This window comes from Janthinobacterium sp. HH106 (assembly GCF_001758725.1).
In the GTDB taxonomy this organism is placed as follows: domain Bacteria; phylum Pseudomonadota; class Gammaproteobacteria; order Burkholderiales; family Burkholderiaceae_D; genus Janthinobacterium.
Genome location: NZ_LRIC01000040.1, coordinates 114,949 through 157,300 on the forward strand (window position 1 = coordinate 114,949; position 42,352 = coordinate 157,300).

General features: G+C 62.3%; 39 protein-coding genes (1 of these 39 cut by a window edge). 30 read left to right on the forward strand and 9 right to left on the reverse strand.

Going from position 1 to position 42,352, the window contains the following annotated elements; all coding sequences use genetic code 11:
- Positions 1–49 carry the end of an L-fucose:H+ symporter permease gene (gene fucP, locus JAB8_RS16090; RefSeq protein WP_070290605.1) on the forward strand. 1,253 nt of this gene lie to the left of the window's left edge, so the window shows 49 of its 1,302 coding nt (coding positions 1,254–1,302); its start codon lies beyond the left edge, outside the window; it ends in the stop codon at positions 47–49.
- A gap of 51 nt (positions 50–100) precedes the next feature.
- On the opposite strand, the gene JAB8_RS16095 is transcribed toward fucP, so the two are convergent.
- Positions 101–994 carry a LysR substrate-binding domain-containing protein gene (locus tag JAB8_RS16095; protein ID WP_070290582.1) on the reverse strand — a complete coding sequence of 298 codons (894 nt, stop codon included), beginning with the start codon at positions 992–994 and terminating at the stop codon, positions 101–103.
- A gap of 160 nt (positions 995–1,154) precedes the next feature.
- On the opposite strand from JAB8_RS16095, the gene JAB8_RS16100 reads away from it, so the two are divergent.
- The gene (locus tag JAB8_RS16100) at positions 1,155–2,651 is read left to right on the forward strand and encodes a succinate CoA transferase (protein ID WP_070290606.1); all 1,497 of its coding nucleotides are present in this window, start codon (positions 1,155–1,157) and stop codon (positions 2,649–2,651) included.
- A gap of 60 nt (positions 2,652–2,711) precedes the next feature.
- Here the strand turns inward: JAB8_RS16100 and JAB8_RS16105 are convergent, their stop codons facing one another.
- Complete coding sequence (locus JAB8_RS16105) at positions 2,712–3,083, reverse strand: hypothetical protein (RefSeq protein ID WP_070290583.1); 372 nt, start codon at positions 3,081–3,083, stop codon at positions 2,712–2,714.
- Positions 3,084–3,179: 96 nt separating this feature from the next.
- A complete protein-coding gene (locus JAB8_RS16110; RefSeq protein WP_070290584.1) occupies positions 3,180–3,842 on the reverse strand; it encodes a TetR/AcrR family transcriptional regulator in 663 nt (220 codons plus the stop codon).
- A 299-nt stretch (positions 3,843–4,141) separates the two neighbouring features.
- Here JAB8_RS16110 and JAB8_RS16115 point away from each other — a divergent pair, with 299 nt between their 5' ends.
- Together JAB8_RS16115 and JAB8_RS16120 are read left to right on the forward strand one after the other, a co-directional pair.
- A complete protein-coding gene (locus tag JAB8_RS16115; RefSeq protein WP_070290585.1) occupies positions 4,142–5,263 on the forward strand; it encodes a M14-type cytosolic carboxypeptidase in 1,122 nt (373 codons plus the stop codon).
- Between the two features lie 12 nt (positions 5,264–5,275).
- A complete protein-coding gene (locus JAB8_RS16120) occupies positions 5,276–5,740 on the forward strand; it encodes a CYTH domain-containing protein (protein WP_070290607.1) in 465 nt (154 codons plus the stop codon).
- Positions 5,741–5,997: 257 nt separating this feature from the next.
- Here the strand turns inward: JAB8_RS16120 and JAB8_RS16125 are convergent, their stop codons facing one another.
- The 5 genes from JAB8_RS16125 to JAB8_RS16145 all read right to left on the reverse strand — a co-directional run bounded on the left by JAB8_RS16125 (position 5,998) and on the right by JAB8_RS16145 (position 12,933).
- Entirely contained in the window at positions 5,998–7,251 is a 1,254-nt protein-coding gene (locus JAB8_RS16125; RefSeq protein WP_070219186.1) for a DUF2863 family protein, read from the reverse strand.
- 213 nt (positions 7,252–7,464) lie between these two features.
- The gene (acnA, locus tag JAB8_RS16130; RefSeq protein ID WP_070219187.1) at positions 7,465–10,185 is read right to left on the reverse strand and encodes an aconitate hydratase AcnA; all 2,721 of its coding nucleotides are present in this window, start codon (positions 10,183–10,185) and stop codon (positions 7,465–7,467) included.
- An 87-nt stretch (positions 10,186–10,272) separates the two neighbouring features.
- Positions 10,273–10,818, reverse strand: a complete 546-nt coding sequence (locus tag JAB8_RS16135) for a hypothetical protein (protein WP_070219188.1) — start codon at positions 10,816–10,818, stop codon at positions 10,273–10,275.
- A 13-nt stretch (positions 10,819–10,831) separates the two neighbouring features.
- On the reverse strand, positions 10,832–11,830 hold the full coding sequence (locus JAB8_RS16140; RefSeq protein ID WP_070290586.1) for an aldolase/citrate lyase family protein: 999 nt from the start codon (positions 11,828–11,830) through the stop codon (positions 10,832–10,834).
- A gap of 113 nt (positions 11,831–11,943) precedes the next feature.
- Positions 11,944–12,933 carry a malate dehydrogenase gene (locus JAB8_RS16145; RefSeq protein WP_070219190.1) on the reverse strand — a complete coding sequence of 330 codons (990 nt, stop codon included), beginning with the start codon at positions 12,931–12,933 and terminating at the stop codon, positions 11,944–11,946.
- A gap of 305 nt (positions 12,934–13,238) precedes the next feature.
- Between JAB8_RS16145 and JAB8_RS16150 the strand changes: the two genes are divergently transcribed.
- The 9 genes from JAB8_RS16150 to JAB8_RS16190 all read left to right on the forward strand — a co-directional run bounded on the left by JAB8_RS16150 (position 13,239) and on the right by JAB8_RS16190 (position 20,779).
- Positions 13,239–14,123, forward strand: coding sequence for a GntR family transcriptional regulator (locus tag JAB8_RS16150; protein ID WP_071654420.1), 885 nt, complete (start codon positions 13,239–13,241; stop codon positions 14,121–14,123).
- Positions 14,124–14,430: 307 nt separating this feature from the next.
- Positions 14,431–14,853, forward strand: coding sequence for a succinate dehydrogenase, cytochrome b556 subunit (gene sdhC / locus JAB8_RS16155; protein WP_034752080.1), 423 nt, complete (start codon positions 14,431–14,433; stop codon positions 14,851–14,853).
- Between the two features lie 2 nt (positions 14,854–14,855).
- Entirely contained in the window at positions 14,856–15,221 is a 366-nt protein-coding gene (gene sdhD / locus JAB8_RS16160; RefSeq protein WP_034752078.1) for a succinate dehydrogenase, hydrophobic membrane anchor protein, read from the forward strand.
- A gap of 2 nt (positions 15,222–15,223) precedes the next feature.
- Positions 15,224–17,005 (forward strand): succinate dehydrogenase flavoprotein subunit, encoded by a 1,782-nt coding sequence (gene sdhA / locus JAB8_RS16165; protein WP_070219191.1) that lies wholly within the window; start codon positions 15,224–15,226, stop codon positions 17,003–17,005.
- Positions 17,006–17,014: 9 nt separating this feature from the next.
- Entirely contained in the window at positions 17,015–17,725 is a 711-nt protein-coding gene (locus JAB8_RS16170; protein WP_034752075.1) for a succinate dehydrogenase iron-sulfur subunit, read from the forward strand.
- Positions 17,726–17,842: 117 nt separating this feature from the next.
- Positions 17,843–18,124, forward strand: coding sequence for a succinate dehydrogenase assembly factor 2 (locus JAB8_RS16175; RefSeq protein WP_034752073.1), 282 nt, complete (start codon positions 17,843–17,845; stop codon positions 18,122–18,124).
- A 121-nt stretch (positions 18,125–18,245) separates the two neighbouring features.
- Positions 18,246–19,547: a citrate synthase gene (gene gltA / locus JAB8_RS16180; protein WP_034752071.1), complete on the forward strand. Its 1,302-nt coding sequence runs from the start codon at positions 18,246–18,248 to the stop codon at positions 19,545–19,547.
- Positions 19,548–19,670: 123 nt separating this feature from the next.
- The gene (locus JAB8_RS16185) at positions 19,671–20,012 is read left to right on the forward strand and encodes a helix-turn-helix domain-containing protein (protein ID WP_070290587.1); all 342 of its coding nucleotides are present in this window, start codon (positions 19,671–19,673) and stop codon (positions 20,010–20,012) included.
- Between the two features lie 224 nt (positions 20,013–20,236).
- Positions 20,237–20,779 carry an NAD(P)H-dependent oxidoreductase gene (locus tag JAB8_RS16190; RefSeq protein WP_070290588.1) on the forward strand — a complete coding sequence of 181 codons (543 nt, stop codon included), beginning with the start codon at positions 20,237–20,239 and terminating at the stop codon, positions 20,777–20,779.
- 16 nt (positions 20,780–20,795) lie between these two features.
- Here JAB8_RS16190 and JAB8_RS16195 read toward each other — a convergent pair whose 3' ends face one another.
- Positions 20,796–21,251: a hypothetical protein gene (locus tag JAB8_RS16195; protein ID WP_139143069.1), complete on the reverse strand. Its 456-nt coding sequence runs from the start codon at positions 21,249–21,251 to the stop codon at positions 20,796–20,798.
- A 115-nt stretch (positions 21,252–21,366) separates the two neighbouring features.
- Here JAB8_RS16195 and JAB8_RS16200 point away from each other — a divergent pair, with 115 nt between their 5' ends.
- The 17 genes from JAB8_RS16200 to JAB8_RS16280 all read left to right on the forward strand — a co-directional run.
- Entirely contained in the window at positions 21,367–22,341 is a 975-nt protein-coding gene (locus JAB8_RS16200) for a LysR family transcriptional regulator (RefSeq protein ID WP_070290590.1), read from the forward strand.
- Positions 22,342–22,598: 257 nt separating this feature from the next.
- A complete protein-coding gene (locus JAB8_RS16205) occupies positions 22,599–25,451 on the forward strand; it encodes a 2-oxoglutarate dehydrogenase E1 component (protein ID WP_046685725.1) in 2,853 nt (950 codons plus the stop codon).
- A gap of 117 nt (positions 25,452–25,568) precedes the next feature.
- Complete coding sequence (gene odhB / locus JAB8_RS16210; RefSeq protein ID WP_070219196.1) at positions 25,569–26,825, forward strand: 2-oxoglutarate dehydrogenase complex dihydrolipoyllysine-residue succinyltransferase; 1,257 nt, start codon at positions 25,569–25,571, stop codon at positions 26,823–26,825.
- Positions 26,826–26,919: 94 nt separating this feature from the next.
- Entirely contained in the window at positions 26,920–27,303 is a 384-nt protein-coding gene (locus tag JAB8_RS16215; RefSeq protein ID WP_070290591.1) for a PspC domain-containing protein, read from the forward strand.
- The gene (gene lpdA, locus JAB8_RS16220) at positions 27,293–28,723 is read left to right on the forward strand and encodes a dihydrolipoyl dehydrogenase (RefSeq protein ID WP_035820749.1); all 1,431 of its coding nucleotides are present in this window, start codon (positions 27,293–27,295) and stop codon (positions 28,721–28,723) included. Before JAB8_RS16215 ends, lpdA begins: the two co-directional genes overlap by 11 nt.
- A gap of 70 nt (positions 28,724–28,793) precedes the next feature.
- Complete coding sequence (gene zapE, locus JAB8_RS16225; RefSeq protein WP_070290592.1) at positions 28,794–29,891, forward strand: cell division protein ZapE; 1,098 nt, start codon at positions 28,794–28,796, stop codon at positions 29,889–29,891.
- A gap of 16 nt (positions 29,892–29,907) precedes the next feature.
- Positions 29,908–30,627, forward strand: coding sequence for a hypothetical protein (locus JAB8_RS16230; RefSeq protein WP_071654421.1), 720 nt, complete (start codon positions 29,908–29,910; stop codon positions 30,625–30,627).
- Positions 30,628–30,760: 133 nt separating this feature from the next.
- A complete protein-coding gene (locus JAB8_RS16235) occupies positions 30,761–30,961 on the forward strand; it encodes a DUF465 domain-containing protein (RefSeq protein ID WP_034752051.1) in 201 nt (66 codons plus the stop codon).
- A gap of 94 nt (positions 30,962–31,055) precedes the next feature.
- On the forward strand, positions 31,056–33,059 hold the full coding sequence (locus JAB8_RS16240) for an ATP-dependent DNA helicase (RefSeq protein WP_070290609.1): 2,004 nt from the start codon (positions 31,056–31,058) through the stop codon (positions 33,057–33,059).
- Positions 33,060–33,328: 269 nt separating this feature from the next.
- A complete protein-coding gene (locus tag JAB8_RS16245) occupies positions 33,329–33,934 on the forward strand; it encodes a toll/interleukin-1 receptor domain-containing protein (RefSeq protein ID WP_070290594.1) in 606 nt (201 codons plus the stop codon).
- A gap of 356 nt (positions 33,935–34,290) precedes the next feature.
- The gene (locus JAB8_RS28625) at positions 34,291–36,417 is read left to right on the forward strand and encodes a tetratricopeptide repeat protein (RefSeq protein ID WP_070290595.1); all 2,127 of its coding nucleotides are present in this window, start codon (positions 34,291–34,293) and stop codon (positions 36,415–36,417) included.
- A 94-nt stretch (positions 36,418–36,511) separates the two neighbouring features.
- Entirely contained in the window at positions 36,512–37,249 is a 738-nt protein-coding gene (gene surE / locus JAB8_RS16255) for a 5'/3'-nucleotidase SurE (RefSeq protein WP_070290596.1), read from the forward strand.
- Positions 37,250–37,258: 9 nt separating this feature from the next.
- Positions 37,259–38,149 carry a protein-L-isoaspartate(D-aspartate) O-methyltransferase gene (locus tag JAB8_RS16260; RefSeq protein ID WP_070290597.1) on the forward strand — a complete coding sequence of 297 codons (891 nt, stop codon included), beginning with the start codon at positions 37,259–37,261 and terminating at the stop codon, positions 38,147–38,149.
- 42 nt (positions 38,150–38,191) lie between these two features.
- Positions 38,192–39,109: a peptidoglycan DD-metalloendopeptidase family protein gene (locus JAB8_RS16265; protein ID WP_083286948.1), complete on the forward strand. Its 918-nt coding sequence runs from the start codon at positions 38,192–38,194 to the stop codon at positions 39,107–39,109.
- An 8-nt stretch (positions 39,110–39,117) separates the two neighbouring features.
- Positions 39,118–40,149 carry an RNA polymerase sigma factor RpoS gene (rpoS, locus tag JAB8_RS16270; RefSeq protein WP_070290598.1) on the forward strand — a complete coding sequence of 344 codons (1,032 nt, stop codon included), beginning with the start codon at positions 39,118–39,120 and terminating at the stop codon, positions 40,147–40,149.
- Positions 40,150–40,282: 133 nt separating this feature from the next.
- A complete protein-coding gene (gene rlmD, locus JAB8_RS16275) occupies positions 40,283–41,626 on the forward strand; it encodes a 23S rRNA (uracil(1939)-C(5))-methyltransferase RlmD (RefSeq protein WP_070290599.1) in 1,344 nt (447 codons plus the stop codon).
- Between the two features lie 398 nt (positions 41,627–42,024).
- Positions 42,025–42,352, forward strand: a 328-nt coding sequence (locus JAB8_RS16280) for a carbohydrate-binding protein (RefSeq protein ID WP_343216104.1), incomplete at its 3' end; no start/stop codon positions are given.

The window sequence follows — 42,352 nt, forward strand, 5'->3', positions numbered from 1 at the left end:
GTACTTCGGCTGGAAGTACGCCAGCATGTACAGCGACGACGCCAAGTAAACAAGGTAGCGTTATCAACATAAAGGGTGGCCTCGGCCACCCTTTTTTACGTCAGTGCGCGAACTGCGTGCCCAGCACGTCCTGGCACACCTCGAGCCAGGCGCGCGCCGCGTGCGACAGATAGCGCCCGCTCCAGACGTGCGCCACCTGCCACGCCACCTCCGGCTCGACGAGGCGCACCGTCTCCAACGGTTCGCCGGCCAGGCGGTGGATGAACGGCTCGGGCAGCAGGGCCACGCCCAGTCCCGCCGAGGCCATCGCCACCAGCCAGTCCCACTGGCCGCTCTGCGCGGCGATGGTTGGCGCGAAGCCCGCCTGCGCGAAATGCTGGCGCAGGCTGCGCGTGAGCGCGAAATCATCCTTGAGTAAGACCAGCGGCAGCTCGGCCAGCGCCTTGAAGGGCAGCGTCGTGCGGTTTTTCTGGAACGTGCCCGGCTCGGCCAGGGCCCAGATCGGGTAGCTGGCCACTTCCACGGCCACGAGGTCGAGTTCCGGGTCTGCCGGCAGCACCGTCATGCCGATTTCCAGTTCGCCGGCCGCCACCTTGCGTTCGATCTGCTGGCCCGTGTCTTCCTGCAGGGTCAGGCTGATGTGCGGATGGCGCGCGCGGAAGGCTTTTAATACAGGGGTAAACAGCACATTGATCATGGGCGGGATGCCCACCGTCAGGCTGCCGCGCTGCAAGGCCTGCGTGTCGCGCACTTCCAGGGTCAGCTGGCGCATGTTTGCCAGCATTTCCTGGCCGTGCTGGTAGACGATGCGGCCCGTGTCCGTCAGGGTCAGCTTGCGCCCGTCGCGCACCAGCAGCTGCGCGCCCACTTCATCTTCCAGCTGGCGCACCATCTTGCTGATGGTCGACTGGGTCAGGTGCAGCGATTCGGCCGCCTGCGTAAAGCTCGACAGGCGCACGGTTTCGACGAAATAGCGCAGGGAACGGATATCCAAGAGGGTGCTCGGCAGTGGCGCGACATGAAAATATCGACTGGATGTGGCGAAATTAATTCATGCCATGCATGTAAGCGGGATTTTATACTGAAACCACTTATGGGGTTGGTGTATGACAGCCATCCAGTTTGAGAATATTAAGAATATCAGGAGCATCACGATGTACGAGGACCGTATCCGCCACCCAGGCTTGCTCAGCAAAATCATGAGCGCCGACGAGGCAGCCAAATTGTTCCACAGCGGCATGCGTGTCGGCATGAGCGGCTTTACCCGTGCCGGCGACGCCAAGGCCTTGCCGCGCGCCCTGGCCGAGCGTGCCCTGCAAGGCCCCTTGAGCCTGACCCTGATCACGGGCGCTTCGCTGGGCAATGGCAGCGACGGCCTGATGGCCGAAGCGGGCGTGCTGGCGCGCCGCATGCCGTTCCAGGTCGACCCGGTCTTGCGCGGCAAGATCAACAAGGGCGAAGTCATGTTCATCGACCAGCATCTGTCGGAAACGGCTGAGCAGCTGCGCTCGGGCAACCTGGCTGCCGTCGACATCGCCGTCATCGAAGCGACGGCCATCACGGCGGCCGGCGCCATCATCCCGACCATGTCGGTGGGCAACTCCGCCGCCTTCGCCCAGCAGGCGAAGCAAGTCATCATCGAAATCAACCTGTCCACGCCGCTGGCGCTGGAAGGCTTGCACGACATCTATATTCCGCATACCTTGCCGGGCCGGGAACCGATACCCCTCACGCGTGTCGACCAGCGCCTGGGCAGCACAGCCATCGCCATCGACCCGGCCCGCATCGCCGCCATCGTCATCACGGACAGCCCCGACAGCCCGTCGAACGCCTTGCCGCCCGACGCGGAAACGCAGGCGATCGCCGGCCATGTAATTGCCTTCCTCGAAGGCGAAGTGGCGGCCGGGCGCATGGGGCCGGAATTGCTGCCGCTGCAGGCGGGTATCGGCACCATCGCCAATGCCGTGCTGCATGGCCTGATCGGTTCGCCCTTCCAGAACATGACGATGTATTCGGAAGTGCTGCAGGACAGCGCCATCGAACTGCTCGATTCGGGCCAGCTGGCGTTCGCCTCGGCTTCGTCGATCACCCTGTCGGCCGCCGTGCACCAGAAGTTGATGGACAATATCGACCATTACCGCTCGAAAATCGTGCTGCGCCCGCAAGAGATCAGCAACCATCCGGAAATCGTGCGCCGCCTGGGCATCATCGCCCTGAATACGGCGCTGGAGTTCGATATCTATGGCAACGTCAATTCCACGCACGTGTGCGGCACGCACATGATGAACGGCATCGGCGGCTCGGGCGACTTCGCGCGCAACGGGCAAGTGTCGATGTTTGTGTCGAAATCGGCGGCCAAGGGCGGGCGCATTTCCAGCGTCGTGCCGATGGTCTCGCATGTCGACCATACGGAGCATGACGTCGACGTGCTGGTGACGGAGTGGGGCTATGCGGATTTGCGTGGCCTGGCGCCGCGCGAACGGGCGCCGCTGATCATCGAGCGCTGCACGCATCCCGCTTACCGCGATCAATTGCGCGCGTATTACGACGCGGCATGCCAGCGCGGTGGCCATACGCCGCACATCCTGGAACAGGCGCTGTCGTGGCATACGCGCTATCAGGAAACGCAGAGCATGCTGGCAGCGCAGTAGTTTGCGTCAGCGTAAACACAGGGCAGGGCGGTGCGGCACCGCGCCTGCCTTTTTCACAATTCAATACATATGCAGCGCCTTGGCGCCCAGGCCCAGCAGGGCAAACGTGGTGGTGGCCTGGATGCCCATGAACCACAGGAAGTGAGTGTGCATGTGTTTGCGGATGTCGCCCAGTTCCGTGCGCAAGGCGTGGCAGTCGCCGCGCAGGTCGCCGCGAAATTGCGTCAGGTCGGCCCGCAGCAGCTGCGACTCGTCGCGCAATTCCACACGCACGTTGTCCAGGCCTTCGCCAAGACGCTGTTCCAGGGTCTTGAACCATAGCCGGTCATGTTCCCGGTCCGTTTCCAGTTTTGTCAGGCGCGCTTCCATGCGTACAGCATTGTTCGCGCTTTGCTGTTTGTCAAGCCGGTCCGTGGCATAGGCTTCGTTCATCTCGCACTCCTTCGCGCGAGCCGCGCTGCACCAGCGCAGGCGGCGTCACCCCACTGTCCGCCTTTTCCGTCCGGGCGGTTTGCGCTGGGTCAAACGTCACGAGGACGGTGCAAAGCGCAGGCGGATGCCTGCCGTGACGACAGCGAGCAGGTCGTCGATATGTGCGTTCATTTCCAGGTGCGGCGTCCATGGGTCGCCCGCATCCATGACGATGCGCAGGGAAACGAGGCCGTGCAGAGACTGCCAAAAGATTTGCGTCATCGTGTGCAGCGCCGGCTCGTCCTGGCGTACCTGACCCGCCTGCGCCAGTTCGCCGAACAGGTGCAGCGCGTAGGCATATGGGTCTTGCTCGATATTGCCGTGTTCCACTTCGACGGCGTCGACCTCCGCGTGCGGACGCAGCTCCATGAAGATCAGCGAATACTCGTCCGGATGCTGGAAGCCGTACTCGATGTAGGCGCGGCCGACCAGGCTGATGCGTTCCCATGGGTCCATGCTGTTGGCGCAGGCGGTGCGAATGGCGCGTACCAGTTCCAGCAAATCCTTGTCCATGGCCTGGGCGATCAGGGTGGCCTTGTCGCGGAACAGGGCGTACACGACGGTGGTGGAAAATCCTGCCGCCTCGGCCACCTTGCGGATGGAGACGGCGCGCGCGCCACCCTTTTTGATGAGGTCTTTGACGACGTCGATGATGTGTTCGCGCCGCGCCTGCGCCTCGCGCAACTTTCTTTCCTGAATATTGGTCAACTTCTTGTCCACGACTCTTTCCTGGCGACTCTATGAAAGCAGGAATTATAGGGGCGCGATGGCCCGCTAATGTGTCTGGCATTGTTACAATTCAGTTTTTTGTCCGGTGGATGCGACAGTAGACCGATTTTTCGCGCTTTTGACCCCCGCTTTTCCATCGATGCCCCGGAATGGTGCACGAATCGGCTGGCCAGGCTTTGCGAACGGGGACAAAGGGCGGAAAATAGAGGGATAGCTTACACTGCGTTTAGCGCAACGGCGGCCGCCCGCGAGGCGACGCCGGCACACTTACATTCGGACGGGATCATTACATGACCATTAAAATCAGCCAGAACTTCGACTCGGGCGCCATCGACGTGGTGAGCGCCACCAGCGCCGGCGCCATCGACCTGAACTTGCGCAAGGATAGCCACGCCGACATCCACCAGTGGTTCCACTTCCGCCTGCAGGGCGCGCGCGGCCAGGCATGCACGATGCGCTTCCTGAACGCGGGCCAGGCCACCTATCCGGCCGGCTATGAAGACTACCAGGCCGTGGCCAGCTACGACAGCGAAAACTGGTTCCGCGTGCCGACGACGTTCGACGGCCAGGTCATGACGATCTCGCACACGCCGGAACTTGACAGCGTGTACTACGCCTACTTCGAACCGTACTCGTGGGAACGCCATTTGCGCCTGCTGGGCGAAGTGGCCGAGCATCCGCTGGCGCGCGTATCGGACCTGGGCAGCACGGTCGATGGCCGCGACATGAACATGGTTACCATCGGCAATCCGCAGGCGGAAAAGAAAATCTGGGTCATCGCGCGCCAGCATCCGGGCGAATCGATGGCCGAATGGTTCGTCGAAGGCTTGATCGACTCGCTGCTCGACGACGCCAACCCGATCGCACGCAAACTCTTGCAGCGCGCCGTGTTCCACATCGTGCCGAACATGAACCCGGACGGCTCGATTCGCGGCAACCTGCGCACGAATGCGGCTGGCGCCAACCTGAACCGCGAATGGATGACGCCATCGCTGGAATCGAGCCCGGAAGTGCTGTGCGTGAAAAACAAGATCCACGAAACGGGCGTCGACATGTTCTTCGACATCCACGGCGATGAAGCGCTGCCGTACAACTTTGTGGCCGGCAACGAAATGCTGGAAAACTTCACGTCGGCGCAAGCGGCGCACCAGAAAGCCTTTATCGAGCGCTACAAGCAGGCCAGCCCCGATTTCCAGGACAAGTTCGGCTATGCGGCCAGCAAGTACAAGTCGGACATGCTGACCCTTGCGTCGAAATACATCGGCCACCACTTCGGCTGCCTGGCGCTGACGCTGGAAATGCCGTTCAAGGAAAATGCCGACTTGCCGGACCCAAGCGTGGGCTGGAACGGCGCGCGCAGCGCGGCCCTGGGTGCGGCCATGCTGCAGCCTATCCTGCTGTCGCTGGATTGAGCGGCGTTGATCATGGGCGTCGAGATCGAGCGTAAATTCCTGCTGGCCGGCGACGCCTGGCGCGGCCTGGGGCAGACAGTACTGCTGCGCCAGGGCTACCTGTCGTCCGCGCGCGAGCGCGTGGTGCGGGTGCGCATCGAGGGCGAACAGGCGATGCTGACCATCAAGGGCGCCAATGTGGGGGCGACGCGCGGCGAGTGGGAGTATCCGATCCCGCTGGCCGACGCCGTCGAACTGCTCGACGGCCTGTGCGAACAGCCGCTGATCGAAAAGTACCGCCACCGCATCGAACACGCGGGCATGGTGTGGGAAGTCGACGAGTTCCTGGGCGTCAATGCGGGCTTGCTCGTGGCCGAGATCGAACTGGCCTCGGAAGACCAGCCCTTCGAGAAGCCGGAATGGATAGGCGCGGAAGTGTCGGGCGATGCGCGCTACTACAATGCCAACCTGATCCGCCACCCGTTCTCGCAGTGGTGATAGTGTTTTAAATGACGTTGAAATGAAAAAGGCGGAACCGGGGTTCCGCCTTTTTTATGCGCCAACGCTGTTGTCGGATTACGCCGTTCCGGCTAATCCGACCTACGGCCTGCCTTTCAACCATTGTATCGACACCTATTGCATCGACACCTCTTCAAACCGTAGTCGGATTACGCCGTTCCGGCTAATCTGACCTACGGCCTATGCCGGCATCGTAGGTCGGATTAGCGCTGCGCGCGTAATCCGACAAGCCCGCATCAATGGAAATGCTCGGTGCCCTGCGGCGTATCTTCCGGCATTTCCGCATGCGCCAGCTCGCCGACCGGGTCGGCAAACAGGGGGGCGCCGCAGTCGTCGCAATACTCTCCGACAAAACGTTCCGCGTGGCGCTTGATCTGCGTCACGCCGGCGGCGTTCAGGTGTTCGATGATTTCATCGACGGGCGTCTTTTGCTTGTCCAGCGCGGCGATGCCGACCTGGATCAGGCCTTCGATCGGCGTGCCATCCTCGTCTTCCTGGCCGTACAGGGGCCAGACGATGCCGTAGATGACGTCCGGCGCCTGGCGCAGGGTGAAGGCGATGCGGTACTCGTCGACCTGACCGTCGGCCGCCTCTTCGCCGAAGCCGGCGATCACGGCGCGCAGTTCCGACGGCTCGATGGCCAGTGTGTGCGTCAGGTAGTGCACGGCGGCGCGCACGGAGACGGGGCGTATCAGCTTGTCCGCTTCGCGGCAAGCCACGTAGTACGCTTCCGGCAGCAGCAATTCCAGGCCGCAGCCGGGCAGCAGGCGGGCGATGGTCGGCGTCGCCTGCGTGCGCCATTGTTCCAGGGCGGCGCTGCGCTCGGCGATGAAGTCGAGCTGGCTCGAAGGCGTCTGCCAGCGGAACAGCGGTGCGCCGGCAGGGGCCACCACGGCCACCAGCAGGTAGCGCGTATCGGCCAGGAAGGGCGCCGTTTCCGCTTCTTTGCTGGAGGGCTTGACGGCCGTGCCCTTCAGGGCGGCCAGGGCCAGCTTTTGCGTCTTGGCATAGGTCTCGACGTGGCTGCGCGGCAACTGGTCGATCGAATACAGGGTGGGCGCCATGGCCATCTTCGTGCCGTCGGCCAGCAGGTGGGCGGCGAAATGCGCGGACAGCACGCCGTGCGCGTCGCCGGCCATGGGGCCGGAAGCGATGGAAAAGCGCGTCCACGCGAGGATGGGCACGGCGACGAGCAGGGCGTCGTAGCGCACGTCTTCATGCGTGACGACGGTCGATTCGCTGATGGCTTCAACGCAGTCCATCAGCACGTCGTAGGCGTTCAAGTCTTCCTTGAACAGGCTGCCCAGGGTGTTGTCGATGGTGTCCTGGTGGCCGGTTTTGAGTAATTTCTGGAGCTGCGTATCCAGGCTGTGTTCCCAGGACCGCTCTTCGAGACGGCTGGCTGCCTGTACGATCGCCTGGGCAAAGGTGACCAGGCGCTGGCTGTCGGCAGTCAGTTTATGGGATGAATCTTTGGAAGGACGACGCATAGCGGGATAAGAGTCTCGGAAAGTGAAAAAAATGGATCAGTCAAACAATGATAAACCCTTATAACCGTATTGTAGAGGATTCAGCCGCACGCAATACGTAAGCTGTCCTTAGATCATGCCAATAGTCGAAATTTCAAGTCGGAACGGGGCGCAGGGACGAAAAAAAGCGCCGGTCGGAACCGGCGCTTTGATCTTGCATCACAGCTGGGCTGATTACTCGGCCAGTAGTTGACGCAACACGAATGGCAGGATACCGCCATGCTTGTAGTAATCGACTTCGATCGGCGTATCGATGCGCAGCAGGACTTTGACTTCCTGGCTGCTGCCGTCGGCGCGGTGGATCACCAAGGTGGCCAGTTGCTGTGGCTTGATTTCGCCTTCGAGGCCTTTCAGGTCGAAGGTTTCATTGCCGGTGATGCCCAGCGTCTGCACGCTGTCGTCGCCGATGAATTGCAGCGGCAGCACGCCCATGCCCACCAGGTTCGAGCGGTGGATGCGCTCGAACGAACGGGTGATCACGGCTTTCACGCCCAGCAGCTGGGTGCCCTTGGCTGCCCAGTCGCGCGACGAGCCCGTACCGTACTCTTCGCCGCCGAAGACCATGGTTGGCGTACCTTCAGCAACATATTTCATCGCTGCGTCGTAGATCGACATCTGTTCGCCGGAAGGCTGGTGGATCGTGATGCCGCCTTCGACCGCCGAACCGTCCGCCTTGGCAGGGATCATGCGGTTTTTGATACGCACGTTGGCAAACGTGCCGCGCATCATGATTTCATGGTTGCCGCGACGCGAGCCGTAGGAGTTGAAGTCCGCTTTCAGGACGCCGTTTTCCTTCAGCCATTTGCCTGCAGGACCGTTTTCCTGGATCGAGCCGGCTGGCGAGATGTGGTCGGTGGTGATGGAATCGCCGAACACGCCCAGTGCGCGCGCGCCTTCGATGCCGGTGGCCACAGCCGCTGGTGTCATCGAGAAGTTGTCGAAGAACGGCGGTTCCGCGATGTAGGTCGATTTCGGCCAGTTGTAGACTTGGCCGGAGACGGTGGTGACTTTCTCCCACAGCTTGCCTGGCGCGCCCTTGACGTCGGCGTAGTTGTCCTTGAATACCTTGGCGTTCATGGCGAACTTCATCATGGCCGACACTTCAGCCGAGGTCGGCCAGATGTCGCCCAGGTAGACGTCCTTGCCGCCCTTGCCCTTGCCGACAGGTTCCGTCATCAGGTCGCGCGTCATGTTGCCGGCGATGGCGTAAGCGACGACCAGCGGAGGCGAAGCGAGGAAGTTCGAGCGGATGTTCGGGTGGATACGCGCTTCGAAGTTGCGGTTGCCCGACAGCACGGCCGAGGCGACGATGTCATGCGTGGCAATCGCTGCGTTCAGCTCGGGCGTCAGGTCGCCCGCATTGCCGATACAGGTGGTGCAGCCGTAGGCGGTCACGCCGAAGCCCAGTTTTTCCAGGTAGGGCAGCAGGCCGGCGGCCGTCAGGTATTCGGTCACGACGCGCGAGCCAGGAGCCAGCGAGGTCTTGATGTGCGGAGCGACCTTCAGGCCGGCTTCCACGGCTTTCTTGGCCAGCAGGCCGGCAGCCAGCATCACGCTCGGGTTCGAGGTGTTGGTGCACGAGGTGATCGCGGCGATCAGCACGTCGCCGTTCGACACTTTCACGCCGTTTGTCGTTTCGTACACGGCAGCCAGGTCGGCCGGGTTCTTGTTGAAGCCGTTTTCGGTCGTCGGCTTGGCGAACAGCTCGGCGAAGTTGGCCTTGACGTTGCCGATTTCGATACGGTCTTGCGGGCGTTTCGGGCCGGCCAGCGACGGAGCGACCGACGCCAGGTTCAGTTCCACCACGCGGGTGTAGTCGATGTCGCCGGCTTTTGGCACGCCGAACAGGTTCTGCGCCTTGAAGTAGCCTTCGAACGCGGCGATTTCAGCCTTGCTGCGGCCGGTGCCCTTGAAGTAGTCGATGGTCGCTTCGTCGACGGGGAAGAAGCCCATGGTCGCGCCGTATTCCGGTGCCATGTTGGCGATCGTCGCGCGGTCCGTCAGGGTCAAGGACTCAGTGCCTTCGCCGAAGAATTCGACGAACTTGCCGACGACTTTCTCTTTGCGCAGCAGTTCGGTAATCGTCAGTACCAGGTCGGTGGCGGTGCAGCCTTCGCGCAATGCGCCCGACAGGTTGACGCCGATGACGTCCGGCGTCAGGAAGTAGACCGGCTGGCCCAGCATGCCGGCTTCCGCCTCGATGCCGCCCACGCCCCAGCCGACTACGCCGATGCCGTTGATCATGGTGGTGTGCGAGTCGGTGCCGACCAGGGTGTCGGGGTAGTACACGTCGCCGGCTTTCTTGCCTGCGTGGTGCACGCCGCGCGCCAGGTATTCCAGGTTGACCTGGTGGACGATGCCGAAGCCCGGCGGCACGACGCCGAAGGTGTCGAATGCCTGCATGCCCCATTTCATGAACTGGTAACGCTCGTTGTTACGCGAGAATTCCAGTTTCATGTTCAGGTCCAGCGCTTTCTTTTCGCGGTAGTGATCGATGGTCACCGAGTGGTCGACCACCAGATCGACCGGCACCAAAGGTTCGATCTTCTTGGCGTTGATGCCCATCTTGGCGGCCACGTTGCGCATCGCTGCCAGGTCGGCCAGCAGCGGTACGCCGGTGAAGTCTTGCAGCACGACGCGCGCCACTACGAACGGGATCTCGTCGGTGCGCTCGGCGGTCGGGCCCCAGCTCGCCAATTGCTTGACGTGTTCTTCGGTGACTTTTTTGCCGTCGCAGTTGCGCAATACCGATTCGAGCACGATGCGAATCGACACTGGCAGGCGGGAGACATTGATGCCCAGGCTTTTTTCCAGCGCAGGCAGGGAATACAGCTTGCCCTTCTTGCTGTCCGAAATATTAAAGTCCTTGAGCGTGTTCAGAGTGTTGCGGGACATGACCTCTCCTTGTTGGGTATCGTCTATTATTGATTATTCAAATTACAAAACATGACTGAGCCCCCGAAGAGGCCCTTGCTACGCACATCAGCCGCCGGTCGCCGGCAGCACGCCCAGCGATGGCGCGGCTTCCACCACTGCCGCTGGTTTGGCTTGCTCCGCATCCTTGCATTCATTGGCCAGCTGGCGGCCCTGCTTGGAGTCGAGCAGCATGCCTTTGGCCGGGATGCCGATCCACACGAGACCATACAGACGGTTCTCGAAGCGGTTGGCGCCGGTGGTGGTGCCAACGCGGCTCAGGCGGTGCAGGCGCTTCTTCCAGCGCAGGGCGATGTGTTTGTCGTCAGTAGCATTGGTGTAGATGGTAATTTTATTACCAAGTTCACAATTGAAATCGGTGGAGGCCGAGCCTGCCGTGTTCGGTTCATCGGCTTCTTCCTTGTCGGCGACCGACATGGCCAGCGGATGGGCTTCCTTGGCGGCAGCTTTTGCCTTGGCAGCCTTGGCCTTTGGCTTGGCCTTGACGGCCTTGGGATTTGCCTCTGCCGTGGCGGCGAAGCTGGCTGGCGCCAGCGTGAGGGTCATGGCGCCCAGCGCGACGCTGCAGGCAATTGCTAATTTGGAGAGGGACATCGTGTAATTCCTGTCAGTTTTCAGTGGTGCTGGAAGAGGGGGTGTTGAGTAATGCAGCAGCCGCCTCGGGCAGGCCGAGGCCCGCCAGTTTGGCGCGTTGCAAAACGGTCCAATAATATCGGTAGCTGGCGCGGTCGTGCAAGCGGCCATTTTGCGCAATCGGCCCCCAGTTGGCGCGCAGCGCTTCGTTGAGGATGTTGCTGGCCTCGTTGACTTCGGACAGGCGCGGCGTAAAGGCCTTGATGATGGGCTTGATCTGGTCCGGGTGGATGCTCCACATGCGCGTGTAGCCGAACTCGGCTGTCGCGCGCTGGGCGTCGTTGGCCACCACGGCCGAATCGCGCACGTCCGTCGTCACGTTATGCGACGCCACCTTGCCGTGCGCGTGGCAGGCGGCCGCCACTTCGAGCTTGGCGCGCACCACCAGCGGGTGCGTGAACTGGCCCGGCGTGCGCATGGCGGCGGCGGGAATGGCGCCGTAATGGGCCGAGACGAAATCCATGATGCCGAAGGACAGGCATTCGACCTGGGGCAGGGCGGCGATCGCATAGGCGTCGCGCAGCGCGCCGTGCGTCTCGATCAGGATGTGCACGGGCAGGTTGTCGCGGCCGGCGCGGCGCGCGTGCAGGTTGATCAGGTCGATGGCCAGCATGGCGTCCTGCACGCCGGCCACCTTGGGCACGGCGATGTAGGCCAGGCGGGATGCGGCCGAGCAGATGATTTCCACGTCGCGCGCGAAAAACGGGCTGTCGACGTCGTGCACGCGCACGCCGATGCGGTTGAACTGGTTGTCGTCGCTGGCCAGCAGGCCGGCGATCATCAGGGCGTGGGATTCTTCATTGCCGGCGCTGGCGCCGTCTTCGCAGTCGAACGTGATGTCGAACAGGGGACCAAGCTCTTGTTGCAAAGCAATCGATTTACGCATCAGCTTTTCAGAGCCGGCGTAGTGGTCGCAAGCGGCGAGCAACAGCGGCTGGCGTTTGCCTTGGAATAAAACCTCGGAAGGGTGCATGCTTAAGGCATTTCTGCAGGTAAAGACTACTTGATAAAACAGCCGCGCCGCGAATCTCGCGGGGCGGCCTTCGTGGCGGGCGGCACGTTTGCGCCGCGCCGCCAGAACTGGACTTAGGCCAGCAGGTGTTTCACGCCTTCGCGCTCTTCGGTCAGTTCCTTCAGGGTCAGGTTGATGCGCTCTTGCGAGAATGCATCGATTTCCAGACCTTGAACGATCGTGTACTCGCCGTTGTCGGTGGTGACCGGGAAGCCGAACACGGTGCCTTCCGGGATGCCATACGAGCCATCCGAAGGTACGCCCATGGTGGTCCACTTGCCGTTCGTGCCCAGCATCCAGTCATGGATGTGGTCGATGGCGGCGTTCGCTGCCGACGCTGCCGACGACAGGCCGCGCGCTTCGATGATGGCAGCGCCGCGCTTGCCGACGGTTGGCAGGAACACGTTGGCGTTCCATTCCTGGTCGTTGATCAGGTCTTTCACAGCCTTGCCGTTGACGGTGGCGAAGCGGTAGTCGGCGTACATCGTTGGCGAGTGGTTGCCCCACACGGTCAGCTTTTCGATGTCTTTCACGGCGGTGCCGGTCTTGGCAGCGACTTGCGACAGCGCGCGGTTGTGGTCCAGGCGCAGCATGGCGGTGAAGTTTTTCGCCGGCAGCGATGGCGCCGATTTCATGGCGATGTAGGCGTTGGTGTTGGCAGGGTTGCCGACCACCAGCACTTTGACATTGCGCGAAGCGACGGCGTCGAGCGCCTTGCCTTGCACCGTGAAGATCTGCGCGTTCGCTTCCAGCAGGTCCTTGCGTTCCATGCCTGGGCCGCGCGGACGCGCGCCAACCAGTACGGCCACGTCGACATCCTTGAAGGCGGTCAGCGGATCGGAGTGGGCGGTCATTTCCGTCAGCAGCGGGAAGGCGCAGTCGTCGATTTCCATCATCACGCCCTTGAGCGCCTTCTGGGCTTTTTCGTCCGGGATTTCAAGCAGTTGCAAGATGACAGGCTGGTCTTTGCCGAGCATGTCGCCATTGGCGATGCGGAACAACAGGGCGTAGCCGATCTGGCCGGCGGCGCCGGTCACTGCAACACGCATTGGGGTTTTAGCCATGATGAATCTCCAAAAATGGGAAAGAAAACGGGCTTGAAGCTGGGCTTACGCTTATCCGGAAAAACTATAATGATACCAAAACCGGCCCGCGCCACCGAATTGCTGGTGTACGCTGCCGTCACGCTCGTGCTGCACGAAGCCAGAGTGGCTGGCCGACAACATAAAACGCGGGCTCACATGTTTTATCGAGGGCAGTTTAGGCCTCCGATCCCTATCTGTCAATCATATCTTATGTCTTATATAAGACAGATAACCGCGTCTGTTTTACTGGACGCGGGCAGTGATTTGTGTTGAAATGTCGGACTATGAATTCCGCCTCGTCCAATCTGACCAACAATGCCACTGCTGCAAGCGGGGCGGTCAGTCCGACCGCGGGCACCCCGGCCACGCCCGTCCCCGCGGCGGCCAGTACCCCAGTCACCGTGACGGCTGCCAGCAATGCCACTGCGTCCGCCGTGCCTGCAGTCACTGCTTCGCCCACCTTCAGTCCCCTGTACCAGCAGATCAAGGCGCTCATCACGCAAAGCCTGCAATCGGGCGAATGGAAACCGGGCGAGCTCATTCCCAGCGAGGTCGAGCTGGCCGGCCGCTTCAAGGTCAGCCAGGGCACGGTGCGCAAGGCCATCGATGAACTGGCCGCCGAGAATCTCGTCATGCGCCGCCAGGGCAAGGGCACTTTCGTGTCCACCCACCATGAGGCGCGCGCGCATTTCCGCTTCCTGCGCCTGGTGCCGGACGAAGGCGTGCCGCATTATCCCGAAAGCAAATTTATCGAAGTCAAGCGCGTGCGCGCGCCGGCCGACGTGGCGCGCCTGATGGACCTGAAGTCCGGCGACGCCGTCATCTTCATCAAGCGCGTCCAGTATTTCGACGGCGTGCCGACCATCGTCGAAGAGCTGTGGCTGCCCGGCCTGATCTTCAAGGGCCTGACGGCCGAGCGCCTGGTGGAATACAAGGGGCCCATGTACGGCCTGTTCGAAACGGAATTCGGCACGCGCATGATACGCGCGTCCGAGCAGATCCGCGCCGTGTGCGCCGACGCGGGCGCCGCGCAACTGTTGAATATCGACCTCGGCACGCCCTTGCTCAGTTCCGAGCGCGTGTCGTTTACCTACGGCGACAAGCCGGTCGAACTGCGCCGGGGCTTGTACCTGACCAGTCGCCACCATTATCAGAATGAACTCAGCTGAAGCTGCGGGGCGCCTGCGGGTGTCCGCACAAGCGGCAAGGCTGAAGTGCATCGCTTGCAAGATGCCTGCCGCAAGGCGGGCAACGGAGACAACGGAAAGCGCAGCGACAACATGGCCCGCCCCCGGCGGGCCGTGTTTTGCCAGCGATTCTGTAATTAAATTACGTGAACTACGGAAAGTAGCGCGGTATTTTGTAGTAAAAAACCATTTTGGTTATATGTAACAATAGATATTGGTATGGGTTGCGAAAATCGGCGAAAATCGCGGCTTCAATATTTAGTTGAAATTCAAAGGGGAGGTTTTTGTTATGTCTGAAGCCGTAAGAGAAGTACCAAAAAAAGAACGGCCGCAATTCCGTAACATTCATGTTACCGAATTGTCGAACTACCGCATGGCTGTCGGCGCCATCGTCTCGATCCTGCATCGCATCAGCGGTTTCATCATTTTCGCCTTGCTGCCATGCATACTGTACATGCTGGAACTGAGCCTGCGTTCCGAAATGTCCTATGCCTACTTCCAGGGCATCGCCTCGCACTGGTTCGTCAAGCTGATCACCCTGGGTCTGGTCTGGGCCTTCCTGCACCACTTCTGCGCCGGTATCCGTCACCTGTTCATGGATGTGCACGTCGCCATCGAAAAAGATTCGGCCCGCAAGACCGCGTCGTCCGTGCTGGTCGTGAGCCTGGTGTTGACGGCTTTGGTCGCTTTGAAACTGTTTGGAGTATTTTAAACATGGCAGACAATAATATCGGACCGAAACGCCTCGTCGTCGGTGCCCATTACGGCTTGCGCGACTGGCTGGCGCAGCGCGTCACCGCCATCGTCATGGTGGCGTATGTTGCCATCCTGCTTATTTCTTTCTTGACTGGCAGCAACTTCAGCTATGAAGGCTGGGCTGGTCTGTTCGCACAGCAGTGGTTTAAATTGTTCAGCCTGGTGACCTTCGTCGCCCTGTTCTACCACGCATGGGTCGGCGTACGCGACATCTGGATGGACTACGTGAAAAGCGCTGGCCTCCGTCTGACCCTGCAAATTGCCACCATGCTGTGGTTGATCGCTTGTGCCGGCTGGACGGTACAGATACTCTGGAGTGTGTAATCGTGGCAGCATATAAATCTGCAATCCCTACCCGCCGCTTTGATGCGGTTATCGTTGGCGCCGGCGGTTCCGGCATGCGCGCGTCGTTGCAGCTGGCTGAAGCCGGTCTGAACGTCGCAGTTCTGTCGAAAGTCTTCCCGACCCGCTCGCACACCGTGGCAGCGCAGGGCGGTATCGGCGCGTCGCTCGGCAACATGGCCGAAGACAACTGGTTCTGGCACATGTTCGACACCGTCAAGGGCGGCGACTATCTGGGCGACCAGGATGCCATCGAATTCATGTGCCGCGAAGCACCGAAGGTCGTGTACGAACTGGAACACTTCGGCATGCCATTCGACCGCAACCCTGACGGCACCATCTATCAGCGTCCGTTCGGCGGCCACACGGCCCACTTCGGCGAAAAGCCGGTGCAGCGCGCCTGCGCGGCAGCCGACCGTACCGGTCACGCCCTGTTGCACACGCTGTACCAGCGCAACGTGCGCGCCCGTACGCACTTCTTCGTCGAATGGATGGCGCTCGACCTGATCCGTGACGCCGAAGGCGACGTGATCGGTGTTGTCGCTCTGGAAATGGAAACCGGCGAATGCATGATCCTGGAAGCAAAGACGACGGTCATGGCAACGGGCGGCGCAGGCCGCATCTTCGCCGCGTCGACGAATGCGTTCATTAATACCGGCGACGGCATGGGCATGGCGGCACGCGCCGGCCTGCCGCTGCAGGACATGGAATTCTGGCAGTTCCACCCGACCGGCGTCGCCGGCGCGGGCGTATTGATCACCGAAGGCGTGCGCGGCGAAGGCGGCATCCTGATCAATAGCGAAGGCGAACGCTTCATGGAGCGCTATGCGCCTACCCTGAAGGATCTGGCGCCGCGCGACTTCGTCTCGCGTTCGATGGACCAGGAAATCAAGGAAGGCCGCGGCTGCGGTCCGAACAAGGACCACGTGATGCTGGACCTGCGTCATATCGGCGCCGACACCATCGCCAAGCGCCTGCCGTCGATCCTGGAAATCGGCCACAAGTTCGCCAACGTCGACGCCACCAAGGAACCGATTCCTGTCGTGCCGACGATTCACTACCAGATGGGCGGCATCCCGACGAACATCCACGGCCAGGTCGTCACCCCGACCGGCCCGGACAATTCGGCCAAGGTCGTCAACGGCCTGTACGCGATCGGCGAATGCGCCTGCGTCTCCGTGCACGGCGCCAACCGCCTGGGCACGAACTCGCTGCTCGACCTGGTGGTCTTCGGCCGCGCGGCCGGCAACCACATCGTCAACAGCGGCCTGAAAGCCAAGGAAAACAAGCCTTTGCCAGCCGATGCTGCCGACTTTGCCATGGGCCGCCTGGCGCGCCTGGAAAACTCGACCGGCACGGAAACCGTGCAGGGCGTGGCCAACGACATCCGCGCAACGATGCAGAAGTACTGCGGCGTGTTCCGTACCGACGAGATGCTGAACAAGGGCGTCGAAGAAATCATGAAGCTCGACGAGCGCCGCAAGCACGTCTCCTTCAAGGATAAATCGATGGTCTTCAACACGGCCCGCGTGGAAGCGCTGGAGCTGGACAACCTGATCGAAACGGCGAAAGCGACCATCGTTTCGGCAGCGGCCCGCAAGGAATCGCGCGGCGCGCACGCCCAGGACGACCATCCGCAACGCGACGACGAGAACTGGATGAAGCACACTCTGTGGTATTCGGAAGGCAACCGACTGGAATACAAGCCGGTCGTGACCAAGCCGCTGACGGTTGATACCTTCAAACCGAAACCACGTACTTTCTAAGGCTATACCATGGCACGCACTCTTAAATTCAAAATCTACCGCTACGATCCTGACCAGGATGCCAAGCCGTACATGCAAGACCTGACGGTCGAACTGAAAGACACCGACAAGATGCTGCTCGACGCACTGCAGCGCATCAAGGCGGACGTCGATGACTCGCTGGCCCTGCGTCGCTCGTGCCGCGAAGGCGTGTGCGGTTCGGACGCGATGAACATCAACGGCAAGAACGGCCTGGCATGCACCACCAACCTGAACGAACTGTCGGAGCCTATCGTGCTGCGTCCGTTGCCAGGCTTGCCGGTCATCCGCGACCTGATCGTCGACATGACGCAATTTTTCAAGCAGTACGATTCGATCAAGCCTTTCCTGATCAACGATTCGATCCCGCCTGAAAAAGAGCGCCTGCAATCGCCGGAACAGCGCGAAGAACTCGATGGCCTGTACGAGTGCATCCTGTGCGCATGCTGCTCCACGTCGTGCCCGTCGTTCTGGTGGAATCCGGACAAGTTCGTCGGTCCTGCCGGCCTGCTGCAAGCCTACCGCTTCATCGCCGATTCGCGCGACGAAGCCACCGGTGCGCGTCTGGACAACCTGGAAGACCCGTACCGCCTGTTCCGCTGCCATTCGATCATGAACTGCGTCGACGTCTGCCCGAAAGGGTTGAACCCGAACAAGGCGATCGGCAAGATCAAGGAATTGATGGTCCGCCGCGCGATCTGATCCTCCTGATCGCGTCCGCCGGGCGCCGTTTGCCGGAAGAGGGTATCCTCTCTTGCCTGCAGGCGGCGCCTGCAAAGCAGCACCGTGCCGCAAGGCACACGTAAAGTGGTAAACCAAATGACAGAATCAATTTTGTCCTCGCATCAGGCCGACCCGGCCAACCGCGCCCGCCTGCGCTGGCGTTCACGCCGTGGCCTGCTGGAAAACGACATTATCCTGACCCGTTTTCTCGATGCGTATGAAACCGAATTGACCGATGAAGAAGTTGACGCGCTGACGCGTTTGCTGGATTTATCGGACAATGCGTTAATGGATCTGGTACTGGCCCGTAAAGAGCCGGAAGGCGAAGTCGATCTGCCGCATGTGCGCGCACTGCTGCAACGACTGCGCATTGCCTAGACGCCTGGGCGATATATTGCAAACGGTGCGAGTGGCGCGCTGTAGCACTGCCGAATGCGGTGCGAATTGCAGCCAGAATTTTTGATTTTAATTTCGACTCACTCCCGAGAAGGAAGAGCCCATGAATATCTCTGACACAAAAGCTACCCTGTCGTTCTCCGATGGCAGCCCATCGCTTGAATTTCCAATCTACAAAGGCACGGTTGGCCCGGACGTCATCGACATCCGCAAACTGTACGCCGGTAGCGGCAAGTTCACCTACGACCCAGGCTTTATGTCGACGGCCGCCTGTAACTCGTCGATCACCTACATCGACGGCGACAAGGGCGAGCTGCTGTACCGTGGTTACCCGATCGAGCAGTTGGCCGTCAACGCCGACTTCATGGAATCGTGCTACCTGCTGCTGAACGGCGAACTGCCGAACGCGGCGCAGAAAGCCAAGTTCGTCGACACCGTCACCAAGCACACGATGGTGCACGAACAGATGCAATTCTTCTTCCGTGGCTTCCGCCGCGACGCGCATCCGATGTCGGTCCTGGTGGGCACCGTCGGCGCGCTGGCATCGTTCTACCATGACTCGCTGGACATCAACGACCCGCGTCACCGCGAAGTGTCGGCCATCCGCCTGATCGCCAAGATGCCAACCCTGGTCGCCATGACCTACAAGTACTCGGTCGGCCAGCCGTTCGTGTACCCACGCAACGACCTGTCGTACAGCGCCAACTTCATGCACATGATGTTCGCCAACCCGTGCGAAGAGTACAAGGTCAACGACGTGCTGGTGCGCGCCCTGGACCGCATCCTGATCCTGCATGCGGACCACGAGCAAAACGCATCGACTTCGACCGTCCGTCTGGCCGGTTCGTCGGGCGCCAACCCGTTCGCCTGTATCGCTGCCGGTATCGCCTGCCTGTGGGGCCCTGCCCACGGCGGCGCCAACGAAGCGGCACTGAACATGCTGAAAGAAATCGGCACCGTCGAGAACATCCCTGCCTTCATCGCGCAAGTCAAGGACAAGAACTCGGGCGTCAAGCTGATGGGCTTTGGCCACCGCGTGTACAAGAACTTCGATCCACGCGCCAAGCTGATGCGTGAAACCTGCTACGAAGTGCTGCAAGAACTGGGTCTGCAAGACGATCCGCTGTTCAAGCTGGCGATGGAACTGGAAAAGATTGCGCTGAACGACGAATACTTCGTGTCGCGCAAACTGTACCCGAACGTCGACTTCTACTCGGGCATCGTGCAATCGGCGCTGGGCATCCCTGTGTCGCTGTTCACCGGTATCTTCGCTATGGCCCGTACGATCGGCTGGATCGCCCAGTGGAACGAAATGATCGCCGACCCAGAGCAAAAGATCGGCCGTCCGCGCCAGCTGTTCGTCGGTTCGACCACGCGTGAAGTGCTGCCACTGGACAAGCGTTAATCCAGAGCGGTATCGCGCAAACAAAAAACGGGCTTCGGCCCGTTTTTTTATGCGCGTGCTCGACGCAAGCCGGGGCCGCCGGGCTGTTATGCTCGTACTCTGATCAACAGGAAGCACAACGCGATGAATGAAGAAACCTGCGCCCCCGGCGGCGTGGCCCTCGGCGATACTGCATTTGGCTATACCTTGTCGCTGATCGGCGGGAAATACAAGATGCTGATCCTGTACGCGCTGGCGGAAAACAAGGTGCTGCGGCATAACGAACTCAAGCGCCATCTGGGCGGCATCGCCTTCAAGACCCTCAGCGTCGTGCTCAAGGAGCTGGAAACGGACGCGCTGATCGTCCGCAAGGAGTATCCGCAAGTGCCGCCCAAGGTGGAATACTCGCTCTCCAGCAAGGGGGACTCGCTGATCCCTGTGCTGCATACCCTCTGCGAGTGGGGCGAGCGGCACCAGCCAGTCTGATATGGATGCGCATGGCAAGGCGCTTTTTCACAGCCAGGTAACTTACTTTTTGTATGGTATGAGCAGTTAATGTGCGTACTTGTGAAAAGTACCCAGCATGGCTATGCTGTTTCTGCCCTTGGAAGCGCGCGGCACGTGCGGTGCGCCATGGGGCAGGGCATCGGCTTGCCTGCTTTCCTGAGAAGGCGGGGCCGGTGCGTCCCTCTCATTTTCAGGAAAGCAGCATGATGAAAACCCTTGTGATCGTCTTCCATCCCTCCCTCGCCACGTCGGTGGCCAACAAGCGCTGGCTGCAGGAGCTGGCGCGGTATCCGGACCGCTATACCATCCACGACGTGCACCAGGCTTATCCGGATGGAAAGATCGATGTGGCGCGCGAGCAGGCGCTGGTGGAGTCGCACGCCCACGTGGTCTTGCAGTTCCCCGTGTACTGGTTCAACTGCCCGCCCCTGCTCAAGCAGTGGCTCGACGAGGTGCTGGCGTATGGCTGGGCCTACGGCTCGGGCGGCGACGCCTTCAGGGGCCGCAAGGTGGCGCTGGCCGTCACGGCAGGCATCCGCGAGGAAGACTTCACGCCGCAAGGTAAGTGGCACGTCACCCTGGCGCAGCTGCTGGCGCCGTTCGATGTCACCCTGGCGTATATCGGCGCCGACAATGGCCGCTTCTTTGCCTTCTATGGCGCGGAAGACGGGCCGAAGGAAACGGGCTATGCCGAGCGGCTGGCGCGCAGCGCGCAAGAGTATGAACGCTTCCTGGCCGCCTTGTAAGGCTGCTGGTGCGGCCTCAGTTCAAGGCCGCTTCCAGCTGGCGCAGCGCGACCTGTCTTCCTTCCAGCTGCAGGCTGGTGCCCTCATAGGGCTGGGGCATGACGATGCAGCGCGGCGCGTTGTGCTTGAGGATGCCGCCCCAGTGGGCGACCCTGGCGCCGGCCTGGCGGCGGATCGCCTCGACCGTGGCGCCGCTGGCGAGGATGCGGGCTTGCGGAAAGGCTAGCCGCAGCACGCCCAGACCGAAATACGCTTGCGGTTCGGCCGCGCTGATATAGATGGTGATCAGGTGCTTGCCGCTGGCGGCGATGGTGTGCGCTAACTGCGCCGCATCGTCGCGCAGGAACTGGGCATTGACGAGGATGGCGTCGGCCACGCCGCTCAGCAGCAGCGAAGTGGACGGTGCGCGGCCCAGCACATCGAGCTGGAAGGTTTCCAAGGTACGGGAGGGAAGGGCGGCGCGTGCAAACATATTATTCTTTCTGCATTAGGTGCTCATGTCGCATATTATCCTTTCGACCAGGCGCGACAAATAGGGTAGATTGCAATACTTAGTTGCATGGATCGGATGAATCAAGGAGTAGCGCATGGACCGTATCACCGCCGCACAAGTATTCGTCGCCATCGCCGAGCGGGGCAGCATGGTGGCCGCCAGCGAGGCGCTCGACATGTCGCGCGCCATGGTGACGCGCTACCTGGCCGAGATGGAAGAGTGGGCGGGGGCGCGCCTGTTGCATCGCACCACGCGCCGCCTGAGCCTGACGGATGCGGGCGACGCCACCCTGGCGCGCTGCCGGCAGATGCTGGACGTGGCCGGCGCCATGGCCGTCACCTCGCCCGAGGGCATCGACACGCCGCACGGCTTGTTGCGCATCACCTGCTCGCAATCCTTGGCGCAGACGGCGCTCGCTGGCGCAGTGACCGCTTACCTGCGGCGCTACCCGCGCGCCGCCGTCGACCTGCAGATGGAGAACCGCGCCGTCAACCTGGTGGAACAGCGCATCGACCTGGCGATCCGCATCACGAACGCGCTTGAACCGAACCTGATCGCGCGCCAGCTGGCCAGCTGCGCGTCGGTGGTGTGCGCCGCACCATCGTATCTGGCGGCGCACGGCACGCCGCGCCGGGCGCAAGACCTGGCCTTGCACAACTGTCTGACGTACACGTATTTCGGCAAGAGCCTGTGGCAATTTACGCATGACGGGGAAGCGCTCACTGTCCCCGTCAGCGGCCGTTTGTCGGCGAATGAGTCGCTGGTCCTGCTGGTGGCCACGGTGGCGGGGGCGGGCATCGCCATGCAGCCGCGCTATTCGGCCGCGCCGCTGATCGCCAGCGGGCAGCTGGTGGAACTGCTGCCCGCTTACGTGCCGCAGGACATGGGCATCTACGGTGTCTACACTTCGCGCCAGCACATGTCGCCGCTGCTGCGCACCATGCTCGACTTCCTGGTCGAGTGGTTTGCCGGCGATGCCGATTGGCTGGCGGCCATCGCGGCGGGGCCATTGCCGGGCAGACCAGTCGGGCGCAAGCGGCACGCCGGCAGGTCCGCCGATGTGCCGTAAGCACAACAGTGACAGGCTTGCAAGCCCGGGAAAATCAACAACACAGCTTACATTTGCTTGCCAAATAAAATTCAACTTGCAGTTGTTGCGTTACAATACCGCGTGCTATTCTAAATGACGGTATGCAGAATGCTGGTGCAATAAAAAAGCCCTTCCCCACAACTTGATGTGCAATCCGCTAACCGGTCAGGCCGTGTCGCGGAAGGTTAGATTAACCCGCTAATTCCTCGCGAAGCGCGAAGAAAGGTGAGCAATATATGCAGCAATTAACGACCAACTCCTACCTGTTCGGTGGGAATGCTCCGTACGTGGAAGACCTGTACGAGGCGTATCTGAACAATCCAGGCTCGGTACCCGATAACTGGCGTTCCTACTTCGACGCAATGCAGCACGTGCCTGCCGTCGATGGCACCAACAAGCCTGACGTGGCACATGCCTCCGTCGTCGCCTCGTTCGCCGAGCGCGCAAAAGCAGGTCCGATCCGCACAGTGACCGCTTCCTTCGATGCTGAAATGGGCCGCAAGCGCGTCGCCGCCACGCAGTTGATCGCCGCTTACCGCTACCTCGGTTCGCACTGGGCCAATCTGGATCCGCTGCAACGCCAGGAACGTCCGATGATCCCTGAGCTCGAGCCGAGCTTCTACGGTTTCACCGACGCGGACATGGACACCGTGTTCAACATCAGCAATACCTATTTTGGCCCCGAGACCGCCACCCTGCGCGATCTGCTCAACTATCTGCGCGATACCTATACGCGTTCGATCGGCGCCGAATTCATGTACATCTCCGATCCGGCCGAAAAGCGCTGGCTGCAAGAGAAACTGGAATCGATCCGCTCTACCCCGAATTTCACCCCAGAGAAGAAAATCCACATCCTCGACCGCCTCACCGCGGCTGAAGGCCTGGAACGCTATCTGCACACCCGCTACGTGGGCCAGAAGCGCTTCTCCCTGGAAGGCGGCGAAACCTTCATCGCCTCGATGGATGAAACCATCCAGCGCGCCGGCGAAAAAGGCGTGCAGGAAATCGTGATCGGCATGGCCCACCGCGGCCGCCTGAACGTGCTGGTGAACACCCTGGGCAAGGCGCCGCAGGAACTGTTCGAAGAATTCGAAGGCAAGCATGGCGACGACCTGCCAGCCGGCGACGTGAAATACCATCAAGGCTTCTCGTCGGACATCTCCACCGCAGGCGGCCCGGTCCACCTGTCGCTGGCGTTCAATCCGTCGCACCTGGAAATCGTCAACCCTGTGGTCGAAGGTTCCGTCAAGGCCCGCATGGACCGCCGCGGCGACGCGCAGGGCGCGCAAGTGCTGCCTATCCTGGTGCACGGCGATGCCGCTTTCGCCGGCCAGGGCGTGGTCATGGAAACGCTGAATCTGGCGCAAACCCGCGGCTACCATACCGGCGGCACGGTGCATATCGTGATCAACAACCAGATCGGTTTCACCACGTCGGACCCGCGCGATGCACGCTCGACCCTGTACTGCTCGGACGTCGTCAAGATGATCGAAGCACCGGTCCTGCACATCAATGCCGATGATCCGGAAGCCGTGGTACTGGCGACGCAGATCGCGCTCGACTACCGCATGGAATTCAAGAAGGACATCGTCCTCGACATCATCTGCTACCGCAAGCTTGGCCACAACGAGCAAGATACGCCGGCACTGACGCAGCCGCTGATGTACAAGAAGATCGGCCAGCATCCAGGCACCCGCAAGCTGTACGCGGACAAGCTGGTAGCGCAAGGCGTGATCCCTGCCGATGGCGGCGACAAGATGGTGGCCGCGTTCCGCGACGCCATGGACGCCGGCAAGCACACCGTCGATCCCGTCATCTCGAACTTCAAGAACAAGTACGCCGTCGACTGGCTGCCGTTCCTGAACAAGAAATGGACCGATTCGGCCGACACCGCCGTGCCGATGACGGAACTGAAACGCCTGGCCACCCGCATCACCACCGTGCCGGAAGACTTCAAGGTCCACTCGCTGGTGGAAAAAGTGCTGGGCGACCGTGCCACCATGGGCCGCGGCGAAATGAACCTGGACTGGGGCATGGGCGAACACCTGGCCTACGCATCGCTGGTATCGTCCGGCTACGCCATCCGCCTGACGGGCCAGGATGCCGGCCGCGGCACCTTCGTGCACCGCCACGCCGTGCTGCATGACCAGAACCGCGAGCGTTGGGATGCAGGTACCTACATTCCGCTGCAAAACGTGTCGGACAACCAGGCGCCGTTCACCGTCATCGACTCGGTGCTGTCCGAAGAAGCCGTACTGGCCTTCGAATACGGCTACTCGACCGCTGAACCGAACACCCTGACGATCTGGGAAGCCCAGTTCGGCGACTTCGCCAACGGCGCGCAAGTGGTGATCGACCAATTCATCAGCTCCGGCGAAGTGAAGTGGGGCCGCGCTTCGGGCCTGGTCATGATGCTGCCGCACGGTTACGAAGGCCAGGGTCCTGAGCACTCGTCCGCGCGTCCCGAGCGTTTCCTGCAGCTGTGCGCAGACAACAACATGCAAGTGGTGCAGCCGACGACGGCTTCGCAGATCTTCCATTTGCTGCGCCGCCAGATGGTGCGCCAGTTCCGCAAGCCGCTGGTCATCCTGACGCCGAAGTCGCTGCTGCGCAACAAGGATGCCGGTTCGCCGCTGACCGACCTGGCCAAGGGCGGTTTCCAGACCGTCATCGGCGAAGTCGACGACAAAATCGACGCCAAGAAAGTCAAGCGCGTGGTCGCCTGCTCGGGCAAGGTCTACTACGACCTGGTCAACGCACGCAAGACCCGCGGCCAGACCGACACGGCCATCGTGCGCCTGGAACAGCTGTATCCGTTCCCGCACAAGTCGTTCGCTGCTGAACTGAAGAAGTTCCCGAACCTGGTCGAAGTCGTCTGGGCACAGGACGAGCCGCAAAACCAGGGTGCCTGGTTCCAGATCCAGCACAACATCTTCGAAGGCCTGGAATCGGGTCAGCGTCTGGCCTACGCCGGCCGTCCTGCTTCGGCGTCGCCTGCTGTCGGTTACTATGACAAGCACTACGCCCAGCAAAAAGACCTGCTGGAAACGGCATTCTCGAAGCTGAAGGGTTTTATCCTGACCAAGTAAGTGGCTCGATAAGGGGCGCCATGCGAGTGCATGGCGCCTGCTCGCATACATCATGACGGAGCGCCGCCCTTGCTACGCAGGGGCGGCGCCGCAATAACAAAATAAACGGAGTTTTACATGGCACAAATCGAAGTCAAAGTTCCCCAGTTGTCGGAATCGGTTGCGGAAGCGACCCTGCTGGCATGGCACAAGAAAGTCGGCGAAGCAGTCGCGCGCGACGAAAACATGATCGACATCGAAACCGATAAAGTAGTGCTGGAACTGCCGGCGCCGGCCGCTGGCGTGATCGTGCAAATCATCAAGGATAACGGCGCCACCGTCGTTGCCGGCGAAGTCATCGCCATCATCGATACCGACGGCTCGGCCAAGGTCAGCCCGATGGAAGTCTCCGCCGTGCCTGCGCCAGCCCTGGCTGCCGCTGCCCAAGATACCGCCAGCGCTTCGGCGCCAGCTGCTGCGACCAAAGGCGATGTCGCCATGCCTGCCGCCGCCAAGATCCTGTCCGAAAAAGGCCTGTCCGCCGGCGACGTCGCCGGTTCGGGCAAAGACGGCCGCGTGACCAAGGGCGACGCCCTGGCCGCTTCCGCCAAGCCAGCCGTTGCGCCGCTGGCGCCAGCCGCTGCCAAGCCGGCGCTGCAACAAGTTGCCACGCCGTCGGCCGCCAACCTGGGCGACCGCCCTGAAGAGCGCGTGCCGATGAGCCGCCTGCGCGCACGTATCGCCGAGCGCCTGCTGCAATCGCAATCGACGAACGCCATCCTGACCACGTTCAACGAAGTGAACATGCAGCCGGTCATCGACCTGCGCAACAAGTACAAGGACAAGTTCGAGAAAGAGCACGGCGTCAAGCTGGGCTTCATGTCCTTCTTCGTCAAGGCCGCCGTCGCCGCCCTGAAAAAGTACCCGATCATCAATGCCTCCGTTGACGGCAACGATATCGTCTACCACGGCTACTTCGACATCGGTATCGCCGTCGGTTCGCCGCGCGGCCTGGTCGTGCCTATCATCCGCAACGCGGACCAGCTGTCGATCGCCGACATCGAGAAAAAAATCGGTGAATTCGGCGCGAAAGCCAAGGAAGGCAAGCTGACCCTGGACGACCTGACGGGCGGTACGTTCTCGATCTCGAACGGCGGCACCTTCGGCTCCATGCTGTCGACCCCGATCATCAACCCGCCGCAATCGGCCATCCTGGGCGTGCATGCGACCAAGGACCGCGCCGTCGTCGAAAACGGCCAGATCGTGGTGCGTCCGATGAACTACCTGGCCATGTCCTACGACCACCGCATCATCGACGGCCGCGAAGCCGTCCTGGGCCTGGTGGCGATGAAAGAAGCGCTGGAAGATCCTGCACGCCTGCTGCTGGACCTGTAAGCACTGTAGTCCCCCGGCGTAGCCGCCGGGGCAATGTAGCTGATACCCCTTGCCAGAAGACGCAGCTGGCTGATCTCAATGAAAGAGGATTCCTATGAACATCTCTGAAGAAATCAAGCGTCTGCACGAGTTGCACCTGGCGGGCGCCCTGAGCGACGCGGAATTCGCGCAAGCGAAAGCCAAGCTCCTGAGCAATATCAACCTGGACAAGCCGGACAGCACGTCCGGCGCCGGTGCCGCTGCCGGCCCGGCGAACGACCTGGTGCAGGAATTCAACCGCCTGCGCCGTTCGCGCGACGACCGCTGGCTTGGCGGCGTCTGCGGCGGCCTGGGCCGCGCTTCCGGCATGGAAGCGTGGATCTGGCGCCTCGTCTTCGTCCTGTTTACATTGAACTTCGGCTTCGGCGTGGTGATTTACCTTCTATTGTGGATTTTCGTACCAGACGAAGAGATTGGAATAACAAAACATGAGTACTAAACAATTTGACGTAGTTGTCATCGGTGCGGGCCCTGGCGGCTACATCGCCGCCATCCGCGCAGCGCAGCTGGGCTTTTCCGTCGCTTGCGTCGACGAGTGGTCGAACGCCAAGGGCGGCGCCGCGCCTGGCGGTACCTGCACCAACGTCGGCTGCATCCCGTCGAAAGCGCTGCTGCAATCGTCCGAGCATTTCGAACACGCGGGCCACAGCTTCGCCGAGCACGGCATCGACGTCGCCGGCCTGAAGCTGAACCTGGGCCAGATGCTCAAGCGCAAGGACACCGTCGTCAAGCAGAACAACGACGGCATCCTGTACCTGTTCAAGAAGAACAAGATCGCCTTCTTCCACGGCCGCGCCGCTTTCGCTGCCGCCGCCGCTGGCGCGTATGAAATCAGCGTGACGGGCGAAGCCAACGAAACCTTGTCGGCCAAGCACGTGGTCATCGCCACGGGCTCGAACGCGCGCGAACTGCCGGGCGCACCATTCGACGAGAAACTGATCCTGTCGAACACGGGCGCACTGGCCATCGACGCCGTACCCGCCAAACTGGGCGTCATCGGCGCCGGCGTGATCGGCCTGGAAATGGGCAGCGTCTGGCGCCGCCTGGGTTCCGACGTCACCGTGCTCGAAGGCCTGCCGGTCTTCCTGGGCGCCGTGGACGAGCAGATCGCCAAGGAAGCGTCGAAGCTGTTCACCAAGCAAGGCTTGAAGATCAACCTCGGTTGCAAGATCGGTGCGATCACGCCGGGCAAGAAAGACGTCACCGTGGAATTCGTGGACGCCAAGGGCGAAGCGCAAAAAGCCGTGTTCGACAAGCTGATCATCTCGATCGGCCGCACGCCGAACACGAACGGCCTGGGCGCCGACAAGGTCGGCCTGCAGCTGGACGAGCGCGGCTTCATCGCCGTCGACGGCGACTGCAAGACCAACCTGCCGAACGTATGGGCAGTGGGCGACGTCGTGCGCGGCCCGATGCTGGCGCACAAGGCCGAAGAAGAAGGCGTTGCCGTGGCCGAACGTATCGCCGGCCAGCATGGCCACACCAACTTCAACACGATTCCTTGGGTGATCTACACCTCGCCGGAAATCGCGTGGGTCGGCAAGACCGAGCAAACCCTGAAGGCGGAAGGCATCGCCTACAAGGCCGGCACCTTCCCGTTCATGGCCAACGGCCGTGCGCGCGCGCTGGGCGACACCTCGGGCATGGTGAAATTCCTGGCCGATGCGACCACCGATGAAATTCTCGGCGTGCACATCGTCGGTCCGATGGCGTCCGAACTGATTTCCGAAGCCGTCGTGGCGATGGAATTCAAGGCCTCGGCCGAAGACATCGCGCGCATCTGCCACGCGCACCCATCGCTGTCCGAAGCGACCAAGGAAGCAGCACTGGCTGTTGACAAGCGTACCTTGAACTTCTAATTGTAGTTAGTCCAGCAGGGGCGCTCGCGGATTTTTTCCGCCGGCGCCCTTGTGCGTTAAAGCGAATCCCATGAACGTAGAAGAGTTTTACCAGCACGCGTTGCAGAAGCGTGATTTCAAGGCCGACGCCGCCCAGCGGCGCGCGGTCGACCGCCTGCAGCTGTGCTATGACGAGTGGGTGGCCTACAAGGGCCAGCGCTCGAGCACCTTCAAGCGCCTGCTGAATCGTCCCGCCGTGCCGAAAGGCGTGTACATGTGGGGCGGGGTGGGGCGCGGCAAATCGTTCCTGATGGACAGTTTTTACTCGGTCGTGCCCCTGGTGCGCAAGACGCGCCTGCACTTTCACGAATTCATGCGCGGCGTGCACCAGCAGCTCGATGAATTGAAAGGCGTGGCCGACCCGCTCGACGAGGTGGCCAAGCGCATCGCCAAGAAATACCGCCTTATCTGTTTCGATGAATTCCACGTCTCGGACATCGCCGACGCGATGATCCTGTACAACCTGCTGTCGGCCCTGTTCGCCAATGGCGTGTCCTTCATCATGACCTCGAATTACGACCCGGACCTGCTGTATCCGGACGGCCTGCACCGCGACCGCATGCTGCCGACCATCGCGCTGCTCAAGGACAAGCTCGACGTGATCAACGTCGACGCGGGCGTCGATTACCGCGGCCGCGCGCTGGAACAGGTGGAGAGTTACTACACGCCGCTGGGCGCGGACACGGACCGGGCCCTGCGCGACGCCTACACGCGCATCGCCGAGACGGCCGACGAAGATGCGCGCATCCGCATCGAAAGCCGCGAAATCCACTGCCTGCGCCGCGCCGGCGGCATCATCTGGTTCGATTTCGCCACCTTGTGCGGCGGGCCCCGCTCGCAAAATGACTACCTGGAAATCGCCAGCCGCTTCCATACGGTGATATTGTCCGGCATACCGGCCATGTCGGCGGCGCAGTCGTCCGAGGCGCGCCGCTTCACCTGGCTGATCGACGTGTTTTATGACCAGAAGGTCAAGCTGATCATGTCGGCCGAAGTGCCGCCTGATGAGCTGTACACGAACGGCATGCTGGCCAACGAGTTTCACCGCACCGTTTCGCGTATCATCGAGATGCAATCGCGCGAATACATGGAAAAAGAACAGCGCGGCGCGGCCGACGCGATCGTTTGAGGCAGGGATAAGGAACATGATGGCAAATACACTATACAAGCTGGGTGCGGCGCTGGGCCTGGTCCTGGCGTTGTCCGCCTGCGCGCACAAGGGTGCCGCGGCATTGGATGAGGTCGGCGCACCGCAGGTGCCCGCCACCTTGTCCGTGGAAGAGGCGGACGCCAAGCTGAAGCAGTCGGCCAGCGAGCGCGAAGCGGCGGAAAACGAGTTTGCCGCGCGCGAAGTCGAGTGCTACAACAAGTTTTTCGTGAATAATTGCCTCGACAAGGCCAAGGAAAAGCGCCGTCTGATCCTCGTGCGCCTGCGCGCCATCGACGCGGAAGCGAATTATTTCAAGCGCGCCGAGTCCGTGCGCCTGCGCGATATCGACCTGGCCAGGACGCAGGAAAGCGCGCGCCTCGACGCCGAGCAGCGGGCCGCGGCCGTGCCCAAGCCCGTGAAAGTGGTCACGCCCGATCCGGCGCCGCCCAAGCCGCAAGGCAAGAGCGTTGCCGAGCGCGAGGCTGAGCAAGCGGCGAAGGTGGCGAAACAAGCCGCCGACGATGCGGCCGAGGCGCCGCGCCGCGCCGCCCGCGAAGCAGCCTATGCGAAGAAACAGGCTGACGCCGTGGCGCGCCAGAAACGCGTGGCGCAACGCCTGGCCGAGCGCCAGGCCGAAGCCGATGCCAAGGCTGCCAAGGCGGCCGCCGCTGCCAGCACGCCGGCGGCTGCCGTGCCTGTGCCGCCGGTCAAATAACACCGCCGCGTTAGGGGACGCCGGAAATGGCGTGCCCTAACGCGCGCGGCAGGTTAAACTATGCACCATGGCTGCCTGCGCGCGCCGCGCCGGTTTCCCAACACTGTTACCAACACTGCCTGGAACGCAACACATGAGCGATGCACAGCAAATAGAGCGGCGCCTGATTGAACTCAACGTGGAGCACCGCGACCTCGATGCCGTCATCGAGTTGCTGATACTCGATGGTCACCATGATGAGCTGCAGCTGCGCCGCCTGAAAAAGCGCAAATTGCAATTGAAGGATCACATCACCTTGCTGAAAATGCAGTTGGTGCCCGACGTTCCCGCCTGAGGGGCGCCAGTAGCGTCCAGTCCAGCCTTCACCTAAGTATATTTTGACCGATCACAATTTATTGCCAGTAAACCCGGATGGCCAGCCGACCGATCTGCAAGCCAGTCCGCCGGCTGAACCACAGGCGGCGCCTGGCAAGCACGATGCCGACATCGAGCGCCTGTTTGGCGCCGGCGGCCCGCTCGGTCCGGCCGTGGGCAGCTACAAGCCACGCCGTTCGCAAACGGACATGGCCAAGGCCATCGCCAGCGCCATCGACAGCCAGACGACCCTGATCGCCGAGGCGGGCACGGGCACCGGCAAGACCTTCGCCTACCTGGTACCGGCCCTGATGTGGGGCGGCAAGACTATTGTTTCCACCGGCACCAAGAACTTGCAGGATCAATTGTTCCTGCGCGATATCCCCACCGTGCGCGCCGCGCTGCAGGCGCCCGTCTCCGTCGCCCTGCTGAAGGGCCGCTCGAACTACGTCTGCCACTATCACCTGGAACGCACGCTGCAGAACGGGCGCATGACCTCGCGCGACGACGTGGGCCATCTGCGCGAAATTTCGCGTTTCATCAAGATGACCAGCTCCGGCGACAAGGCCGAACTGACCAAGGTGCCGGAAAACGCCATGATCTGGAACCTGGTGACGTCCACGCGCGACACCTGCATGGGCGCCGAGTGCCAGTATTACCAGGATTGCTTCGTCATGAAGGCCCGCAAGGAAGCGCAGCAGGCCGACGTGGTGGTGGTCAACCACCATTTGTTCTTTGCCGACGTGGCCCTGAAAGACACGGGCGTGGCGGAATTGTTGCCATCGGCCAATACCATCATCTTCGATGAGGCGCACCAGCTGCCCGATACGGCAACCTTGTTCTTCGGTAACACGGTATCGACCTCGCAAATCCTGGAACTGTGCCGCGACGTGCTGGCCGAGGGGCTCGCGCACGCGCGCGGCATCGACTGGGCCAAGACCGTCACCGTGGTGGAAAAGGCGGCGCGCGACCTGCGTTTGACGTTCCCGCAGGATATCGTGCGCCTGTCCCTGCCGCAGATCGCCCCGTCGAGCGACTTTTTCCCCGCGCTCGACACCCTCAAAGATGAGCTTGACGGCATGGTGGCCGTGCTGGAAACGCAGGCGGAACGGGCGGAGACGCTGGAGCAGTGCCGTGTGCGCGGCGTCGAACTGGCGCAGCAGCTGAGCGGCTGGAAGTTCGATCCGAAGGCGAAAGTGGCGGCCGGCGAAGAAGCCGTGTTCTGGGTGGAAGCGTTTTCCAGCTCTTTGCAGTTGCACAAAACGCCATTGTCGATCGCGCCGATCTTCAACAACCAGCGTGAAGGCACGCCGCGCAGCTGGATTTTCACGTCGGCCACCCTGGCCGTGAAGAACGATTTCAAGCATTTTTCCGAACAGATGGGCTTGACAGGCGAACCGTCGCATACGTGGCCGAGTCCGTTCGACTATGGCCAGCAAGGCTTGCTGTTCGTGCCGCAAAACCTGCCGCAACCGAACTCGCTGGGCTACACGGACGCCGTCATCGACTGCGCCCTGCCCATCATCGAGGCGGCGGGCGGGCGCACCTTCTTCCTGTGCACTACCTTGCGCGCCGTCAAGCGTGCCGCCGAGCGCCTGGCCGACGAATTCAAGCAGCGCGGCCTGAACTTCCCCCTGTTCGTGCAGGGAGAAAAGGGCCGCACGGAATTGCTCGATCAGTTCCGCGCGGCCGGCAATGGCGTGCTGATCGGCAGCCAGAGCTTCTGGGAAGGCGTCGACGTGCGCGGCGATGCCTTGTCCCTGGTGATCATCGACAAGCTGCCGTTCGCGCCGCCGGACGACCCGGTGCTGGCCGCCCGCATCGAAGTGATGGAAAAGCAGGGCAAGAATGGCTTCATGCACCACTCGCTGCCGGAAGCCATCATCAACCTGAAGCAGGGCGCGGGCCGGCTGATCCGCGACGAGGGCGACCGGGGCGTGCTGATGATCTGCGATCCGCGCCTCATCTCCAAGCCATACGGCAAGCGCATCTGGCAAAGCCTGCCGCCGTTCAAGCGCACGCGTGACACGGCTGAAGTGGTGGAGTTCTTCCGCAACCTGCCCGCCAAGGACGCCTAGCCTTGCTTGCCGGCGCCATCCGCGCGCCGGCTTATTTCCCTTTGTTATCAAGCGAGTAGCGTTTTTCGCGCGCTGCGTGCCTGCGCGCCCGGCATGCCAGAAAGCGGCGCGATCACGCCATTTTCTGGCTTTGTGACGCGTGTCCAGGACGCCAGACACATCTTTGTGCCAGCGCAAACAGTCTTGTTGCCGGGCAGTCTACAGTGAGCTCATGCCTTGCAGGATGAGGCGCGGCGATGGCAGGGCCGCACGGGGAACAGGGGGATGCCATGGAGATCCGCTACGGCTGTTTCTTGAGTTATGCACACGGCCAATATGCGTTCATGAACAAGTTCAAGAATGACCTCATCGAGGCGCTGGCGTGCTATCTGGAGCCGCACCTCGACCGCGAGGAAGTCCTGTTCATCGACAGCGAGCAACTGGGCGGCGGCGACGATATCGACCAGCGCGTGGCGCGCGCCATGTGCCAGAGCGTCTGCATGATCGTGCTGTACACGCCGAAATATGAAGCGCATGGCTATACGCGGCGCGAATTTGCCGCCATGCAGCTGATCGAGCAGGAGCGGCGCGCCTGGTATGAACTGCCCAGCCACCTGATCATCCCCATCATCATGACGCGCCATCCGGACGGCTTGCCGCCGCAAATCACGGAGTCGGGGCTGTACGTCGATTTTTCCGGCTACACGCTGGCCAGCGGCGACCTGAAGTCGAATCCGCAATACCTGCCCGACATCGAACGCATCGTGCAGCGCATCGCCACGCATTACCACTTGCTCAAGCGGTCAACACCGGCCGGTCACGATTGCAGCCGTTTCGTGTTGCCCGATATTCCACCGGAATGGCGCGCCATTCCTCCTCCCCACTTTCCACGTTAATCACGTAAAAGGTCCCGTCATGGAATGCCAACGCCTCTCCCTGCCACCTTTGAGCGCCCCTGGCGAAGTCGTCACCTTCTATTCCTACAAGGGCGGTACCGGCCGCACCATGGCCTTGTCGAACATCGCCGTACTGCTGGCGCGCCGTGAAAACGCCAGCGTGCCCGTGCTGATGCTGGACTGGGACATGGAAGCGCCGGGCCTGCACCATTATTTCGAACAGCACGAGGAGCGGCCCGGCGTGCTCGAATTCTTCGAGGCCTGCCGCCAGCAGATCGAGCGCATCAGCCTGGAAACGGCGGGCGCGCGCCAGCGGGCAGGGCGCCGGCCGCGAGGATGCGGCGCTGGCCCAGCGCGTGCTCGACGCCATCGACTGGCAGCAGTACGTGGTGCGCGTCGATCAGGGCAGTCCCCTGTACCTGATGCGCGCGGGGCGCTTCGACGCCAGCTACAGCGAACGTCTGGCGCAGATGCGCTGGGATCAGCTGTTCGACAGCTGCCCGGCCCTGTTCCGCTGCTTTGCCGATACCCTGGCCCAGCATTTCCGCTACGTGCTCGTCGATTCGCGCACGGGGCGCACGGACAGCGCCGGCATCTGCACCACCTTGCTGCCGAAAAAGCTGGTGGTGGTCTTCACGCCGAACCGGCAAAGCCTGGAAGGCGTCGACGCGCTCGTCACGCGGGCCATCGAGTACCGGCGCAGCCATGAAGATGAACAGCGCCCGCTGCTCGTGTACCCCTTGCCGTCGCGCATAGAAATGGGCGACGGGGCGCAGCGTGCCGAGTGGCGCCGCGGCGACGCGCACAAGGGCATCGCCGGCTTCCAGCCCATGTTCGAGCGCCTGCTGCGCACGTCCTACGGCTTGCCGCAGATCGCCCTCGACAGCTATTTCGACGAAGTCCAGCTGCAGCAGACGAAAACCTTTGCCTATGGCGAGCAGCTGGCCGTGCGCATCGACCAGGGCGGCGACCGCTTTTCCCTCACGCGCACCTTCGAAGCCTTTTTGCACTGGCTGACGGGCGGCTACTTTCCCTGGCAATCGAGCCGCGAAATCGCCTTGCTGGGCGCCATCAGCGAAGCGCGCCAGGCCTTGCAGCTGGAACCGGGCCGCGCCGTGGCCCTGCCGCTGGCGCGCGACCTGGCCCGCCTGGGCGAGCTGTACCGCAAGGATGGCCGCAGCGCGCAGGCGCTCGACGCCTTCCGCCAGAGCGTCGAGATCCGCGTGCGCCTGCTGGGCGAGGAGCATCCCGACAGCCTGGCGTGCAAGAGCGGCATGGCGCGCCTGCTGCGCCAACTGGGCAAGCTCGATGAAGCGCGCTTCCTGGAAGAAGACGTGCTCGACGTGCGCGAGCGCGTGCTGGGCAGCGAGCATCCCGATACCCTGGCCGCCCGGGCTTGCCTGGCGAAAACCCTGTTGCTGCAGGGCGAGCTGGCGGCGGCGCTGCTGCTGCAGGATACGGTGCTGGCCACCTATGTGCGCCAGCTGGGCGGCGAGCATCCGCTGACCCTGGATGCGATGGATGGCCGCGCCGCCACCTTGCTGCGCATGGGCAGGCTGGCGCAGGCGCGGCAATTGCTGGGCACGGTGGTGGCGGCGCGCGAGCGCCTGTTTGGCGCCGAGCATGGCGATACCTTGCGCAGCAAGCTGGCCCTGGCGCAGGCGCTGGGGCGCGAAGGCGATCTGGAGGGTGCGCGGCGCCTGCTCGCCGCCGTGCTCGGGGTGCAGGAGCGGCGCCTGGGCGGCGACCATGCCGCCACGCTGTCCACGCGCGACTTGCTGGCCGATATCGTGGCCGGGCAGGGCGACTGGGCCGGCGCGCGCCAGCTGCATGAAGACCAGGTGGCGGCGCGCGAGCGCACGCGCGGGCTCGATCATCCGGAAACCTTGATGAGCCAGCGCAAGCTGGCCGAGGCGCTGCTGCGGCGCGGTGAACTCGATGCGGCGCGCAGCGTGCAGGAGCAGGTGCTGGAAGTGCATGCGCGCCTGCTGGGCGAAGACCACCTCGATACCTTGCACAGCAAGAAGCAACTGGCTGGCACCCTCCAGCAGCAGGGCGACAGCGAGGCGGCGCGCCTGCTGGAAGACGCCGTGCTCAGCGGCAGCGACCGGCTCTTGAATGCGCCCGTCACGGGGCATGCGGACAGCGTGCTCGACGGTGCGCGGCATTTGCAGGAAACCATCCTGGCCGGCCGCGCCAACGAACAGGATGCGGCCGAGCCGGATACCCTGGCCAGCATGATCTCGATGTTGCAAGGCATGATCGAACGGGAACAGTATGCGCAGGCGGGCGAACTGGCCGAACATTTGAAGTCCTGCCTGCTGCGCCCGGGCGTGCCGGGCAAGCTGCGCAGGCGCGGCATGGCGCAGCTGAAAAGAATGTACAAGTTGCAAGGCGACCTGAATGCCTTGCTGGCCTTGCAGGAGGATGAGGTGCAGGCGCTGGAAGGGGCGCTGTCGGAAGCGCGCATCGAGCAGCGCTGAGCTTGCGCGCCATGTTTGCGCGGCGGCACAAAAAATGCTGCCTATCGGCGTGCGGCATGCGCAGTGTGGGCATTGCTTCAGGTAAAATCTCGTTATGAGAATCCTTATCAGTAACGACGACGGTTACTTGGCGCCAGGCCTGGCGGCCCTGGCCGACGCGCTCGCGCCCATTGCCGACATCGTGGTGGTGGCGCCCGACAGCAACCGTTCGGGCGCGTCCAATTCGCTGTCGCTGGACCGGCCCCTGTCCGTGCACAAGGCCGCCAACGGCTTTTATTTTGTCAACGGCACCCCCACCGACTGCGTGCACGTGGCGTTGACGGGCATGCTCATCGAGCGCCCCGACCTGGTGGTCTCGGGCATCAACAACGGCCCCAACATGGGTGACGACACCCTGTATTCGGGCACCGTGGCCGCCGCCACGGAAGGCTATCTGTTCGGCATTCCCGCCATCGCCTTTTCCCAGTCGCAGTTCGGCTGGGCCAATTTGGACGCGGCTGCCCGCGTGGCGCGGGAAATCGTCGAGCGCCAGTTCGACGCCCTGCAGAAACCGTATTTGCTGAACGTGAATATCCCCGCCATTCCTTACGAGCAATTGCAAGGCATGGCGGCCACGCGCCTGGGCAAGCGTCATTCGGCCGAGCCCGTGATCCGCGCGCTCGACCCGCGTGGCCGTGAAATCTTCTGGATCGGCCCCGCCGGCGCGGCCAAGGAAGGCGGCCCGGGCACGGACTTCCATGCCGTTGAACATGGACAAGTATCGATCACGCCGCTGCAGATCGACCTGACCCATACCACCCAACTCGATGCACTGGCAAAAGGCCTGGCATGACCGCTCACTATGACTGACAAGCCGCGTACCTTCCCCCTTTCCCTCGATTCGCTGGCCGGCAAGCCCGCCAGGCAGGGCGGGGGGCAGTCGCTGGCCCAGTCCAGGATCGCCACGCCGCAGACGGCCACGCAGAATGCGGCGCAAAACGCGGCGCGCGGCGTGGCGCCGCCGTATGGCGCGCACGCGGCCATCGCGCCATCGCGCGCGCAAGCCATCGCCAATGAGCGGGCGCAGCCGACCGTGGTGTCGCCGCCGCGGCAAAACCCGCTCGTCTCGGAGGCCGTGCGCCGGGCCATGGTGGCGCGCGTGGCGAAGCAGGGCGTCAAGGACCAGGTGGTGCTCGACGCCCTGCAAGCCGTGCCGCGCCACCTGTTCATGGACGAGGCGCTGGCGTCGCAAGCCTACATCGACGCCTCCTTGCCCATCGGCCACCACCAGACCATCTCGCAGCCGTATATCGTCGCGCGCATGATCGAGGTGATGCGCCAGGGCGGCAGCTTGCAGCGCGTGCTGGAAATCGGCACGGGTTGCGGTTACCAGGCGGCGGTGCTGTCGCTGGTGGCGAAGGAGGTGTATTCGATCGAGCGCATCCGGCCCCTGCACGAGCTGGCGAAGGCCAATCTGCGCCCGCTGCGCGTGTCGAATCTGCGCTTGCAGTACGGAGATGGTATGCTTGGCCTGCCGCAGGCGGCGCCCTTCGACGGGATCATCCTTGCCGCAGCCGGCCTGGAAGTCCCGCAAGCCTTGCTGGAACAGCTGGCGCCCGGCGGGCGTCTGGTTGCGCCGGTGGGGGCTAAATTGCAACACTTACAACTCATTACCCGGGTGGGGAAAATGGAATGGACCAGCCAAACCCTGGAAGATTGCCATTTCGTGCCTTTGCGCCCGGGCACCATATGATCCCCGGATCAGCTAGCAAGCAGGACATATAATTACATGCGAATGATTAAGAAAAGTAACATACTTCTATGTAGCATCACCTTGGCCGCGCTGTTGAGCGGTTGCGGCACGACGGGCGTCCAGGCACCCGTCGTTGAGCGCCATCCATCGAGCAGCAGTGCCGCCGCCAGTGATCCGCGCGACCGCGACCCGGCCTATTACACGGTCAAGCGCGGCGATACCCTGTTGCGCATCGCCCTCGAGCACGGCCAGAATTACCGCGACCTGGTGGCCTGGAACGACTTGAGCAACCCGAACGACATCAAGGTCGACCAGGTGTTGCGCGTGCTGCCGCCGACTGGCGACACAGGCGGCGCGCAAACGTCGGCCGTCGTGATGCCGCCGTCGACGGAAATCAAGCCGGCCGCGCCTGCCGTGCCGAAGAAAACGGGCCCGCGCGGCGAGAAGCGCGCGTATTCCGACGCCACCCTGGCCGAGCTGCGCGCCGATGGCGGCAGCGGCGACGCCAAGCCGGCGCCCGCGCCGGCAGCAACTGTCGCCGCCGCACCGGCCGCCGCCGCTGCAGCCCCTGCCGCATCGGCGCCTGGCGACGACAGGATCAGCTGGATGTGGCCTTCCGAAGGCAAGGTCATCGGCACTTTTGACGAAGGCAAGAACAAGGGCGTCGATATCGCCGGCAAGGCCGGCCAGCAAGTGGTGGCCGCCGGCGCGGGAAAAGTCATGTATGCCGGGAGCGGAATCCGTGGTTATGGTAATCTTGTCATCGTGAAGCACAGTAATAGTTTATTGTCGGCATATGCGCATAACCGCAGCATCCTGGTGAAGGAAGGGCAGAACGTCAACAAAGGCCAGGCCATCGCTGAAATGGGCGATTCTGATGCCGACCGCGTGAAGCTGCACTTTGAAATTCGCCAGCAGGGCAAGCCTGTCGACCCTTCGAAATTCCTGCCTAACCGTTAGGTAAAGCAATGACACACGCGCCGCACGATCAGCTGGACGATGACCCGGAACTGCCGGAAGACGGGGCGGATGAAGTCGTGACGGACGATACCGGCGAGCTCGACGGCATTGACGCCGTCGACGCGGGCGAGGGCGGCGAGGTAGCCAGCGTCAGCGTGGTGGTCGAAAGTGTCGATGAATTGAAAAAGGTGCTGGCGGCCGAGCTGTCGACCGATACCACGCAGCACTATCTGAACCAGATCGGCACGCGGCCCCTGCTGACGGCGGCGCAAGAAGTGCATTACGCCACCCTGGCCAAGCAGGGCAATTTCGAAGCCCGGCAAACCATGATCGAGCACAACCTGCGCCTCGTTGTGTCGATCGCCAAGCATTACATCAACCGCGGCGTGGTCCTGCTCGACATGATCGAGGAGGGCAACATCGGCCTGATGCGCGCCATCGACAAGTTCGAGCCCGAGCGCGGTTTCCGTTTCTCTACCTACGCCACCTGGTGGATACGCCAGAGCATCGAGCGCGCCATCATGAACCAGGCGCGCACGGTGCGCCTGCCCGTGCACATGGTGCGCGAACTGAATCAAATCTTGCGCGGCAAATATCATCTGGAAGCCCAGCACCACGACGGCAAGGATGCCACCGCGGAAGATATCGCTCACCTCGTGGGCCGTCCCGTGGAAGAGGTGCAGGATATCCTGGCCCTGTCCGAGCACGCCACGTCGCTCGACGCGCCGCTCGACAACGATCCGCAGTCGTCCTTGATGGACATGTTGCCGGGCGCCAGCGAAGACAGCCCCGACGCGCGCGCGGAACACCATGAAATGACGGTGCTGGTGCGCGACTGGCTGACCAAGCTGCCCGACAAGCAGCGGGTCGTCATCATGCGCCGTTTCGGCCTCGACAACGACGATCCGGCCACACTGGAAACCCTGGCCGAGGAAATGGGCGTGACGCGCGAGCGCGTGCGCCAGATCCAGCAGGAAGCGCTGATTAAACTCAAACGGGCTATGGCCGCGCGCGGCGTCGTGCGCGACTCTCTGCTCTAGGACGCCCGGTCCCGGTATTTCCGGGGCTGCATCTGCTATCATACGCCCCGCTCGCGGCGCCTGACCTTTCCCCCATTGTTTGCAAGTTCCAGCGCGGCCCTGCGTCCTGGCCCACTCTTACCTATTGATCGCTATGCAAGAAAATATCATCGAAATCAAATCGCTCGACATGGACGCCCGTGGCGTTGGCCATATTGAGAACGAAGACGGCTCGCCGGGCAAGGTCGTGTTTGTCGAAGGCGCGCTGCCGGGCGAGCGCGTCAGCTTTGTGACGTTCAAGAAGAAGAAAAACTGGGAAATGGCCCGCATGACGGCGCTGCACCGCGAATCGTCCATGCGCGTCACGCCCAAGTGCAAGCATTTCGACAATTGCGGCGGCTGCTCGATGCAGCACCTGGAACCGTCGGCGCAGGTGGCGATCAAGCAGCGCGTGCTGGAAGACAACCTGTGGCATATCGGCAAGGTACGTCCGCAAAGCATCATGCGCCCCATGTATGGTCCGACCTGGGGCTACCGCTACCGCGCGCGCCTGTCCGTGCGCCACGTCAAGAAGAAAGATGCCGTGCTGGTGGGCTTCCATGAAAAGAAATCGGCGTTTGTTGCCGACATGGATAGCTGCGAAATCTTGCCGCCGCACATCTCGGCCATGCTGCTGCCGCTGCGCGGCTTGATTGCGTCGCTGTCGATCTTCGACCAGATGCCGCAGATCGAGCTGGCTGTCGGCGAAGACGTGACCGCCATGGTCTTGCGCATCATGGCGCCGTTGACGGCGGACGATGAAACGAAATTGAAGGCTTTTGCCGACGAGTACGGCGTGCAATGGTGGCTGCAGGTGAAAGGTCCGGAAACGGCCGTGCCGTTCTATCCGCTGGACAAGCAATTGCACTACCTGCTGCCGGAATTCGGCGTCAAGATGCCGTTCAAGCCCGTCGATTTCACGCAAGTGAACCACCACATCAACCGCGTGCTGGTGTCAAAAGCCCTGCGTTTGCTGGAAGTGCAGCCGACCGACCGCGTCGCCGACCTGTTCTGCGGCCTCGGCAATTTTACTTTGCCGCTGGCTACGCAAGGCAGCGCAGTGGTCGGTATTGAAGGCAGCACCACCCTGACGGAGCGGGCGCTGGAAAACGCGCTGGCCAACGGCCTGGCGGAAAAAACCTCGTTCTCGACGCGTAACCTGTTCGAAGTGACGACGGACGACCTGATCGCGCTGGGCCGTTTTGATCGCATCCTCGTCGACCCGCCCCGCGATGGCGCCATGGCCCTGTGCCAGGCGCTGGTCGGCCTGTCGCAAGTGCGTCCGGACCTGCTGCCCAAGCGTATCGTGTATGTGTCGTGCAGCCCGTCGACCCTGGCGCGCGACGCCGGCATCCTGGCGCTGGAAGCGGGTTATGTATTGAGCAAGGCGGGCGTGGTGAACATGTTCCCGCACACGTCCCACGTGGAATCCATGGCAGTGTTTGATTTGCCTCAATAAGTCTGCCTGACGTGGCGGGTGGCTTTGCAGGCACCCGCCGCTGCCGTATTCAACGGCGTAGCAAGCAACAGCAATACCACTTACAGCGTCTTAAAAAACTGGTCTGTCTTTTCCCGATCCAGCGTCTTTTTTCATCCTCCCTCTGCCGTTTTTTGATTGTCCAGTAGGACAACACGCCGTTCGCATAAGCCGCTGCGCTTTTTGTGCGAAGTGGTATTACCCACTTCGAGGCCACTTCAAAACCACTTGACCGCCTATTTTTTCAGCAGCATGCTGTTCTTGCAACTGCAGAAAAACAAAATCACAGGGTAGCTTTTTATCGAAGCAGAGTGGTATTTCCGCAAACCTGAACAGGAGACAGCGTGGAAAATTTAATACTCAAAAAAACGATCAGGAACATGATGATATGTCTGGCCAGCGGTGGCGTGCTGGCGGCTTGCGGCGGTGGCGGCGATGCCAGCGCGCCGGCTGGCTCGCAATTGCTGGCGGCCAGCACGGTAGTCGCCTGCGTGCCGTGGCAAGAGGGCGGCACGTACAACGCGGGCACGGTGGTCACTTACCTGGGCGCCAACTACACGGCCCTGGTGACGCAGACCGACCACGTGGGCTCGGGCTGGAACCCCGTTTCCACGCCTAGCCTGTGGAGCGCCGGTGGCACGTGCGATGGCGGAACTACGCCAACTCCTACGCCGACACCGACTCCCACGCCCGCCCCCCTCATTGAAG

Bases quoted from the DNA above. Each gene is read 5' to 3' on its own strand.
- JAB8_RS16100 (WP_070290606.1), top strand. From the start codon at position 1,155: ATGTACGAGGACCGTATCCGCCACCCAGGCTTGCTCAGCAAAATCATG.
- JAB8_RS16105 (WP_070290583.1), bottom strand. From the start codon at position 3,083: ATGAACGAAGCCTATGCCACGGACCGGCTTGACAAACAGCAAAGCGCG.
- JAB8_RS16115 (WP_070290585.1), top strand. From the start codon at position 4,142: ATGACCATTAAAATCAGCCAGAACTTCGACTCGGGCGCCATCGACGTG.
- JAB8_RS16120 (WP_070290607.1), top strand. From the start codon at position 5,276: ATGGGCGTCGAGATCGAGCGTAAATTCCTGCTGGCCGGCGACGCCTGG.
- JAB8_RS16125 (WP_070219186.1), bottom strand. From the start codon at position 7,251: ATGCGTCGTCCTTCCAAAGATTCATCCCATAAACTGACTGCCGACAGC.
- acnA (WP_070219187.1), bottom strand. From the start codon at position 10,185: ATGTCCCGCAACACTCTGAACACGCTCAAGGACTTTAATATTTCGGAC.
- JAB8_RS16135 (WP_070219188.1), bottom strand. From the start codon at position 10,818: ATGTCCCTCTCCAAATTAGCAATTGCCTGCAGCGTCGCGCTGGGCGCC.
- JAB8_RS16140 (WP_070290586.1), bottom strand. From the start codon at position 11,830: ATGCACCCTTCCGAGGTTTTATTCCAAGGCAAACGCCAGCCGCTGTTG.
- JAB8_RS16145 (WP_070219190.1), bottom strand. From the start codon at position 12,933: ATGGCTAAAACCCCAATGCGTGTTGCAGTGACCGGCGCCGCCGGCCAG.
- JAB8_RS16150 (WP_071654420.1), top strand. From the start codon at position 13,239: ATGAATTCCGCCTCGTCCAATCTGACCAACAATGCCACTGCTGCAAGC.
- sdhC (WP_034752080.1), top strand. From the start codon at position 14,431: ATGTCTGAAGCCGTAAGAGAAGTACCAAAAAAAGAACGGCCGCAATTC.
- sdhD (WP_034752078.1), top strand. From the start codon at position 14,856: ATGGCAGACAATAATATCGGACCGAAACGCCTCGTCGTCGGTGCCCAT.
- JAB8_RS16170 (WP_034752075.1), top strand. From the start codon at position 17,015: ATGGCACGCACTCTTAAATTCAAAATCTACCGCTACGATCCTGACCAG.
- JAB8_RS16175 (WP_034752073.1), top strand. From the start codon at position 17,843: ATGACAGAATCAATTTTGTCCTCGCATCAGGCCGACCCGGCCAACCGC.
- gltA (WP_034752071.1), top strand. From the start codon at position 18,246: ATGAATATCTCTGACACAAAAGCTACCCTGTCGTTCTCCGATGGCAGC.
- JAB8_RS16185 (WP_070290587.1), top strand. From the start codon at position 19,671: ATGAATGAAGAAACCTGCGCCCCCGGCGGCGTGGCCCTCGGCGATACT.
- JAB8_RS16190 (WP_070290588.1), top strand. From the start codon at position 20,237: ATGATGAAAACCCTTGTGATCGTCTTCCATCCCTCCCTCGCCACGTCG.
- JAB8_RS16195 (WP_139143069.1), bottom strand. From the start codon at position 21,251: ATGTTTGCACGCGCCGCCCTTCCCTCCCGTACCTTGGAAACCTTCCAG.
- JAB8_RS16200 (WP_070290590.1), top strand. From the start codon at position 21,367: ATGGACCGTATCACCGCCGCACAAGTATTCGTCGCCATCGCCGAGCGG.
- JAB8_RS16205 (WP_046685725.1), top strand. From the start codon at position 22,599: ATGCAGCAATTAACGACCAACTCCTACCTGTTCGGTGGGAATGCTCCG.
- odhB (WP_070219196.1), top strand. From the start codon at position 25,569: ATGGCACAAATCGAAGTCAAAGTTCCCCAGTTGTCGGAATCGGTTGCG.
- JAB8_RS16215 (WP_070290591.1), top strand. From the start codon at position 26,920: ATGAACATCTCTGAAGAAATCAAGCGTCTGCACGAGTTGCACCTGGCG.
- lpdA (WP_035820749.1), top strand. From the start codon at position 27,293: ATGAGTACTAAACAATTTGACGTAGTTGTCATCGGTGCGGGCCCTGGC.
- zapE (WP_070290592.1), top strand. From the start codon at position 28,794: ATGAACGTAGAAGAGTTTTACCAGCACGCGTTGCAGAAGCGTGATTTC.
- JAB8_RS16230 (WP_071654421.1), top strand. From the start codon at position 29,908: ATGATGGCAAATACACTATACAAGCTGGGTGCGGCGCTGGGCCTGGTC.
- JAB8_RS16235 (WP_034752051.1), top strand. From the start codon at position 30,761: ATGAGCGATGCACAGCAAATAGAGCGGCGCCTGATTGAACTCAACGTG.
- JAB8_RS16245 (WP_070290594.1), top strand. From the start codon at position 33,329: ATGGAGATCCGCTACGGCTGTTTCTTGAGTTATGCACACGGCCAATAT.
- surE (WP_070290596.1), top strand. From the start codon at position 36,512: ATGAGAATCCTTATCAGTAACGACGACGGTTACTTGGCGCCAGGCCTG.
- JAB8_RS16260 (WP_070290597.1), top strand. From the start codon at position 37,259: ATGACTGACAAGCCGCGTACCTTCCCCCTTTCCCTCGATTCGCTGGCC.
- JAB8_RS16265 (WP_083286948.1), top strand. From the start codon at position 38,192: ATGATTAAGAAAAGTAACATACTTCTATGTAGCATCACCTTGGCCGCG.
- rpoS (WP_070290598.1), top strand. From the start codon at position 39,118: ATGACACACGCGCCGCACGATCAGCTGGACGATGACCCGGAACTGCCG.
- rlmD (WP_070290599.1), top strand. From the start codon at position 40,283: ATGCAAGAAAATATCATCGAAATCAAATCGCTCGACATGGACGCCCGT.